Genomic DNA, 54,060 nt, shown 5'->3' with positions numbered 1-54,060 from the left:
GGCAGGGTCGGCCAGAGGTCGGCGATGGGCGTGCTGGTCATGGCGCCATCCTCCCAGAGAAGTCGTACGGGCATTCCCGTTGGCCGCTCGACGGACCGACCCGCTCCACGGACCGGCCCGCTCCACGGACCGGCCCGCTCGACGAACCGACCGACGGCGCACCGGCCCGCGACGAGCCGGCCCGCTCGACAGAGCGGCCGGAACGGCCACCGGGCTGGTTGACAGGCTCCCGCACCGACAGCATGCTGAGCAAGCGCTTAGTCAGCGATGCGTCCGACCAGGACTCCGGAACCCAGGATTCTCGCGCGAAAGGCAGGACCCTCCGTGGTGCACTCCTTCAAGGGCCAGGTGGCCGTCGTCACCGGATCGAGCCGGGGCATCGGCCTCGGGATCGCGCGCGAACTGGTCGACCGGGGCGCCAAGGTCTGCCTGACCGCCCGCAACCCGGAGCCGCTCGCCGAGGCCGTCCGCGACCTCGGCGGCCCGGACAACGCGATCGCCGTCGCCGGCAAGGCCGACGACCCGGCGCACCAGGAGGAGGCCGTCGCCCGGACCATGGAGGCCTTCGGACGGCTCGACCACCTGGTCAACAACACCGGGATCAACCCGGTCTACGGGCCGGTGCTGGACACCGACGAGGCCGCCGCCGCCAAGATCCTGGGCGTCAACGTGCTCGCCCCGCTCGGCTGGATCCGCCGGGCGCGCGCCGCGTGGATGGGCGAGCACGGCGGCGCGGTGGTCAACGTCGCCTCCATCGCCGGCATCCGCTCCTCGGCCGGGATCGGCATGTACGGCGTCAGCAAGGCCGCCCTGATCCGCCTCACCGTCGAACTCGGCGCCGAGCTGGGCCCGCAGGGCATCCGGGTCAACGCCGTCGCGCCCGCCGTCGTGAAGACCAGGTTCGCCGAAGCGCTGTACGAGGGCCGGGAGGAGCAGGTCGCCAAGGCCTACCCGCTGGGCCGGCTCGGCGTGCCCGAGGACGTCGCGGGCGCGGTCGCCTTCCTGCTCTCCTCCGACGCCGGCTGGATCACCGGCCAGACCCTGGTCGTGGACGGCGGCGTCACCCTCGGCGGTGGGATGTGACGGTGGACCTGACGGGCCAGGGCGTGGTGGTGACCGGCGCCGGCCGGGGCATCGGCGCCGCCCTCGCCAAGGCCTTCGCCGAGGCCGGCGCCCGGGTCGTGGTCAACGACCTGGACGCCGAGGCCGCCCACCGGGTGGCCGGGAAGTGCGGCGGCACCGCCCTGCCCGGCGACGCCGCCTCCGCCGCCGGCCTGGCCGCCCTCGTCGACGGGGCCCGCGCGGCGGTCGGCGAGATCGACCTCTGGTGCGCCAACGCGGGCGTCGCCCCCGTCGGCGGCGCCGACGCCCCCGCCGCCGCCTGGGCGAGTGCCTGGGAGGTCAACGTGATGGCGCACGTGCGGGCCGCCGAACTGCTGCTGCCCCGCTGGCTGGAGCGCGGCAGCGGCCGCTTCCTGGCCACCGTCTCCGCGGCCGGGCTGCTCACCATGTTGGGCTCGGCCCCTTACGCCGTCACCAAGCACGGCGCGCTCGCCTTCGCCGAGTGGCTGTCCGCGACCTACCGCCACCGCGGGATCACGGTGCACGCGCTCTGCCCGCAGGGCGTGCGCACCGACATGCTGGCCTCCACCGGCGCGGTCGGCGAGGCGCTGCTCGCGCCGACGGCGCTGGACCCGGAGGACGTCGCCGCGGAGGTGATGGACGCGCTCGCCCACGGCCGCTTCCTGATCCTGCCGCACCCCGAGGTCGCCGAGTACTACCGCGCCCGGGCGACCGAGCCGGACCGCTGGATCGGCGGGATGAACCGGCTCCAGCGGGGCCTGGAAGGGAGTGAGGTGCTGTGAGGGCCTGGCAGGTGGGTGAGCTCGGCGAGCCGGCCGCGGTGATGCGGCTGGCCGAGGACGTGCCGCGGCCGGTGGCCGGGCCGGGCCGGCTGCTGGTCCGGGTCCGGGCGGCGGCGGTGAACTTCCCGGACGCCCTGATGGTGCGCGGGCAGTACCAGGTCCGTCCGCCGCTGCCGTTCACGCCCGGCGTGGAGCTGTGCGGCGAGGTCGCGGAGGGGGCCCGCCGGGGCGAGCGGGTGATCGGCAACCCGGTACTGCCGCACGGGGCCTTCGCCGAGTACGCGCTGCTGGACGCCGAGGCGGCGTTCCCGGCGCCCGAGGCGCTGGACGACGCCGGGGCGGCGGCCCTGCACATCGGCTACCAGACCGCCTGGTTCGCGCTGCACCGCCGGGCCCGGCTGCGGGCCGGCGAGACCCTGCTGGTGCACGCGGCGGCCGGCGGGGTCGGCAGCGCGGCGGTGCAGTTGGGCCGGGCGGCCGGAGCCCGGGTGATCGCCGTGGTCGGCGGCGCGGCGAAGGCGGAGACGGCCCGCTCGCTGGGCGCCGACCTGGTGGTGGACCGGACGGCCGAGGACTTCGTCGCCGCCGTCAAGCAGGCCACCGGCGGGCGCGGCGCGGACGTGGTGTTCGACCCGGTCGGCGGTGACGCCTACACGGGCTCCGCCAAGTGCGTCGCCTTCGAGGGCCGGATCGTGGTGGTCGGCTTCGCCGCCGGGCAGATCCCGACGCCGGCGCTCAACCACGCCCTGGTGAAGAACTACTCGATCCTGGGCCTGCACTGGGGCCTCTACAACACCCACGACCCGCGGGCCGTCCGCGCCGCCCACGACGAGCTGACCAAGCTCGCCGAGCAGGGTGCGGTCCGGCCGCTGGTGAGCGCCCGGGTGCCGCTGGCCGGCGCCGCCGAGGCCGTCCAGCGGGTCGCCGACGGGCTGAGCACCGGCCGGATCGCCGTCCTGGGCGAGTAGCGGGGAAGGCGACCGGCTGAGCACCGGCCGGATCGCCGTCCCGGGCGGGTAGCGGAGGGAAGGCGACCGGGCGGGCGGACCTCAGGCGTTGCGGCGGGCGGACCTCAGGCGTTGCGGCGGGCGGACCTCAGGCGTTGCGGCGGGCGGACCTCAGGCGTTGCGGCGGGCAGGCCTCAGGCGTTGCGGCGGGCGGACTCGTTCTCCTGGGCGAGCCGCCGCAGCGCCAGCAGCGCGGGCTCCAGCAGGACGGTCCGCAGCAGGGCCCGCTCGGCCTGCTCCAGCGGGTCGGCGCCGGGGTCGAGCTCGTCGAGGTCGAGGACGGCGGTCCGCTCGGCCAGTTCGGCGTACTGGCGCAGGACGTCGTGGGAGAGCTCCGCGCCCAGCGAGCGCAGGGTCTCCAGGGTCTCGCCGAGCACCGCGCGGGCGGGGGCGTGCTCGGAGACCTCCCAGCCGAGTTCGCCGATCAGGGCGGCCACCTCGGCGGCGCCGGGCGCGGGCGCCTGCTCTTCTCCCCTGCCCGGCCCTTCGCCGCCGCCCGGCCCTTCGCCCCCGGCCTGCCCCTCGCCTCCGGCCGGCCCCGAGCCCCCTTGCCGGTCGCCCCCTTGCCTGCCCCCGCCCTCGTCGACCGGGCGGGCCCCGAGCACCAGGCCCAGCACCTGGTGCCGTTCGCCGGCGTGCGCCGCCACCGCGCCGAGCACCTCCCGGGTGGCGCTGACACTCAGCCCCCGGACGCCGATCAGCGCGCGCACCAGGCGCAGCCGGCGCAGGTGGCTCTCGTCGTAGTCGGCCTGGGTGGCCGCGACGGCCCGCCCGGGCGGCAGCAGCCCCTCCCGCAGGTAGTACTTGATGGTCGCGGTCGGGACTCCGCTGCGGCGGCTCAGTTCGGAGATGCGCACTCCCACGCTCGCTTTCCTCTGGCTTTTGGATACCAGCACTGTCTAACATAGATAGTGCCACTACCCAATGTGGTGTCGTCCGCCGACGAGGAGCGTCCGCATGCCCACGCTGCCCTGGATCACCCCCAACCCCGCCGCCCCCGGCACCCGCGCGGTCGTCATGGCCTCCCGGTTCGAGGTGCGCTCCCTCGCGGACGTCCCGCGCTTCCTCCTCAGGTCGCTGGCCGTCTGGCGCCAACTGCGCACCGCGCCGGGCGCCCTGGGCGCCTCGCTGATCGCCCGGCCGCTCCGGCGGACCTTCTACACCCTCTCCGCCTGGGAGAGCCGAGCGTCCCTCGACGCCTTCGCCGCCGCCCAGCCCCACCGCAGCGTCATGACGGGCCTGCGCGCCACCATGCGGGAGTCCACCTTCACCTTCTGGGAGGCGCCCGTCGAGCAGCTCCCCGTCACCTGGCCGGAGGCCCACTCCCGGATCGACGCCCGGCGCGCCCAGGTCACCGACCCGCGATGACCTCCAGGGCTGGGCGGGGCGGACGGCCGAGCAGGGCCGCCAGGTCGCCCCGCACACCCGGGCCGGCCAGGAAGCCGTGGGCGATCGCCGAGTAGGTGCCCACCAGCATCGGCACCTGGAAGTCCCGGGCGCCCGAGGCCGTCACCGCCTGCCGGGTCTCGCCCAGGGCGCCCGGGCGGTACCGAGCTCCCAGCGCCTCCGCCACCTCCGCGCCGCCCACCGCCCGCTCGCCGACCAGCTCGTAGCTGCGGCCCGCGTGGGCGGCGGGCGCCAGGGCGACGTTGACCGCCGCCTCGGCCAGGTCCGCCCGGGCCACCGCCGCCAGCCTCCCGTCACCGAGCGGCGCGGTGATCACCCCGTCCGGGCCGGGGGCGGCGATCGCGGCCAGGAACTCGGCGTAGAGGCCGTTGCGCAGCACCGTCCAGCGCAGCGTGGCGGACTCGCGCAGCCGCCGCTCCGTCCAGCGGTGGGCGAGGGCGTAGGGCAGGTGGTCACCGTCGCCGGACAGGCTGGTGTAGACGACGTGCCCGACGCCCGCCCGCTCCGCCGCCTCGATCGCGGCGCCGTGCCGGGCGATCACCACGTCGTCCTCGGCGGCACCCGCGGAGATCATCAGCAGGGTCGCCACCCCCTCGAACGCCGGCGCCAGCGTCTCCGGCCGGTCGAAGTCCACCAGCCGGGCGGGGACGCCCGCGGGCACCCGGGCGGGCGTCCGGCTGCCGGCGACGACCCCCTCACGCGCGGCGAGCCTCTCCAGCACGAGGGCCCCGAGCCCTCCGTTGACACCGGTGACGAGCAGCATGGTTCCCCTTCGGAAGACCGGTCGTTGCGGACGCGACCATCCTCGATAGCCTGGGCGTCCGGCATAAGGAGGCACTTCCATGTCCGTAGGGCACACCGCGGTAACCACTCCGGCAACCGCTCCCCGCCCCGTCGTCTGGTGCGAGGACGGCGTGGACTGCGGGATCCGTGACCTGCTGAACCGGCTCGGCGACAAGTGGTCGGTGCTGGCCGTCGTCGAACTCGCCCAGGGGGTGCGGCGGTTCCGCGAGCTCCAGCGGGCGCTGCCGGGGATCTCCCAGCGGATGCTGACCCTGACGGTGCGCCGGCTGGAGCGAGACGGGGTGGTGACGCGGACCGTCCACCCGACCGTCCCCCCGCAGGTGGAGTACGAGCTGACCCCGCTCGGGCACAGCCTGACCCACCTGGTGCGGGCCATGGTGGACTGGTCCTACGACCACCACGACGCGATCGCCGCCTCGCGCCGGGCCTGGGACGAGGCCAACCCCGACTCGGAGATCAGGTAGCCCGGCCGCCTCCGAACGCCCCCGCCCGTCCGAACGCCCCCGCCCGTCCCCCGGTCCGAAGGGAGGCGGGCGGGGGCGTTAGAGTCCGAGCCATGCACGAGGACACCGCCCGCTGGCACCGGCTCACCGAGCTCCTTCCGGAGCCCGACGCGCAGCGCGTCGAGGACTGCCGGCAGATCGGGGAGCAGGAAAGCGGGCTCGGCCTGCTGGTCGAAAGCCTGGTGGCCCGCCAGGTGCCGATCGGCGGAGCGGACCGGGCGCGGATCTCCGTGCTCGCCGAGGAGTGGGGCGTGCGCGAGCAGCTCACCCCCGGCATCCTGCGCTGCCTCGGCGACGGACGGCCCGCGCCGGTGCGGCTGCTCGACGGGGAGGGCGACGAGGCCGAGCTGGTGACGGGCTGGAGCGAGCCCGAGCTCGCCGGTCTGGTGCTGGTGCCGTGGATCGGCTGCACCCGCTGCGGCCGCGTCCTGCTGCGCGCCCACTCCTGGGAGCCCTGGGACGACCTCTCCCACGTCGCCGAGCACTACGTGATCAGCACCCCGGACCACGGCGCGGCGCTGCGGATCCTCCCGGCCGGGGCTGCCGACGAGGCCTTCGCCGAGCTGCTCCGGGACTGCCCGCGGGCCTGATCCGCGCACGGGCCGGCAGCGCTCAGCGCTCGTACACCATCTCCGGGAAGCGCGCCGACGGCCCGTCCAGCAGGTGGTCGTCGCGGCCGCGCAGCCAGCGGTCGAAGAAGGCGGCCACGTAGCTGCGGGTGGCCAGTTCGGCGCGTTCGGGTCGCACGTCGCCGATGTCGTCGGTCACCTTCTCGGGGCTGATGGCGCCCTGGCGGGCGAGCTTCGGGAACAGGGACTCGGCGTCGGTGTAGGAGGCGTGCCGGGATCCGGTCAGGGTGACGTCGGCATGCCAGCCGTTGCTGTGCTGCCAGAGGGCGTCCCAGCCGGGCTGCTGGTGGTAGCTGCCGGAGTCGTCGTTCTGGGTGCCCATGAGCAGGAAGGGCCGGTTCAGGCCGTCCTGGGCGACGCTGGTCAGGTGGACGCCCGTCCGCCCGTCCGGGCCGGGGAAGTGCAGCTGGCCGTCCATGTTGATCCCGGCGGCGATCCGGGGGTCGTCGTGCATGGTCTGCAGCGCCGTGGAGCCGCCCGCCGAGTGGCCCACCATGCCGATCCGGTCGAGGTCGAGCGAGTCGGCGAGGCCGGCGGGCAGGCGCCGGTCGCACCGCAGCCCGGCGAGCTGGTCCAGGACGAAGCGGGTGTCGTCGACGCGGGTCTGCAGCGCGGTGCGCAGGGTCGCGCCCAGGTCGAGGCCGGGGTCGGCCAGCAGCTCGGGGAAGACGGACGCGGCCAGGCGGCCGTCGGGGAACTCCACCTCGGAGGCGTCCCAGGTGTGGTCGACGGTGACCACCACGTAGCCGCGCGAGGCGAGGTCCTCCACCAGGGCGGTGCCCCAGGTGCGCGGATCGCCGAAGCCGGCCGAGTAGAGGACGACGGGGCGCTTGCCGCCGGGCAGCGCCGGTGCGTCGGTACGGGCGTGGGTGCGGACGCCGGCCCAGTCGGTGCGGTCGGGTTCGAAGCCGTAGTCCGTCTGGCCGACGCTCCCGGCGCTGCCGAAGTGCGCGGCCGCCGCGGGCGCCATGAACGGGACGCGGTCGCCGCCGGTGGCGGGGCGGGCGGTCGGGTACCAGAAACTGATCATCAGCTCGCGGGGCTTGCCCGGCTTCAGCGGGAACTCCCGGTCCGGGTCGGTGAGCTTCAGGGAGGTGGTGCCGATCGGGTACGGCCCGGTCGGGTCCGGCAGCGCGGCCGTGGCAAGCCTGCCCCAGCCGGTGTCCCGGGGCGCGGCGGCCGCTCCCGGTGCGCCCGCCGCGCCCAGGGCCACCGCCGTCGCCAGCAGTACCGTCGCCACGGCCCGTCCACGCCTGCTCATCGCCGTTCCTCCTCCTCGCGGTGATCCCTTGCGCAGGAGACGGTACGGGCGGCGCCGGGCCGCAGCCGTCATACCGGGGGGCCAAGTCGCCGTGGCTACCCCGGTATGACACCGTCGGCCCGGTCCGCGGCTCAGCGGTACTTCTTGAGCTCCCGGCGGGCCAGCGAGCGCTTGTGGACCTCGTCCGGTCCGTCGGCCAGGCGCAGGCTGCGGATGCCCGCCCAGAGCTGGGCGAGCGGGGTGTCCTGGCCGGTGCCGCCGGCGCCGTGCGCCTGGACCGCCTTGTCGAGGATCCACTCGACGGTGGCCGGGGTGGCGATCTTGATGGCCTGGATCTCGGTGTGCGCGCCGCGGTTGCCGACGGTGTCCATCAGCCAGGCGGTCTTGAGCACCAGCAGCCGCAACTGCTCGATGCGGACGCGGGATTCGGCGATCCAGTCCTGGATGACGCCCTGCTCGGCGAGTGGCCGGCCGAAGGCGACGCGGGCGGTCGTCCGGCGGCACATCAGCTCCAGTGCGCGTTCGGCCGCGCCGATGGCGCGCATGCAGTGGTGGATCCGGCCGGGCCCGAGGCGGGCCTGGGCGATGGCGAAGCCGGTGCCCTCCTCGCCGATCAGGTTCTCCACCGGGACGCGGACGTCCTCGAAGAGCACCTCGGCGTGGCCGCCGTGGTCGGAGTCGTCGTAGCCGAAGACCGTCATGCCGCGCTTGAAGGTGATCCCGGGGGTGTCGCGCGGGACGAGCACCATGCTCTGCTGGCGGTGCGGTTCGGCGGTGGGGTCGGTCTTGCCCATCACGATGATCAGCTTGCAGTCCGGGTTCATCGCGCCGGTGATGTACCACTTGCGGCCGTTGATCACGTACTCGTCGCCGTCACGGACGATCCGGGTGGCGACGTTGGTGGCGTCCGAGGAGGCGACCTCCGGCTCGGTCATCGCGAAGGCGGAGCGGATCTCGGCGTCCAGCAGCGGGCGCAGCCAGCGCTCCTTCTGCTCGGCGGTGCCGAACTCGGCGAGCAGCTCCATGTTCCCGGTGTCGGGGGCCGCGCAGTTGAGCGCGGGCGGGGCCAGCAGGGGGCTGCGGCCGGTGATCTCGGCCAGCGGGGCGTACTGGAGGTTGGTGAGGCCGGCACCGTGCTCGCCGGGGATGAAGAGGTTCCACAGGCCCTGCTTGCGGGCCGCCGCCTTCAGGTCGGCGACCACCGGCGGGACGCTCCACGGCTCGCGGGCCGGGTCGGCGAGCTGCTCGGCGAGGACGGGCTCGGCCGGGTACACGTGCTCGTCCATGAAGGCGAGCAGCTGCTCGCGCAGCTCGGTGGTGCGGGCGTCGTAGGCGAAGTCCATCGGTCAGCTCTCCTTGAGGGTGCCCAGGCCGTGCCGGGCGAGGATCGGGGCCATCTCGCCCGCGCGCTCGAACCCGGCGCCGAGGGTGCGGCCCTGCTGGAAGCGGAAGAAGATGCCCTCGGCGACGGCGGCGAGCTTGAACGAGGCGAAGGCGACGTACCAGTCGAGGTCGGCGGCCTGGCGGCCGGTCAGCTCGGCGTAGTGGGAGACGATCTCGTCCGGCCCGGGGAAGCCGGGGGCGGTCATGGCGGAGGGGATGATGCCGCCGCCGACTCCGGCGAGTTCGGTGTACATCACGAGCAGGCCGATGTCGGTGAGCGGATCACCGAGGGTGGACATCTCCCAGTCGAGGACGGCGGTGATGGTGTCGCCGTCGTCGACCAGGACGTTGTCCAGCCGGTAGTCGCCGTGGACGAGCGCCGGCGCCGGCGAGACCGGGAGGCGCTGGGCGAGGAGGGCGTGCAGGCGGTCCAGGTCGGGGAGGTCGCGGCTGCGGGAGGCGGCGAGCTGCTTGGACCAGCGGCGCAGCTGGCGCTCCAGGTAGCCGTCGGGGTGCCCGAAGTCGGCGAGGCCGACGGTGGCGGGGTCGATCCGGTGGAGGGTGGCGAGGGTCTCGACCAGGCGGCGACCGAGATCGGCGACGCGCTGCTCGCCGAGCGCGGCGAGGGACGCGGCGTCACGGTGGGCGGTGCCGGCGACGTGCTCCATGAGGTACCAGGGCGCGCCGAGGACGGTGTCGGTGGGGTCGAGGAGGAGCATGCCCGGGACGGGCACGCCGGTGGTTCGGAGCGCGGACATGACGCGGTACTCGCGGCCCATGTCGTGGGCGGTGGCGAGCACGTGCCCGAGCGGGGGGCGGCGCAGGACCCAGCGGGAGGCGCCGTCGGTGAGGACGTAGGTGAGGTTGGAGCGACCCCCCTCGATGAGGTCGGCCCGCAGCGGGCCCTGGACGGCGCCGGGCAGCTCGCGGTCCAGGTGGGCGCGGAGACGGGCGAGGTCCAGACCGGGCGGATCGGCGGAGGTCTCGGGCATCGGGCGACTCCTGGGAGGGGAGAGGTGGAGGGAAAGGGAGGGAATGACTAAGCGCTTGCTTAGCATCGATCGGACGGCGCGCGGTGTCAATACGCGACGAGCCCCCGGACCGGGTGGTCCGGGGGCTCGTCGGCCGGATCGAGGATCAGACGGAGCCGAACTCGCCGGCGGCAGTCGCAGCGACGAAGGACCGCCACGCCTCGGCCGGGAAGAGGAGGACAGGACCCTCGGGGTCCTTGGAGTCGCGGACAGGCACGACGCTCGGGAAGTCAGGCGCCACCTCGACGCAGTTGCCGCCGTTGCCGCTGTACGGGCTCTTCACCCACCGGGCATCAGCCAAGTCAACGGCAACCTCGACGCAGTTACCGCCCTGCTGACTGAAGCTCGACTTCACCCAGCGCAAGGAAGCCGGATCAAAAAGCGCCATCACTGAACCACCTTTCGAACAGCACCGTCGGGACGAGCAGCCAGGTCAGGCGTTGCCGAACTCGCCCGCAGCCGTGGCGGCAACGAAGGCCCGCCAAGCAGCGAGAGGAAAGACGAGCGCGGGCCCCTCCGGATCCTTCGAGTCACGGACTGGGACAACGCCCGGGAAGTCGGGTGAGACCTCTACGCAGGAACCGCCGTTGTCGGAGTACGACGACTTGAACCAGGAAGCGCGGGACAGGTCTGGGCGGATCATGGGTCAGAGTTCCTTTCGGGCCTTATGAATCAGATCGAGGGTCGCTGCTCTCGTCAGCGCTTCCACCTGCAACCGATCGTAGGCCCTTTCCCATGCCCTGACAGTCCCGTCTTCCCGGACGACGAAGCCATGTTCCGCTGATTCGGTGTAGCCGACCACAGAGCGATCGGCAAACGTCAACAACGTCATGAAGGCTCGGAACGGGGCGTGTTCCGCCATGCTGAACGGGGCGATCTGAAAGATCACATGAGGCTTTGTCGCCATCTCCACGAGGTGATCAAGCTGTTCGCGCATCGTCGTGACGCCACCGACCGGCCGACGGATACCACTCTCGTCTATCACGGCATGAATGATTGGCGGCTCGGCGCGCTTGAGCAGACGCTGTCGGGCGGTGAGGAACTTCATTCGCTCCTCAGCCTGATCCTGAGTACTGCTTCCTCGCTGCACTGCCGCCGACTCTCGCGCAGAAGCGTAGGCCTTGGTCTGGAACAGTCCAGGGATGAGGTTCGGTTCGAAGATCCGGATCTCCGCCGCACGCGCCTCCTGAGCAGCGTGCTCGGGGAAGCCCTCCAGGAACCCCTTCCGTCTCATCCCGACCCACATCAACTCGAGCGTCTGGCCGGTCCCGAGCGCCTTGTCGGCCGCCCTGACGAAGGTTCGGCTGGTGGATTTGCGGCCCGTTTCGACGGCCGAGATGTAGCTGTCCGAGTAGCCCATGGCTGCCGCCAGGTCCTGCTGCGTCCAGCCCAACGCCTCGCGCGAGCTGCGGAGCAGCGCGCCGAAGGACTCTCGCGGAGACGACGTCGGGTCAAGCTCCTTGCGGTTCATGGCACACGTCCAATTCCACCAAGAGGACAGGCAAGTTGAACGATTCCGAAGCTTAGCCGACAGTGGACACCACCGGTAGTCGTATCGCTACACAGAGGAGCGACCCTTGAGCTGCCCCACGCCCCCACAGGCCTTCGGCCGACCGCAGGTGGTCGTCTACCTGGCCAAAAGCAACTCCCGCTTCCCCGAGCGCGAGTTGCGGCTCTGCGAGGCCTACGCCCACGCCTTCCGCTGGGACATCTCGCTGATCGTCGTGGACGACGAAGCCGACCTGAAGAGCCCCGAGCGCCGGCCGATGCTCCAGGCCGCCCTCCAGCGTCTCCTCGACCGTCGCGCCGGGGCGATCCTCGTCCCGTCCAGAGCCACCATCTCCGCGATCGACGGCGAGTTCAACGAGTTCGCCTCGTGCGTCGAGAAGGCCTCCGGCTTCATCCAGGTGGCGACCCGCCGATGACCCTCGACCGCTACACGATCCTCCCCGCCGACGCCCCGAACGGCGCCGCCTACCAGGTCTGGATCATCCACGACCGCACGAGCGACCTCCCCGTCAAGGCTCTCCCGCCGGCCGACGACCCGCTGCGCTTCTACTCCTACGCGCACGCTCAGGCCTGGGTCCGCAAGAACGAACTCCCGCGCACCGCGTACGAGATCCGCCTGATCGACGCCGGCAGCCCGCACTTCCTGCAACTCGAGTGCTGGGGCCTCTGGGACCCCGCTCGACACGAGTACCTCCGCATGCCGGGCTCCTCGCACCGGATCCGGCGCTTCTACACCCGCGCCGCCGCCGAGGCGTTCCGGCAGCACCTCAACCGGGTCGAGGAATAGCGAGGTTGCCGGGCGGCTGCGTCGCGTGGTCCCGCAGCCGTCCGGACCCGGCACTCGCCGGAGCAGGCGTCAGAGCTCCTTGATACGCGCCTTCAGCAGGCAGAACTCATTGCCCTCGGGGTCGGCGAGCACGTGCCAGGACTCGTCGCCCGTCTGGCCGATGTCGGCCGGGCGCGCCCCAAGCGCCAGCAGGCGCTCCAGTTCGGCGTCCTGGTCGCGGTCGGTGGCGTTGACGTCGATGTGCAGCCGCGACTTGCCCGGCTCCGGCGCGTCCCTGCGGCTGAGGAAGAGGGTCGGCTGCGCACCCCCGAACCCCTCCCGGGGCCCGATCTCGATGCTGCCGTCGTCCTCGCGGGAGAGCACCACGAAGTCCAGGACCTCGCACCAGAACCGCGCCAGCACCTCCGGTTCGCGGCAACCGAGTACGAGCTCGCTGATGCGACACGCCATGGACGAAACCTGCCCTCACCGTGGGAACCTGCCGACCGGCAGCCGCGACCGGAGCCTTCGAGGCCCGGCAGCGGCGGCACACGCGAGACCGTACCGAACGGGGCGTGCGATCGCGACGGATTTTCGCCGTGTCAGGCGGGCCGGCCCCCGCCCTCCGCCGGACCGCCGCCCTGACCTGCGGCGGCCGGAACCGGAGCCGGCCATCCCGGCATCCTTTACCCTGTTCAGCGCAAAAGCGATCGAACGGACACGGGGAGAGAGCCGATGGCGGACGGGTTCAAAGTCGACCTGGACGCGCTCGACAAGGCGGCTTCGGGCATCACCGACACCTTGGCGAAGCTGCAGTTCAAGAAGGTCAGCGACCTCGACCACAAGAAGGAGGACATCGGCCACGACCACCTGGCCGATGTCCTCGGTCACTTCCTGAAGCGCTGGGAGATCGGCGTGGAGAACCTCGGCAAGGACGCCTCGCAGGTCTCGCAGCGCCTCAACGCGAGCGTGAAGGCCTACGGGAAGCTCGACGGCCAGATCGCCGGGCACCTGCACGGCACGCTCAAGCGGGACAGCGGCGAAGACCCGGGGGCGAAGTAACGTGGCGAAGGAACTCGGGGAGACCTCCGACCCGAAGGAGCTCATACCGGGCGACCCCGAGGCGGTCGGATCGACCGCCGCATGGCTGAAGAGCTACGGCGACACCCTGCACTCCACCGGTGAGGGCCTCAAGCGGATCGACACCACCGACGGGTGGACGGGTCAAGCCGGCGACGCGTTCCGGGCCGCCTTCAAGGGCGAGCCGCAGAAGTGGCTGGAGGCGGGCGACTGCTTCCACGACGCCGCGACCGCCCTGACCACCTACAAGTCGACGCTGGAGTGGGCGCAGGGCCAGGCCAGGGACGCGATCCGGCAGTGGGGTGAGGCCCAGGCCGCGACGGCCAAGGCCAAGACCGAGCACGACGCGCAGGAGAAGAGCGAAGGCCGCAAGCTGCCGTTCACCGATCCCGGCGACGCCACCCGGACGACCGCCGAGAACACCCTGAGCAGCGCGCGGAGCCAGCTCAAGACCGCCGGCGACACGGCGGCCGACGCGGTCGCCAAGGGCCGTGACAAGGCGCCGGAGGAGCCGGGCTGGCTGGACAAGGTGGGCGACTTCTTCTCCGACGCCGGGGACTTCCTGGAGGACATGGGCAAGACCGCCCTGGCGGACCTGGAGTCCATCGGCAACGCGATGGTCCACGATCCCGGCGCGGTGCTGGAGATCGCAGGCGGCCTCGGCCTCGCGACGCTCGGCGCCGGCGGCGAGATCCTGGGCGTCGGCCTGGACCTGACCGGTGTGGGCGCGGCCATCGGCATCCCCGTCAACGTCGCCTCGGCCGGCGTGATCGCCACCGGCCTCGGCATGGCCGGCATCGGTGCGGCCCAGATCGCCCAGGACGCGATGGGCCCCGACCGGGTCCAGATGGAGGGCAACGGCGGAGGCGGCGGAAGCAGTTCGCCGGACATGCGGACCCAGCCCTCCAGGGCGGCCGACCCCAACGCCAAGCCCGAGGGGCGGGTCACCAACATCCCCAAGAACGCGGACGACACGACCCGGCGCGCGTTCACCCGGGAGAACGAGTCGGCCGACATCCTCGCGAAGAACGGCTACAAGGTCGAGCAGAACCCGGACGTCCCCGGCACGACCAAGAACCCGGACTACCGCGTCGAGGGCGAGGTGATGGACTGCTACGCGCCCACCGCGAAGAACCCCCGCTCCATCGCCACCGGCATCCAGAAGAAGGTCGACGAAGGGCAGGCGGACCGCATCGTCCTGAACCTGTCCGACAGCGACGTCGACGTGGGCGCCATGCGCAAGCAGCTGAACGACTGGCCGATCGAGGGGCTGAAGGAGGTCACCGTGATCGACAAGTCCGGCAACGTGGTCTCCCTCTACCCGTAGCAGAACAGAAAGACGGACATGGCAATCTCCTACAGCCTCGAACTGGTGACCCCGTGGTCCCCTGCGCAGGTCGCGCAGACGCTCACCGGCGTCGCCCGGTCGCTGCGGCTCGTCGACGAGTCCGCGACCGCCGAAGCGCTGCTCGACGACGGCGTGCTCACGGCGTACGGCACCTGGCTCCGCGTGGCCGCGCGCAAGCCCACCCCGTGGGGGGACCCGGAGATCGGCGGCCGGGTCTTCACCCCGACCGTCTCGGTCGTCTTCCGGCTGGGCAAGGACGCCGACGTCTCCGGCCAGCAGGACGACATGACCCGCCTCGCCGACGGCCTGCTGGCGCAGGTGCCCGGCGACGCGGTCCTGCACCTCGACTACGAGGACGTCTGGTTGGTGCGCCAGGACGGCGAGTTGGCGCTCAGCGAGCGTTCCGACTTCTGGCCGCCGAACCGCCTGGCCGGCATCTCGGCGCCCTACCGCCGCCAGAACCACGAGTTCCTCGACGAGGAGTGAGCCCGCCCGCGTGAGCGAGCGATGAGCAACGCGTGAGCGAGGGCTGAGCAACCTGCGAGGGCCCGGGAGCGTAGCCTGCTCCCGGGCCCCTGTGTGCCGCCCAATTGCGCACACCGGCACGTTTAAGGGCTGCGGATCAGGCTGAAACCGACGCGTTCTGCCTTTGAACTACCGTGCCACGGAGCGGCACAGACGGGACTTGAACCCGCATTCGTCGATGTTCGTCCGCACCCGGTCGATCCGGTGTTCGGCGGCGAATGCTGAGACTGGAGCGAGAGTCTGAGATTCAGGGGGCCTGCCTCTGCCGGGCTTGGGCTACCCCGGCCGGTGGTGCCGGGGGGAGGATTTGAACCTCCACTGTGACCCCTGGTCAGCTTCAACATCAGTGTCAGCTTTTCGCACCGCGCGCAGCGCACCCGCCAGGAGTCCCTTGGCAGGGTGCCGACGCGCCCGGTGCACCCGCCCGGCTCCCCGGGCGGGCGATCATGAGGCTACCGGAACAGGTAGCCGAAGACGGCGTCGCCCACCCGCTGGTCGGTGACCTCCGCCGAATTGGCCTCCTCGCGGGCGAACTTGACGGCCTGCTGGAGCTTCTCCACCCGCTCCGCGAGCTCGTTCACCCGGCGGGCCGGCAGCGCGCCGGAGAACTTGACCGTGGTCCAGTAGCCGACCGGCACGTCCTCGTAGTAGACCTCGACCTGGGCCGGGTGCTTCTCCGTCGCCTCGGCCTTGACGTGGTTGCGCGGCACCTTCTTGGTGCGGATGGTGCGCACCGGCTCCGTCTTCCAGGAGTCGGTGGACGGGTCCAGGTTCCACGACTCGGAGGCGTCCAGCACCGGGAGCTTCCGCACGAAGGTGAACAGGTCGGTGAGCTGCTTCTCCAGGAAGAGCAGGTACGGCACCGGCACCTGCGCGAGGAGCACCTGGCCGTCGACCACCACGTCGGCGCGGGCGTCGACGTTGGCCCAGTCCTTGGTGGCCGTCACGTCGAAGAGCCGGGTGAGCGTGCTCGCGGTGGAGCGCAGGACGTCCTCGGCCTTGAGCTGCACCCGGGTCGACTCCGGCGGGAGCTGCTCGCCCTCCTCGTCCTTCGGCTGGTAGGTACGGGAGATCCCGGCCAGGAGCGCGGGCTTCTGCAGGTCCTGGTGGGCCTGCGTCAGCTCTTGGAAGGACTTGGACTTGACGCCCTTTTCGACGGCGATGATCTGGTTCAGCTTTGCCACGCCGCGGACGCTATCAGCCACCGACTGACCGGCGACAGCGGATTTCCGACCGCCGGCGGACTCAGTCGGTGCGGCGCGCCAGCGCCAGCACGCTCAGGCCGAACATCAGGACGCCCAGCGGGAGGTGGACCGCCGCCACGTGCGCGATGCCGAGCACGACCTGCACGGAGGCGAGGACCAGGAAGCCGGAAGCCTCCCAGACCGGCCGCAGCGGGCCGCCGCCGGGCTTCCACGCCAGCACCGCCGCGAGCACGTACAGCATCGACGCCGCGTACATCACCCGGGCGCCGACACTGTGCAGCGTCTCCCCGTACGAGGTGGTCAGCAGCAGCCCGGCGGAGACCGCCTGCGTGAAGATGGTCAGGGTCTGGAGCGCGATCGCGATCCGCAGGAACGGGAAGCGGGACGGGAAGCTGCGCGGGGTCGTCGTCGGCTGTCCGGCCATGGTCGCGGTCCTCTTTTCCGCCCGGGGGCAGTGGATCGGTAGGGTCTCACCGGTCCGACGAAGCGGGCCCGCGAAAGGTAAGGCGCGGAGGGGGCGGGGGCATGGGGACGACAGGATCGCCGGGGACGCCGCGAACGCCGGAGACGCCAGGAGCACCGGGGACGAAGGGGACGCCGGGAGCACCGGAGGCGGTCGCCGACGGGGTGTCCGGCGAGCGGCGCCGACTGCTCAACATCGCCTACCGCCTGCTCGGTTCACTGGCCGAGGCGGAGGACGCCGTCCAGGAGGCCTACGCACGCTGGTACGCGCTGCCGGCGCACCGCCGGGCGGAGATCCTCTCCCCCGGCGCCTGGCTGACGACCGTCACCGGCCGCATCTGCCTGGACCTGCTCGGCTCCGCGCGGGCCCGGCGGGAGCGCTACGTCGGCGCCTGGCTTCCCGAGCCGCTGCCCGACCGCGCCGAGCTGGGCCCCGGGCGCGGCGGCGGCCTCGCCGACCTCGCCGAACAGATGGTCCTGGACGAGTCGGTGGCCATGGCCTTCCTCGTCGTGCTGGAGTCGATGACACCCGCCGAGCGGGTGGCGTTCGTCCTGCACGACGTCTTCCGCTACCCCTTCGCCGAGATCGCCGACGTGCTCGGCCGCACCCCCGCGGCCTGCAAGCAGCTGGCCTCCTCCGCCCGGCGGCGGGTGGGCCCCGCACCCGCCCCGGTGACGGCGCCCGGGCAGGCCGAGACCGTACGGCGCGTCAAGACGGCCTGGGAGAAGCGGGACATCGCGGCCCTCGTCGCCGTCCTCGACCCGGCCGCCGTGATGACCGCCGACGGCGGCGGCATGGTCGGCGCCGCCCTGCACCCGGTCGAGGGCGCGGCGCGCATCGCCCAGTACATGGTCGCGATCGCCGACAGGGCCCCCGGGCTGGAACTCGTGGAGCTGTTGGTCAACGGCGGGCCCGGCCTGGTGGCCCGGCGCGACGGCGTCGTCATGACGGTCGCCTCCTTCGACGTCGCGGACGGCCGGGTCGTCCGGATCTGGGCGGTCCGCAACCCGGAGAAGCTCGGGCCGTGGCTGACCGACGCGGCGGAGGCCTGACCGGCCGGCAGAACCCCGCCCCCGGACGCTGAGCGGACGGCTGCGCCGGGCCAGGGCCGGAGCCGGAGCCGGGGCCGGTGCCGGTGCCGGGGCCGGAACGGCCGCCGACCGGTGTGATCATGGTCTCAGCGGGTCCGCGGTGAACGGGCGCGAGCCGTACGACGGCGGTGCGCCGGCCGTACGCCGCGCCACGTCGGCGGTGCCCGGCCGCACCAGCGCTCCCCTCGACCGCCAGAATGACCTCCATGAGGTTGATCCACACGCTGCTCGGCGTGTTCGTCCTGCTGCTGGTCGTCGGCAGCATCCTGCGCACCCTGGTCGTCCCCCGCGGGCTGTACTCGGCGCTGGTGCACCGGCTCTGGCGGGTGCTGCGCACCGCGCTGCGCGTCTGGGCCACGCCGTTCGGCACGTACCGGGCGCAGGACCGCGCCCTGACCTGGCTGGCACCGCTGGTGCTGCTCGGCATGCTCGGGGTGTGGCTCAGCGGCATGCTGATCGCCTACACCCTGCTGCTGCACGGCACGTCCGGGCTCGGCTGGTCGACGTCCATCCGCGAGGCCGGATCCAGCCTCTTCACCCTCGGTTACGCCAGCGGCGAGCGGCTGCAGCTGTCCGCGATCGACTTCATGGCCGCCGCCAGCGGCCCGCTGGTGATCGCCCTGCAGATCGCCTACCTGCCCACCCTCTACGCCGCCTACCAGCGCCGCGAGACCGAGGTGACGCTCCTGCAGTCCCGGGCCGGGGAACCGGCCTGGGGCCCGGAACTGCTCGCCCGTCAGTCCCTGGTCGACACCGAGACGGCCCTCCCCCAGCTCTACCGGGACTGGGAGCGGCTGGCCGCCGACATCGGCGAGAGCCACTCCAACTACCCGGTGCTGCTGTCGTTCCGTTCCCCGCAGCCCAACCGCAGCTGGGTGGTCGGACTGATCGCGGTGATGGACGCGGCCGCCCTCCACCTCGCCCTCTGCCCGCGCTCGGCTCCCGCCGAGGCCCGCCTGGTGATCCGGGCCGGCTTCACGGCCATGCGCGACATCGGCCGCTCCCTGCGCGTCCCCTTCGACCCCGACCCGGACCCGGCGACCCCGATCCGCCTCAGCTACGCCGAGTACCTGGCGGCCGTCGCCATGATCACCGCCGCCGGGTTCCCCCGCGAACGCCCGGTCGAGGACGCCTGGAAGCACTTCCACGGCTGGCGGGTCAACTACGAGTCGCTCGCCTACGAACTGGCCCGCCGCAGTGACGCCGTCCCGGCGCTGTGGACCGGACCACGCGACTTCCGGGCCCCGGTCATCCCCCCGGCCCGGCCCACCGACCGCCGCCCGGACGCCCCGGGGCCCGAGCTGCCGTCGGCGTGACCGGTCCGGTACCGCGCGGCCCGGCACCGCGCGGGGGCGAGCTCAGAGCGCCACCGGGCGGCCGTCGGCCAGCGAGCGTTCGGCGGCGGCCAGCACCTCCACCACGCGCAGCCCGAAGTCCGCGCCGCAGGGGTGCGGCTCGCCGGTGGCGGCGGAGGAGCGCAGGGCGTCCAGGGCGCGGTGCAGGGCGGTCGTCGGGCTCTCGCCGCGCTCGGGCAGCTGCACCACGCCGTGCTCGCCGCGCAGTTCCATCGCGACCCCGCCACCGGCCCGCGGGGCGGTCAGGCTGAGCGCGAGGGTGCTGGAGGCACCGCCGGCGTGCCGCAGGACCAGGTGGACGGTGTCCAGCGGCCCGGCGACCGCCGTGACCTCCGTCACCTCGCCCAGCACCGGCAGCAGGACGGACAGCGCGTGCGGGCCGACGTCCCACAGCGAGCCCTTCTCCCGGCGCCACGGCGAGGCCGCGTACGGGCTGGTGCTGCCCGGGGCGAACACCGAACCGAGCCAGTCCGAGCGGCCGGTGAACCAGCCGCCCAGCTCGGCCTGGCGCTCGATCCACGGGATCTGCTCGCCGCCGAAGCGCACCGTGAAGAAGACCACCGAGGCGACCTTGTGCTCCCGCACCGCCTCGGCCACCGCGCGGGCGTCCGGCACGGTGAACGCGACCGGCTTGTCCAGCAGCAGGTGGCAGCCGGCCTCGGCGGCCCGCACCGCGAGACCGGCCTGGACGGACGGGGGCAGGGCGATGGAGACGGCGTCCACGTCGGCGAGCAGCCGGTCGAGGTCGGCGTACCCGGGCACGCCGTGCGCCGTGCCCAGCGCCTCGGCGGCCTCGGCCCGGCGGCCCCAGACGCCGGTGAACTCCAGCCCGGGGTGCTCCGCCAGGGCGGGCGCGTGCACCCGCTCCGCCCAGGGGCCGGTGCCCAGCAGTCCGATCCGCACGATGTCTCCGTTCGTCCTCGTTCGTCGTGTTCCGGCCCGTGCCGGTGGGGGCCGGCCCGTGCCGGTGGGGGCCGGCCCGTGCCGGTGGGGGCCGGCCCGTGCCGGTGGGGGCCGGACAGTGCCGGTGGGGGCCGGACAGTGCCGGCCAGGGCCGACCTCGGCCCCGGCCGTCGCCGGCCCGTCGCCTCTTCGCTACCCGCACTCAGCCCTGTACGCGGGCCAGCGTGAAGCCGTCGTAGCCCTTGCTGCCGACCGTCTGCACCGAGGTCGCGGTGACCCTCGGCTCGGCGGCGATCAGCTCGTGCAGGGCGCGGGTGGCGACGATCGCCGGATCGATGCTGTCGGCGTCGGCGATCGCGCCGCCGCGCACCACGTTGTCCACGATGATCAGCGAACCGGGCCGGGTCAGCTGGAGCGCACGGCGGAAGTACTCGGGGTTGCTCGGCTTGTCCGCGTCGATGAAGACCAGGTCAAAGGGCTCCTCGCCCTGCTCCACCAGCGCGGCCAGCGAGTCCGCGGCCCGGCCCTGGCGCACCTCGGCGACCTTGTCCAGGCCCGCCCGGGCGAGGTTGCCGCGCGCCACCTCGGCGTGCCGGGGGTCGAGCTCCAGGGAGATCAGCGTGCCGTCCGCGGGCAGCGCCCGGGCCAGCCAGATGGTGCTGTAGCCGCCGAGCGTGCCGACCTCCAGGATCCGGCGCGCGCCCTGGGTCAGTGCCAGCAGGTGGAGCAGCTTGCCCTGGTTGGGGGCCACCGCGATCCTGGGCAGCCCGGCCGCGTCGGCGGCGGCGGTCGCGGCCTCCAGCGCCGGGTCGTGCCCGACCAGTTGCTCGCAGAAGTAGGCGTCCACGGCGTCCCAGGTGGACTGCTGCGTCGGCGGCGTCGATTGCGTCATCGGGCCCTCCAGTGGTGCACGACCGGCAGGTTCCAGCCGATGCTACTCCGGAGCCCGACGACGCCGACGCGGTACCGCTACGTTCCGTTACTCGGCGACGGGAGCCTGCACGGCTCCTGCGGCCTCGGCGGTCCGAGCGGCCTCGGCCGCCTCCTCCGCCTCGATCCTGGCGTGGGTCTTGGCCGCGCGGCGCTTCATCAGCCACGCCGAGGTGGCGCCGACCACGACCGCCGCCGCCAGGCCCGCCCAGGAGAAGCGCGACAGCCACGGCTCGATCGCCTTGCCCACCTTGAAGACCAGCAGCGTCGTGCCACCGGCCCAGATGACGCCGCCCAGCACGTTGGCGATCAGGAACTTCCAGTACGGCATCTTCAGCGCGCCCGCCAGCGGACCGGCGAAGATGCGCAGCAGCGCGATGAAGCGGCCGAAGAAGACCGCCCACATGCCCCACTTCTGGAAGGACCGCTCGGCGGTCGCCAGGTGCGAGGGCCCGAAGTGCTTGGGGAACTTGCGTCCCAGCTTCTCGAAGAGCGGCTTGCCCCCCTTGCGGCCGATCGAGTACCCGATCGAGTCGCCGATGATCGCGCCCGCGATCGCGCAGGCCGCGATCCCCCACGGGCTCACCACGCCCTTGACCGCCATCAGGGACGCCGTGACCAGGGCGATCTCGCCGGGCAGCGGGATGCCCAGCGATTCGATGCCGATGATCAGGCCGATCAGGGCGTACACCGCCGTGGGCGGGACGCTCTCGATCCAGGCGTCGATGTGCAAGGCCAGTACCTCCGTGGCAGGTCGGAACGGGTGCCGGCCCGTGCTGGAGCCGGCTGCCGTCCCGGCAGTCTTCCGATGGCGGCACCAGGCCGCTCCCCCGAGTCCTCCCGGTCCCCGAGCGCAGCCTAACGTGCCGGGCGGCCTGTCCCCCCGGCCGATCACCGCTGGTTACGACGTACGCCCCCGAGCCATGGTTCCAGGCCGACCGGCGTTTCTTCAAGATTCGGTAAAAAGCGGGCGCCGACGGGCGGGCCAGGCCACGGCCACCGTTACGACTACGACGCCGGCTCCGGCTCCGGCTGAGCGGACCGTTCGGCGAAGGTCAGGGCGGTGACGGAGGGACGGCAGGTGGCGACGGGCGGGAGGGTCAGGGCCAGGGGCAGCAGGGCGCCGAGGAGGCCGCGTCCACCGGTGGGCCGCACGTCCCGCACGGAGGTCACCGCCGGACTGGCGGTGCGGAGCTTGTCGCGCTCACCGGCGTCCATCGCCCAGGGCATCGGCGGCGCCTGGTAGCCGTGGGAGCGCATCCGCCCCTCCAGGGTGAGCCGGCTGAACCAGCGCGGTATGGCGTCCAGCACGAGCGAACCGCCGGGGAACCACTCCGCGCAGGCGGCGATCAGGGCCTTCACCCGGGCCGGCGGAAGGTACATCAGCAGGCCCTGGGCGCTGATCAGCACCTCGCGGGTGCGGTCCACCTCCTCGGCCCAGCCCGGTTCGGTGGCGTCGGCGGCCAGGTAGCGCTGGCGCGGGCCGGGCGGCAGGAGCTCCTCGCGCAGCGCCGCCGACTCCGGCAGGTCCACGCTCAGCCACTGGGCCCGTCCGTTGTCCACCCGCCAGTACTGGGTCTCCAGGCCGTCGCCCAGGCAGACCACGGTGCCGCGCGGCTCCCGGGCGAGGAAGTCCGCCACCTCGCGGTCGAAGCAGGCCGCGCGCAGGGCCTGGAGCTGGCCCTGGGTGGCGCTGGTGCCGAACCGCTCGGCGAACGGGAAGTCGATCCGGTCGACCAGCTCGACCGCCTTCGGGTCGGGCAGGACGGTGTCCGGCCGACGCGCCTCCAGCGCCCGGTGCCACAGCGTCCACAGCGCCGTCTCCGGCACCTGCTCCAGCACGGGCCGTTCGCCGCCGCCGCTCATACAGACTCCTTCGTGGATAGCCCCGGCATGAACCCGCCGATTCTGACACCCCGGGCCCGGCGGCCACCGGGGCGACGCGCGGCTCGAGCGACGCTTCGACCCATCGCCCGGCCCACTGCTCCGCCGCCGCTGCGACCGCCGGCGCGGCCGCCGGTTCAGCCCACGCTGAAGGCGCCGTCCGGCGGGGGCGGCGAGTCGGTGGCGCCGGCGTCCGTGACCGGGGCGGTGCGGCCGACCAGCGCGGCCAGGTCCTCGCCCGCCGTGAGGCGGGCCGGGAAGACGTCGCCTGCCAGCCGCCGGCTCAGCTCCGCGACCGGCAGCGGAGCCGTCGAGCCGGCCAGCAGGATATTGCCGTACCGGCGCCCGCGCAGCACCGGGGCCTCCGCCACCAGGCAGGCGTACGGGAACACCGCCCGGACCGTCGCCGCCTGCGCCCTGGCGAAGGCCAGCGGCGGGCCGTCCGCCAGGTTGGCGGCGTAGCAGCCGCCGTCGCGCAGCGCGGTCGCCGCCAGCCGCAGGAACTCCACCGAGGTGAGGTGCGCCGGGGTGCGGGAGCCGCGGAAGACGTCCGCGATCACCAGGTCCTGACTGTCCGCCGGGGTCGCGGCGAGCGCCTCCCGGGCGTCGCCCACCGTCGTGCGGACGTCCGCCCCGGGGCCCTGCCAGGGCAGGTGCTCGGCGACCAGGTCGAGCAGCGGCCCGTCGACCTCCACCACCCGCTGCCGGGAACCCGGCCGGGTGGCGGCCAGGTAGCGCGGCAGCGTCAGCGCGCCGCCGCCGAGGTGCAGCACGTCCAGCGGCTGCCCGGCCGGCGCGAGGGTGTCGGCGAGGTGGCCGAGGCGGCGGGTGTACTCGAACTCGAGGTGGGTCGGGTCGGCGAGGTCGACGTACGACTGGGGGGTGCCGTCGAGCGTCAGCAGCCAGCCGCCGTCCCGGTCGACGTCCGGCATCAGCTTCGCGAAGCCGAGGTCGGTCCGCCGCCCGACCGGGAACGGCTCCTCCGTCACGCGTTCTCCCCCACCGGCCGGACGTCCAGGTAGGCGGCCAGCCAGCGGTCCAGCTCGGCGAACACCCGGGTGCGGGCCGCCTCGCCGGAGAGCACCAGGTCGTGCATGCCGCCCTCGATCCGCACGATGGTGACGTGCCGGCCCAGCTTCGGCCCCTGGGCGGCGATGTCGTCGGCGCGCAGCACGGCGTCGGCGTGGTGCAGCGCCGTGTGCCACTTGGTGGTGGCGATGGACTTCGTCGAGGCCATCAGCAGCACCGGCACGTCGATCCCCAGCCCGTGCCGCAGCCGGCGGTGGCCCTGGTGGATCGCCGACAGCCAGCCCGCGAACAGCGGGAAGCCCTCGGCGCGCTTGAGCGTGAGGTCGAAGTCCCATTCGCCCCGGTGGTCCTTGTGGAGGCTGTGGGTGTAGTGCGGGTTCAGCGCGGACGGCAGGACCCTGGTCGGCGCCAGTCGCCCGAGCGCCGTCACCACGGGGCCGCCGGCGGTGCGGACGGCGAGTCCGGCCGGCATCGACAGGAACGGGCTGTTCAGGAAGAGCCCGTCCACCAGGCCCCGCCCGGCCCGGCGCCCCGCCCACAGCGCGGCCACCAGCCCGCCGGTCGAGTGCCCGTTCACCAGCAGTTGCCGGTGTCCGTCGACCTCGCGGATGATCCGTACCGCCTCGTCGATCTCCTCGTCGTACTCGGTGAGGTCGCGGACGAAGTTCGGCGACTGGTGGGGGCGCAGCGAGCGGCCGTACTTGCGCAGGTCGAGGGCGTAGAAGGAGAAGCCGAGCGCCGCGTAGTGGTCGGCCAGGTTGGTCTGGAAGAAGTAGTCGTTGTAGCCGTGGATGTAGAGGACCGCCCGGTCCGAGCCCGGCACCGTCCGGCGGACCAGCGTCGCGCAGACCGCCCCTTCGGTGTCCGGCCGCAGCTCCAGCTCCGCCGCCTCGTAGGGGGCACCCAGGATGTCTTCCCGAAACTCCATCCGCCCTGACCCGTTCCCTCTGCTCCGCCCGCCTCGCGGCGGGTGACCACCCGTTCCGAGCCCCCGACGATACCGGCCGGTAGGTCGGTCCCGCGCAGCGGCACGGTCGGGGCGCGGCGGGCCGTGGTCAGCCGGTGCGGGTCCCGCGGGCGCCGCCCTCGGGCAGCAGGCCGGGCGCGGCGGGCCTACCGGCTCTGCTCAGCCGTCCGGTCGGGCGCCTCCCCGGACTCCTCCCGCCGCTCGGTGGCCGCCCAACTCGCCAGCAGCCGCAGGGACTCGGCGGACGGGGAGCCCGGCTCGGCGTGGTAGGTGACCAGCACCTGGTCGCCGTCCCCGGCCGGGCGCAGCGTCTCGTACTGGAGGGTGAGCCGGCCGACCACCGGGTGGTCCAGGCGCTTGGTGCCGTGGCCCTTGTCCTGGATCTGGTGGGTGGCCCACAGGCGGCGGAAGTCCTCGCTCTTGACGGAGAGTTCGCCGATGAGCGAGGCGAGCCTGGGGTCGTCCGGGTCGCGACCGGCGTCCAGGCGCAGGATGCCGACCACGTCGGTGGCCTTGGTCTCCCACTCCTGGTAGAGCTCGCGGGCGGCCGGGTCGAGGAAGACGTTCCAGGCGATGTTGCGCTGCTCGGGCGGCATGGCGGCGAAGTCGCCGAGCAGGGCGGTGCCGAGCCGGTTCCAGGCGATGATGTCCAGCCGCCGCCCGAGGACGTAGGCGGGCACGCCCTCCATGGCGTCGAGCAGTTGCTGCAACGCGGGGCGGACCCGTTGCGGGCGGGCGGCGGCCCGGCCGGCCCGGCGGCGGGCGGGCTTGGTGAGGCGGCCGAGGTGGTCGCGCTCGGCCGGACTGAGCCGCAGCACCCGGGCGATGGCGTCCAGGACGGCGGCGGAGACGTTCTCCCCGTGGCCCTGTTCGAGCCGGGTGTAGTACGCGGTGCTGACTCCGGCCAGCTGGGCCAGCTCCTCGCGGCGCAGTCCGGGCACCCGTCGCCGGGTGGTGGTGTCCGGAAGGCCCACGTCCTCGGGCCGCAGCCGGGCGCGGCGGGATCGGAGGAACTCGCTGAGTTCGGTGCGCTGGTCCATGACTGCAGTATGCGGGCGATCCGGCGGGCCGCGGCGCGGGTGAGGGTGACACTGCCATGCGTACGTTCCCCGGTCGTACGTTCCGCGGTCGTACCACCGGGCTTCGTACGCCGGGGTTTCGTACGCCCCGGCTTCGTACGACGATCTCTGGTCTGGTTGGCCTTCCGCCGCCACCGCAGTCTGGGGTCATGGCCAACGAGACGAACGAGAGCAACACCACGGGCACCGCCACCCGCACCGTCGCCGCCTACGCGGCACCGCGGCCGGACGCCCCGCTGGAGAAGACGACCATCACCCGCCGGGCCGTCGGCGAGCACGACATCGTGATCGACATCAAGTACTCCGGCATCTGCCACTCCGACCTCCACCAGGTCGGCGAGGACTGGGGCACCGGGATCTTCCCGATGGTCCCGGGGCACGAGATCGCCGGCGTGGTCAGCGAGATCGGTCCGGGCGTGACCCGTTGGAAGGTCGGCGACCGGGTCGGCGTCGGCTGCTTCGTCGACAGCTGCCGGGAGTGCGACAACTGCCAGGCCGGCCTCCAGCAGTACTGCACGGGCGGGGCCGTCTTCACCTACAACGGCACGGGCAGGGACGGCCTGCCGACCTACGGCGGGTACTCGGCCGAGCTGGTGGTGGACGAGGCGTACGCGCTGGGCATCCCCGACAGCCTGCCGCTGGACGCCGCCGCCCCGCTGCTGTGCGCGGGCATCACGCTGTACTCGCCGCTGGCGCACTGGGGTGCCGGCCCGGGCAAGAAGGTGGCGATCGTGGGCCTCGGCGGCCTCGGCCACATGGGCGTCAAGCTCGCCCACGCGATGGGGGCGGAGGTCACCGTGCTCAGCCAGTCGCTGCGCAAGCGCGAGGACGGCCTCGGGCTCGGTGCCGACGACTACCGGGCCACCTCCGACCCGGCGACCTTCACGGACCTGGCGGGCCGCTTCGACCTGATCGTCAACACCGTCTCCGCCGACCTCGACCTGAGCGCCTACATCGGCCTGCTGCGCACCGACGGCACCCTGGTGCAGGTCGGCATGCCGGAGAAGCCGGTCACGCTGCACCCGTTCCCGCTGGCCATCGGCCGCCGCTCGCTGGCGGGTTCGATGATCGGTGGGCTGCCGGAGACCCAGGAGATGCTGGACTTCTGCGGCGAGCACGGGATCGCGGCGGAGATCGAGCTGATCCGGGCCGACCAGGTCAACGAGGCCTTCCGGCGGCTGGCGGACGGCGACGTCCGGTTCCGCTTCGTGATCGACGCCTCGACCATCTGACGGACCGACCGCCGGGTCGGCTTCCCGGCGGTTCGCTGGAGCCGCCGGGACCTCCGGACGGACCGCCCCGCGCCCCGGTGCTCTCCCACACCCGGGCGCGGGGCGCCGCCGGTGATCGCCGGCGCGGGGCCCCCGGCCCCCCGCCCCCCCGGCCCCCGGGCGGGGGGGGCCCGGCGGGGGGGGGGGGGGCCCGCCCGGGCCGCCGCCCCCCCCCCCCCCCCCCGGGGGGCCCCCCCCCCCGGGGGGGGGGGGGCGCCGCCGTTGATCGCCGGCGCTGGTCCCCGGGCCGCCGGCCCCCGCGGCCCCGGGGACCGTCAGGGCCGCCGCGGCCCGGGTGCCGTCAGGCCCCGGCCGCCGCCCGGCGTTGCGCGCGCCGGTCCTCCCGCCGCTGGCGCCCGCGGCGCAGCGGCTGATCGGGCAGCCACCCGAAGGTCAGGCAGGAGCCCACCACGCCGAGCAGCATCCCGATCAGGAAGCCGCCCAGGTTGGAGGTCACCCAGGTGGCCAGCGAGGCGAGCACGGCGAGGATGGAGTAGAACAGCCGCTGGCCCGGGTTGAACAGGATCAGCAGGCCGCACACCACCATCACCACTGGCACCAGGTAGCCCGCCAGTCCCGCCATCCCGATGTGCAGGAGGACGGGCAGCGGGGCCCAGAGCGTGAACAGGATCTCGGCGCCGCCGAGCGTCACCAGCAGCCCGCCCCAGAACGGCCGCCCGCCCCGCCAGTCGCGCCGGACGGGGCCCCGGGCCGCCGCGGCGGCCGGTGCCGGCACCGGTGCCGCGGTCGGGTCGACAGCTGCCGGAGCGGCGGGCGGGGGCGTGCCCGCGGCGGGCGCGGCAGCCGTCCCCTCGGCCGCCACCCCCTCCGTCCGCGGCCCGCCGCCCTCGCCGGTTCCGGTCGGCTCCGGTACGGACCCGGCCATGCTCAGCAGCCCGTGGAGCTGAAGCTCAGCCGCAGGTTGGGCAGTTTGAACCCGGCGGCGGTGCTCGCGTAGTTGTGCTGCTTGAGGTGGGTCAGCTGGACGGTGTCGGCCTGCTGGCCGAAGACGCCCGGGTTGCCCTTCCCGGCCGGGCCGGCCTTGGTGTACGTGCTGGCGTCGCCGCCGATCTCGATGTTGTTGAACTCCGCGTCACCGGACAGCAGGTCGGAGTCGGTGGTGAGGTCGGTGGCGGAGACGGGCGTGCCGCCGTCGCCGGCGTGGATCACCAGGTTGATGCCGCCGAGGTCGACGCTCTGGCACAGGTTGGTGATCTGGGCCTGCTTGATCGCCGACACCGCGACCAGCACCTGGCCGCCGGTGGAGCCGGCGTTGGGGCTGTCGGGGATCATCGAGTCCAGGCCGCCGAACTGGGCGAAGCCCTGTCCGTCGAGCTTGTCCGCGGTGATGGTGAACGGCATGCCGGAGATGGAGAACTGGGCGGCGAGCACGCCCTGGGCGGTGAGGGTCATCAGGACGCCTCCGAGCGCGACGGCCGGGACGGCCATCAGGACGGAGCGCTTCAGCCGTACCCGGCCTCTTCTCGCACCGGTCGGCGTCTGTGGGGAATCCGCCGCGGCGGCGGCGTCCTCGGACATGGCCATGTGTGCTCCCTGTGGGTGGGTGGGTGTGCAGGCACTGGCACGTTGCCCTGGCGCGGACAGCGTCGGGCGCGCCCGACCGGGCCGTCCGCCCCTCGGCAGCGGGGCGGATCGGTCGGAGCGCGATGAGTAACTGGGAAGCTACTGCCCGGTATCGGCCCGGTCAATAGAGGTGCACGAAGGATCTTCACGAATCCCGGCTCCCAGCCGCCGGGCCGCCTCGGCCGGGCCGAGGAACGGCGCGAGGCAGAACAGGCTCAACACCGGGAGCAGCTCCGGGAGTCGATCGGTGCGGCCGGAGGCGATCCGCCGGTGGAGGGTGCTGTAGACGCCGCCCACCACGGCGTCCACCATCTCCTCCACCGGCACGCCGCCCGGCAGTTGGGGCACCTCGGCGAAGAACGCCCGGAACCGGCTGAGGAGTTGGTCCCGCTCACAACGCCCCGCCGGGCCGACCGCCTCGATCTCGATCACCGCCATGGTCGCGAACGAGGGCGTTCCGGCGAGGAGTTGGAGCATGGCGTCGAGCGCCCGGCGGATCCCGGCGCACCAGTCGGATTCGGCCGCGAAGGCCGCCGCCATCCGCCGGAGCACCACCCCGGTGCCGTACCGGTGCGCGGCCAGGAAGGCGTCCTCCTTGCCGCTGAACAGCTCGTAGAAGACCGGCCTGGTCACCCCGGCCGCGCGGCAGATGTCGCTCACCGTGGCGTGCTGGTAGCCGCGTTCGGCCACCGTGCGGACCAGCCCGTCCAGCAGCCGTTCGCGCTGGGTGGCGGCGACCACTCCGGCCGGCAGCCGGCGCGGGCCGGGTTTGATCGACCTGGCCGGATCCCGGCCGGTCCGGGCACCCGGCAGCAGGGCCAGCTCCGCGGCCCGAAGGTCCTTGGGATCCATCACCAACTCCTGTGTCCTGTATTGACATTGACGGATCACGGGGTTTACAACACTGGCAGGTTTCCAACCGGTGGGTGAGCAGGCCACCACCGGCCGACCTCCAGGGCTCCGACGGCCCCGGGCCCGCGGCGGCGGCAGCCGCCGACGTGCACCCACAGCACCGCCCGTCCGCACCGATGCGGCCTCGCCCCGCTGCGCACCGAACCGTCGTACCGCTGCGCACCGAACCGTACCGACCGTCGTACCCGGCGAAGCCCCACCTGCACACCGCGCACCTGCACCGCCGTACCGCTCACCGCCGGACCGCACCGGCGGGCCCGTGGCGCCGGGCCCGCCCGGACACCGTGGTCCGCCGGAGCCCCTCGGTACGCCCTCACCTCCCCCGTCGTGCCCACCACCACACCCGCACGCGGGGATTCCCCCACCCGTCCCCGGACGGAGAGAGGCACCCTCATGCGCATCCGTCGCACCCTCGCAGCCGCATCCCTCGCCGCCATCGCCCTCACCGGCGCCGCCGTGGCACCGGCCCAGGCGGCCGGCGCCGCCGTCCTGACCACCGGCAGCCCCTCCGGGCCGGCCGTCTCCGTCGGCGACACCCTGACCGCGAACCTGGTCTCCGGCAGCTACGCCACCTTCTACAACAGCGCCTCCGGGACGAGCGGCATCAAGTGCGCCGCCTCCTCCTTCTCCGCCGGCGTCACGTCCAACCCCAGCGCCCCGGGCAGCGCGGTCGAGCGGCTCAACACCCAGACCTTCGGCTCCTGCACCTCCAACGTCCTCGGCGTCACGGGCGTGCGCAGCATCACCGTCACCAACCTGCCGTTCACCAACACGGTCAGCGACGCCGCCGGCAACCCCGTCTCGCTCACCCCCGGCGCGGCCGGCGCGATGGGCACCACCGTGGTGCTCAACACCATCCTGGGCAGCATCAACTGCGTCTACCAGAACAGCACCGGCATCTCCGGCACCACCTCGAACACGGGCAACACCATCGGGTTCTCCGGCCAGCCCTTCACGCTGGTCTCCGGCCCGGGCCTGTGTTTCTCGACCGGCTACTTCAGCGCCACCTACGGCCCGGTGACCGACAGCTCGGTCGCGGGCAGCCCGGTCGTGTACGTCAACTGACGCACGGCCCCGCCCACGCGGCCGCGGCGTACGGCGGGCGGCGGCCTGCCGTACGCCGCCGCCCGCCCATGCCCCCGTGCCGCGCATGCCCCCCGTGCCGCCCGTGCCGCCCGTGTGCGCGCCGACGACCCGGGACAGGGAAGTGACCGGCCGGTAGGGTGACGGCGCAGGACACGGCGAACCGGAACGGGGCGGGCAGATGGCCAGCGGCAGCAGCACGAACGGCGGCGACGGCGGCAGCGGCGGCGCCCGCGAGGGGACGGGCTTCTTCGCCTCCGTGGCGGACACCGCCGAGCGACTCGCCGCGACCGGCTACCTGGCCTCCACCGCCGTGGCCACCACCGTCTACCTCGCCGACCGGCTCGGCAAGCCGCTGCTGGTCGAGGGCCCCGCCGGGGTCGGCAAGACCGAACTCGCCAAGGCGGTGGCCGAACTCGGGCGGGCCCGGCTGGTCCGGCTGCAGTGCTACGAGGGCATCGACGAGGCCCGCGCGCTGTACGAGTGGAACCACGCCAAGCAGCTGCTGCGGATCACCGCCGGTCGGGACGAGGGCTGGGACCAGGCCCGCACCGACATCTTCGGCGAGGAGTTCCTGCTCACCCGCCCGCTGCTGACCGCCATCCGCGGCGAGGACCCCACCGTCCTGCTGATCGACGAGATGGACAAGGCGGACGTCGAGGTCGAGGCGCTGCTGCTGGAGGTGCTCAGCGACTTCCAGGTGACCGTCCCCGAACTCGGCACCATCACCGCGACCCGCCGGCCCTTCGTGCTGCTCACCTCCAACGCCACCCGGGAACTCTCCGAGGCGCTGCGCCGCCGCTGCCTCTTCCTCCACCTCGACTACCCGGACGCCGAGTTGGAGCGCCGGATCGTCCGGCTCAAGGTGCCCGGCCTGGACGACACCCTGGCCGCCTCCGTGGTCCGGGTGGTCGGCGCACTGCGGGCGATGGAGCTGCGCAAGGCGCCGTCCGTCGCCGAGACCGTCGACTGGGCCCGCACCCTGCTCGCCCTCGGCGCGGACACCCTGGACGACACGGTGGTCCGGGACACCCTCGGGGTGATCCTCAAGCACCAGGACGACGTCCGGAAGGCCGCCCAGAAGCTCTCTCTCGCATGACGGCGCCGCAGACCGCCGACCCCGCCGCCCGGCTGACCGGCCTGGTCCGCGCCCTGCGCGGGCACGGCCTGCGGATCGGCCCCGCCGAGACGGTGGACGCCGCCGCCGTGCTGGACGTGCTCGGCTTCACCGACCGCGAGCAGATGCGGGCCGGACTGGCGGCCGCCCTGCTCCGCTCGGACGGCCAACGGCCGGTCTTCGACGCCGCCTTCGACCTGTTCTTCCCGCGCGGCGTCGGCACCCCCGAGGCGCTGCGCACCGACCCGCCGCCGGTGCCGGACGACCCCGAGCCACCGCGGTTCGGCCGCCCCGACCCGCTCCGCGAGCAGCTGCGCGAACGCCTCGCCGCCGCCCTGGCCGCCGACGACCGCGCCGCCCAGACCCGTCTGGCCGCCGAGGTGGTGGAGGCCTTCGGCCGGTACGGCACCGGCGGCACGCCCGGCTCCGACGGCTGGTCCGCCCACCAGGCACTCGGCCGGCTCTCCCCCGAGACGCTGCTCGCCCGGGTCCTCGCGGCGCTGCGCGAAGCCGCGCTGCGCGAGGCGGCCCTGCGCGAAGCCGCCGGTGCGGACGGCTCCGCCGCCGCCGACGGGCCCGCCGCCGACCTCTCCGACCGCGTCCTCGCCGACGAGATCCGCCGCCGCATCCAGGGCTTCCGCGCCCTGGTCACCGGCGAGGCCCGCCGCCGCGTCGCCGAACGGCAGGGCGCCGAGCGGATCGCCGAACGCGCCGTCACCCCCACCCCCGACCGGATCGACTTCCTCTACGCCGGCCGCGACCAGCTCGCCCAACTGCGCCGCACTGTCCACCCGTTGGCCCGCAAGCTGGCGACCCGGCTGGCCGCCCGGCGCCGCCGCGCCGCCCGGGGAAGGATCGACCTGCGCCGCACCCTGCGCCGCTCGCTCGGCACCGGCGGGGTGCCGCTGCGCCCGGCGTACCGGCTGCGCCGCCCGGCCCGGCCGGAGCTGGTGCTGCTGTGCGACGTGTCCGGCTCGGTGTCGGGCTTCGCGGACTTCACGATGCTGCTGGTGCAGGCCATGAGCGAGCAGTTCAGCAAGGTCCGGGTGTTCGCGTTCGTCAACCGCACCGCCGAGGTCACCGAGTTGCTGCGGGACGCCGACGGCGACCCGGCCCGGCTGGCCGCCCGGATCCTCACCGAGGCCGGGGTGACGGGCCACCACGGCAACAGCGACTACGGCTCCGCACTCGGCGAGTTCGCCGACCACCACCTGGACGCGGTCGGCCCGCGCACCTGTGTGCTGGTCCTCGGCGACGCCCGCACCAACCACCGCGACCCCAACCTGGCCGCGCTGCGCCGGATCGCCGACCGCGCCCAGCGGGTGTTCTGGCTCAACCCCGAGCCGCCGGCGCTCTGGCCGACCGGCGACTCCGCCGCGCTCGGGTACGCGGACGTCGTGGAGATGCACTCCTGCCGCAACGCCCGCCGGCTCGGCGAGCTGATCGCCCGGCTGCTGCCGGTGTAGGGCGCGCCCGGCGGAGGCCGCCGAACGCGCCCGGGCCGGCTCAGTCGAGGGACTTCAGGAAGCCGAGCAGTGCCTCCGTCACCTCGGCCGGGCGCTCCTGCTGCGTCCAGTGGCCGGTCTCCGGCAGCCGGACGTGCCGCTGCAGCCGGGGTGTCACCTCCGTCAGCAGGTGGGCCATCACCTCCGGCGGGATCATCGCGTTGACCAGGTCCTGCTCACCCGCCACGTACAGCGCGGGCACGTCGATCCGCTTGCCGGCGAACGCCGCCATCAGCTCGTTGTTCCGGTCGATGTTGCGGTACCAGTTGAGCCCCCCGGTGAAGGCGCGCTCGCCGTGCAGGGCGTGGTCGGCCGCGAACGCGTCGAGGTCCGCCTCGGTGAGCCAGTCCGGCAGCCGGGACGGCTCCGGGATGGTGTCCAGCAGCTTGGCGCCCTCGGGCACGACCCAGGGCCGCGGCTCTCCGTCGGGCTGGACGCCGCAGAGGATGCGGCGCAGGCTGGCCCGCACGTCGGCCGCCAACTCGGCGTCGGCGCGGCCCGGCTCCTGGAAGTAGATCTGGTAGAAGCCCTCACCGAAGTTCTCCCGGGCGGCCTGCAGCGGTCCGGGCCCGGCCGGCAGCGGCGGCACGCTGAGTCCGGCCACGCCGCGCACCAGGTCGGGCCGCAGCGCGGCGGTGGCCCAGGCGACCGGCGCACCCCAGTCGTGCCCCACCACGACGGCCCGCTCCTCGCCCAGTGCGCCGATCAGCGCCGTCACGTCCCCGACGAGGTGCAGCAGGGAGTAGGCGTCCACGTCCTCGGGCTGGGAGCTGCGGGCGTAGCCGCGCTGGTCCGGGGCGACCACCCGGTAGCCGGCCTCGGCGAGCGGGGCGAACTGGTGCCGCCAGGAGTACCAGCTCTCCGGGAAGCCGTGCAGCAGCAGGACCAGCGGCCCCTCCCCCTGTTCCGCGAGGTGCAGCCGGACGCCGTTCACCTCGACGTGACTGTGCTTGATCGCGTCGTTCACATCCGCTCCCCGGTCGGGCTCGACAGAAAGGTCAGTTCGAATCCGACCCTGCCCAGCGCGGCCCGTCCGGAACCCCCTCTCCTCGTCACCCGGCCACGCGAAGCGGCCGAGGCCGCCCGGGTGTTCCGGGACGGCCTCGGCCTCGGGCTACGACATCGAACCGATCGGGCGTCAGTTCACCGTGTAGCTGTACGGGATCGCGGCGAGCACCGAACCGGTGGTGCCCAGCGCGTTGTTGGCGGTCGGCACGAAGCTCGGGCCCGACACCAGGTAGAGCACACCCTTGACCGTGCTGCCCTTCGGGCCGGTCGGGGTGACGGTCACCTGCAGCGACCCGGTGGCGCCGGGCGCGACCGTCACCGGCTTGGCGGCCGGGGCGGAGGCGTCGACACCGGAGGCGTACGGGTCACCGGTGCTGGAGGCCAGCGCCGGGTCGAACGCCAGGGTGTGGGCGGTGGCGCTGATCGTGGAGGTGCCGGTCGGGGCACCGCCGTTGCCGAACGGGCCGATCTGCTGGACGAAGGTGCCCCAGGAGCCGGGGACGACCGGCTGCTCGGCGCTGCCCTTGTCGGTGACGACCGAGATGGTCGAGCCGTCCTGCGCCTTCTTGAGGTCACCGAACAGGTCCGGCGAGCCGGTGGTGGCGCTCAGCTCGATCTGCGCCGGCGTCGAGGACGCCGCCACGGCCTTGAGCTGGTCGGTGCCCGGGGGCACCAGGAAGCCGGGCACCGAGGAGGTGAGGCTCAGCGGCAGGTTGACGGAGGCCGAGGCGCCCTGCGGCACGAGCGGCAGGTCGACCCGCTTGTCCAGCCGGGCGTCGGCGGCGATCCGCTGGGTGGCGCCGGTGGTATTGGTGTAGTTCACCTGCACGGTGACCGGCTTGCCGGCCGCCAGCTTGGTGCGGGCGTCGTTCGGCAGACCGGCCGCGGTGGCCTGGTCGCGGTTGAACGCGATGGTGCCGGTGAAGTCCTGGGCGAGCTCCTGGCCGCTGACCGGGCCGAGGACGTTCAGGACGAACCGCCAGTGGCCCTCGGCCGGGTTGACGGTGGTGGCCGAGACGCCGTTGCCGGTGCCGGTCAGGTTGCCCTGGGCGTCGAACAGCCCGTTGCCCTCGATGTCGATCGGGGTGCCGTTCGGGCTGATCAGCGCGCCCTGCATGAGCAGGTTGGCGTCCTTGGCGACGGTGACGCCGACCCGTACGTCCTTCTGGCCCTTGGGCACGTCGAAGCCGTAGGTGAAGCTCTGCGTCGGCGAGGAGCCGCGGCCGTTGCCGCCGGTGATGGTGCCGGTGAAGGTGCCGGTGCCGTTGGTGACCGGGACGAGGCTGCGCAGGATGACCGGAACGCTGGTGGTGCGGCCGTTCGAGCTGGAGACGGTGACCGCCTCGCTCGAGTCGCCGCTGGTCGCCGGGGTGGTGACCTGGACCTTCAGCGTCTTCGTCTGACCGGGCCGCAGCTCGGTGCTGTTCGGGCTCACCGCGCCGGCCGGGACCGCGCGCTGGGTGGAGGTGCCGAGCTGGACGTCACCGGTGTAGCCGGCCTTGCCCGCGGGCGTGTAGAGGATCGCGGTCCACTCGCCGGCCACCGGGTGCGGGACGTCCACCAGGCCGTAGTTGGCCGGAGTGGCGCCGCCCTGCGGACGGGTGTTGGTCTCGAAGCGGCCCGACGGGTCGAGCAGCGTCATGCGGACCACCGGCCCGTTGGTGACCGGGTTCGGGCCGCCGTGCCAGGCGATCGACGCCGCGAGGCGGTCGGCGCCGGCCGGAACGGTGAACTTGACCTGCTTCTGCACCCAGTCGGCACCGTTGGTGGCGTACTTGAAGGTGTCCTTGGCCGACGAGTCCAGCTTGACCGTCTGCTGGTCGGCGGCCAGCGGCGCGAAGCTGCGGGTCGCGGCGCTCACCGTCTGGGGCTCGTCACCGGTGTTGGTGACGGAGACCTCGGCGGTGTGGGTCGAGCCCGGGGTGCCGGAGATGCTCAGCTGGCCGGTGTCGACCACCACGGTCCTGGCGCCGTCGGTGCCGTCGCCGTCGTCGTAGCCGCGGGCGGCCTCGACGGCGGCCCGGACGTTCAGCAGACCGGCGCCCTGCTCCTCGGCCGGGACGCCGAGGTCGGTGGCCGTACCGGTGAGGAACTTCTTCACCAGGGCCGGGGAGGGCGAGTCGCCGCCGTGGGTGTCGCGGTAGGCCTGGATGACCAGGGCCGCGGCGCCGGTGACGAACGGGGCGGACTGGCTGGTCCCGCCGAAGGGCTGGATCGGCGAGGGCTTGCCGTTGAAACCGGTGCAGTCGGTGTACTTGGTGGTGTCGGGGGTGCACAGCGCCCAGTCCGACTCGCCCGGGGCGACCAGGTCGACCGTCCGGCCGGCCTGGGTGAAGCCGCCCGAGGACAGCGCGGAGATGCGGCTGTTGCTCCAGGTCTTGTTGGAGAACTGGGAGGCCGCGTAACCGGTCTGCTGGTAGTTCTGGTTGTCCGTCGAGGCGCCGACCGAGATCACGTTCGGGTCGGTGGACGGGGTGCCGATGGTGCCGCTCAGGCCCGCGTCACCGGAGGAGACGGAGACCGTGACCCCGGCCTTGACGGCCTGGTCGTTGAAGAGCGAGATGGTGTCGTGCGCGCCGCTGTCCGGGGTGACGTTGCCGCCGAAGGACTCGTTCAGCACGTCGACGTGGGCGACCCGCACCGCGTAGTCGATGGACTGCAGGATCGACGAGTTCGACATGATCTCGCCGCCGGCCTTCAGGGCGACCAGGTCCGCGTCCGGGGCCAGGCCCTTGATGCGGATGTTGCAGCCGGCCGGAAGCGGGTGCGAGGGGTTGACGAACTGCGAGAGGTCGTAGGTCTGGCGGCCCTGGGCGATGACCGCCGAGGCGTCGCCGAAGGCCTCGGCGGCACCGGTCGGCGCGCCCCAGCCGTCACCCGCGAAGTCCTGGTAGTCGACCACGGCGTGCGAACCGTCGGCCCGGATGAAGTCCGGGTTGTCCGGGTCGAGGCCGTCGGCGATGTAGGCGACCTTGACCCCCTTGCCGGTGGCGAGGTCGGCAGCACCGGGCTGGCCGTTGCCGGTCACGCCGTGCACCGAGTAGAGGCCCTCGGGCTCCAGCAGCGGCTTCGACGGGTCCGCGGGGCAGACCGCGTTGGTCGCGTTCTCCTCGGCCTGGCCGTTGCTGCCCGGAACGGCCTTCGGAGCGGCGCCGGCCTTGGCCGACGGCGCCGCGGCCGCCTCCGCGTCCTTCTTCGCCTTGGTCGCGGCGACCGGGGCCACCTGCACCTGGGTGTCCGCCACCACGGCGGCGACCGCCGGGTCGGCCTGCAGCTTGGCGCGCAGCGCCGGGCTCACCGTGGCCGAGAAGGCGTTGCCGACCACGAAGCTCTTGATGTTGGTGCCGCCGTTGGCCTTGACCGTCGCCAGCAGCGGTGCCTGCGCGCCGGCGGTCTTCTGCTCGCGGGCGCCCAGGTGGCCGTGGTCGGCCGGGGCGTCCGCTATCTGGTCCTTCAGGATCACGATCACCGGCGCCGGCGCCCCGTCCGCGGACGCCGCCTGGGCGTTCTGCGGATCCTGGGCCGGAGCCGCGTCGGCGATGGTCCCGAGGCTCAGGACCATGGACGCGGCGGTGATCGTGACGGCGGCTGCAAGCTGGGTCTTCCGCCAGCCGATCAATGGACATCCTTTCGTCTGATGAGACGTCAGGTTGCGCGGCCCAGCGTACGCGGATCCTGGTCGGACGCGTGGTTGCTCCGGACCGCGCGTCCCGACAGCGGACGCATTCCAGCGCATCCGCCAGGACCCCGACAAGGGGGGAAATTCCCATCAGAAAGTAAAAATGACCATCGGCGAGTAAAATTAACAGTATGAATCCCGCCGAGTCCGTCCCTTTTTCACCGATCAGAGCCGGTCAGGGACGGTCGAAACCAGCGGTCGAGGCGGCGGAAATGCACGTGGCGGACTCTCGACACTGGCGGAACACCGCCACTTCCGACCCCGTGGATTCCCGCGCGCAGCCTATTTGTCGACACTTCGACACTTCGCCGACACCTCGACCGTCCTTCCCGGCCGGCCGCGGGTGAAACGCGGATATCAGGACCGGGCCGCCAGCCGCTCCTGAGCGTCCGCCAGGTCCTCGGCGGTCGGCGCGTCGTCCTGGGTGAGCCGGTGGCGCCAGTACCCGGTGAAGTCGATGCGCGGCTTCGGCACCCCCCACTCCTCCACCAGGCGGCGGCGCAGCGCCCGCACCGCCCCCGCCTCCCCGGCCATCCAGACGAGGGGTTCGCCCGCCGGCGGCTCGGCGCCCCGGAAGGCCGCCGTCAGCGCGGCGCCGGGGGCGGCGCCGTCACGGTGGACCCACCGCACCTCCAGGTCGGCACGGCTCACCAGCTCCTGACGCTCCGCCGTGTCGGCGACCTCGACCCAGGCCAGCGCCCGCACCCCCGCAGGCAGCGCCTCCAGCAGCGTCGCCAGGGCGGGCAGCGCGGTCTCGTCCCCGGCCAGCAGCACCCAGTCGGCGGCCACCGCGGCCTCGGCGAACGGCACCGGCGGGGCGTACAGCGTGGACGGGCCGACCATGCCGAGCCGGTCCCCCGGCGCGGCCCGCAGCGCCCACGCGGCGGCCGGTCCGGTGCTGCCGTGCAGCACGAAGTCGATCTCGATCCGCCGGGTGCCGGGCTGTCGGCGGCGCAGGGTGAAGCTGCGCAGCAGCGGGCGCTCGGCCTCGGGGATCGCCAGGTAGGCCCGGTACCAGCCCATCGGGTCGTCCTGCTGCGCGGGCAGCACCGGCTCACGCTGCCCGGGGCGCGGGAAGCACAGCTTGAGCTGCTGGTCGGGCGTGCCGCCGACGTCGTCGGCCAGGGCCTGGGCCTCGAAGGTGATCCGGGCGGTGCGCGGAGTGATCCGGCGGACCGCCACGACGTCGAGGACGGTGACGGGCAGGGTCATCGCGGGGCTCCTTCGATCGGTAACCTTACGGCATAAAGCATTGCTTGGTGAGGATACTTTACGCCATAAGGAGATCTGGATGACCGTCTACGCCGGGCAGGGCGACCCCCGCCGCTCGCTCACCCTGCTCTGGGGAGCGCCCGAGGAGGCGCGCGCCGGGCGGAGCGGCCCCAAACCGGGCCTGAGTGTGGACGCGATCGTGTCCGCCGGAATCGCCGTGGCGGATGCCGACGGCATGGCCGCACTGTCCATGCGCGCCGTGGGCGAACGGCTCGGCCGCACCGCGATGGCGCTCTACACGTACGTCCCCGGGAAAGCCGAACTGCTGGACCTGATGCACGACCGCGCACTCGCCGAACTGCCCGGCGGAGCAACGGCGTTCGACGACTGGCGGGCGGCCGTCACCAACTGGGCGGAGCAGCTGTACGACTGCTACCTGCGCCACCCCTGGATGCTCCAGGTCTCGCAGGCGCGCCCCGTCCTCGGCCCCGCGGAACTGGCGGCGATGGAGCGCCTGTTGACCGCGCTCCAACCGGCCGCGCTTTCACCGGAGCGGCTGCGCGGGGCGGTCGCCGCGCTCTGGCAGTTCGTCCGCGGCACGGCCGCCGCCACCGCCGACGCCCGCGGCGCGGCAGCCGCCACCGGCATCGCGGACGAGGACTGGTGGGCCGCCCGCTCGGCCCGACTCGCCGAGCTCGCACCGGACTTCCCCGAGCGCTTCCCCCTGCTGACCGCGTTGCAGAGCGCCACCGGCGGAGCCCCCGAGGACAGCGGCCGGGAGGTCTTCCGCACCGGGCTCGCGGTGCTGCTCGACGGCGTGGCGGCCGGAGCCTCGGGCCAGGGCGCCCGGGACAGGGCCCCGGACACAACCCCGGACAGCCCGGACACGGCCTAATCCTGGCGGGCCGCCGGGATCGACAGCAGCACGCCGAGCACCAGCAGGGCCGCGTACCCCACCGTCTCGTGGCCGGTCGGCACCAGGAGGCGGACGAAGCCGAACAGTCGGAAGCCCCCGAGGCGGTCGGCCAGCAGGCCGGAGCCGCCGCCGAGGATCAGCACGAAACCGAGGTAGCCGAGCAGGGTCTTCATGGCACCGAGCCTAGGAACTCCGCCCCCGCCGGTTCATCCGACTTTCGGCGTGGACCGGGGACACCAAAGTCGCGGGCGCCGCTCCCCGCGCTCCCCGGTGCGGTTTCTCCGGACGGAGCAGCAGGCGCGGCGGGCCGACGCCGGCGCCGGTACGTTCGCGGTGTGCAGTCAAAGCGCGTGCAGCAGAAGTCACTTTCCGTCACCGGGATGGCCGCCGCCTCCGCGGCCTCCGCCCTGGTGCTCGCCGTCGCGGCCCCCGCCGCGTTCGGCGGCGGCGGAGGTCTCGGCAGCCCCGCCGCCTCCGGCAGCTCCGCCCGGGACGCCTCCGGCGTCGTCGGCGGCGAGCGCCTCGGCCGGTCGGACGTCCAGGTCGCGCCGCTGACCGGTGCGCCCGCCCTGCCCGCCGGGCTGAGCGGCCGGTCCTGGCTGGTCGCCGACGCGAACACCGGCGAGGTGCTCGCCGCCCGCGACCCCCACCGGCCGCTGCCGCCGGCCAGCACCCTCAAGATGCTGTTCGCGGACACCGTGCTGCCCAAGCTCGACCGCTCGCTGGAGCACAAGGTCACCGCCGCCGAGCTGGCCGACCTCGGCGCCGGCAGCAGCCTGGTCGGCGTCAAGGAGAACCTGCCGTACCGGGTCGAGGACCTCTGGCGGGGCGTCTTCCTCAGCTCCGGCAACGACGCCGTGCACGTCCTGGCGAACATGAACGGGGGCGTCCGGCAGACCGTCGTCGAGATGCAGGCCCGCGCGCAGTCCCTCCAGGCGAAGGACACCAAGGTCGTCTCCCCCGACGGCTACGACATGGACGGGCAGGTCTCCTCGGCCTACGACCTGACCCTGTTCGCCCGCGCCGGGCTGCGCAACGCCGACTTCCGTTCGTACTGCTCCACCCGCACCGCGCGCTTCCCCGGCGGTGTGGACAAGACCACCGGCCAGCGCACCTCCTTCGACATCGCCAACACCGACCGGCTGCTCGGCAAGTACCCCGGCCTGATCGGCGTCAAGAACGGCTACACCACCAACGCGGGCGCCACCTTCACCGGCGCCGCCGAACGCAACGGACGCACCCTGCTGGTGACGGTGATGCACCCGGAGGCGCAGGGCACCGTCTACGACGAGGCCGCCAGCCTGCTGGACTGGGGCTTCGCCGCGGCCGGGAAGGTCCAGCCGGTCGGGCGGCTGGTCGATGACCTCGGCGCCCCGAAGGCCGGCTCCCCCGGCGCCTCGCCCGGTGCCGCGGAAGCCGAGGCCGACGCCCAGGTGCCGCCGTGGGCCCGCACGCCCGTGCTGCACAGCGGGCCAGGCCTCGCCCCCGTCCTCTGGTCGGCCGGCCTCCTCGGTGCCGTCCTCGCCGCCTGGGGCACCGCCCGCGCCGCCCGCCACCGCAGCCGCACCGCACCGGCGGCCGGGGCGGCCCCCACCGGCGGCGCCGTCGCGATCGGCCACACCGGTGTCAGCGGCCGCCGCAGCCGCCGCCTGTCCCGCCGAGTCCGCGCCCTCCTGCACGGCCGCCCCCGCCGCAGGCACTGACCCGCGGGCCTCTCCCTCTACACTCGGGCCATGACCACGCCCGACCCCGCCGCCGCGGACCGGCTCGCCCGGATCGTCAGCCTCTCCTCCGGGAGCTATCTGCTCGTCACCACCTACCGGAAGGACGGCACCGCGGTGCCGACCCCGGTCTGGGTGGTGCGCGACGGGGACGCGCTCGGCATCTGGACCGTCGCGGACTCCTGGAAGGTCAAGCGGATCCGCAAGCGCGCGGACGTCCTGGTCGGCCCGTGCGACGTCAAGGGACGGCCGACCGGCCGCCAGCACCCGGCGACCGCCGAGATCCTCGGCCCCGAACGCACCGCCGCCTACCGCACCCTGCTGCGGCAGAAGTACGGCCTGCTCGGCGTGCTCACCCTGCTCGGCAGCCGGCTGCGCCGGGGCGAGCGCGGGACCGTCGGCATCCGCATCACCCTGGCCTGACCGGGCCCGGCACCCGCCCGCACTGCCGAGCGGCGGGCGAGCTGGCAGGCTTGGCGGTCATGGAAGAGAACGAGGCCGCGCCGCCGCCCCTCCTGGTGGTGGACGGCGCGAACGTGGTCGGGTCGGTGCCCGACGGCTGGTGGCGCGACCGGCTCGGCGCCGCCGAGCGGCTGCGGGACTCCCTGGTCCCGTTCGCCGCCCGGGGCCTGCCCGAGCTGCCCGGCCCGGTGGAGGTGGTCCTGGTGGTGGAGGGCGCCGCCCGGGGCGTGGCCGCCCTGCCCAAGGTGCGGGTGGTCGCGGCGAGCGGCAGCGGGGACGACCGGATCGTGGAGCTGGTCCGCGCGGCCCGCGCCGAACACCCGCAGCGGCCCTGCCTGGTCGTCACCGCCGACCGCGAACTCCGCTCCCGCGTCGGCGCGCTGGGCGCAGCCGTGGCCGGCCCGCGCAGTGTGCGGCCCTGACCCCGGTTCCTCGTCCGCTGCAGCGTCGCCCGCGTGGCGTGTCGACCCTTCCGTGCGGTGTCCTGCACGCGAGGTGATCGCACGGCGGGGCTGACCGACAGTGGCGGGTGTCACCTCGGGAATCCCCGGACGCACGGGAACCACGCGCGATCTCCGCCCGACTGCTGGGGGGTGAGTGCGAAATCGCCGGGTGTCCGGCCGTCGAGTGTGCTGGTGGGGTTCGCCCTGCTGCTGGTGGTGGTGTTCGCGGTGGCGTACGGGGTGGGCCGGCAGGCGGGGCCGGTGGCGCCCGGGCTGCGGCCGAGCGGCGGGGGCGGTGCCTCGCCGGGCGCGGGTGGGCACGACATGGGCGGGATGCGGTGAGCCGGGTCACGGAGGCGGGCGCCGTGGTGTCCACCGATCTGGCGGTCGGCGGGATGACCTGCGCGGCGTGCGTGAGCCGGGTGGAGAAGCGGCTGGCCCGGATCGACGGGGTCACCGCGGGGGTGAACCTGGCCACCGGCCGCGCCCGGGTGCTGCACCCGGCCGGGGTGTCCGTCGCCGACCTCGTGGCCGCGGTCGAACGGGCAGGCTACACCGCGGAGTTGGCCCCCGAGGAGCCGTCCGCCGGGCCGCCCGGGGAGGAGCCGGACGAGCGCCGCCGCCTGCTGGTGACCGCACTGGCGGCCGTCCCGGTGCTGGTGGTGTCGATGGTGCCCGCGGCGCAGTTCACCGGCTGGCAGTGGGTGTGCTTCCTGCTGGCCCTCCCGGTGGTGACCTGGGGTTCGGCCGGGTTCCACCGCCGGGCCTGGCAGGGGTTGCGGCACGCCGCCGCGACCATGGACACCCTGGTCAGCCTGGGGGTGCTGGCCTCCTTCGGGTGGTCCGCGTACGCGCTGCTCCTCGGCGGGGCCGGGCGGTCGGGCATGCGGATGCCCTTCTCACTCACCGCCGACGGCGCCGGCACCGCGCACGTCTACCTGGAGGCGGCGGTTGGTGTGCCGCTGTTCGTGCTGGCCGGGCGACTGCTGGAGGGCCGGGTGCGGCGGCGCAGCGGCTCCGCGCTGCGGGCGCTGGCCGAGCTGGGCGCCAAGCAGGTGTGCGTCCGGGCGGCGGACGGCGAGGAACGGCTCATTCCGATCGAACGGCTGCTGCCCGGGCAGGAGTTCGTGGTGCGCCCGGGCGAGCGGGTGGCCACCGACGGCGTGGTGGTCGAGGGCGGTTCGGCACTGGACCTGAGCCTGTTGACCGGCGAGAGCGTGCCGGTCGAGGTCGGCCCGGGCGACCGGGTGGCGGGGGCGACGGTGAACGTCGGCGGCGCGCTGGTGGTCCGGGCGACGGCGGTCGGGGCGGACACCCAACTGGCCCGGATCACCGCACTGGTGGCGGACGCCCAGGCCGGCAAGGCGCGCGCCCAGCGGTTGGCGGACGCGGTGGCCGGGGTGTTCGTGCCCTGCGTGCTGACGGTCGCGGTCTGCGTGCTGGGCTTCTGGCTGGGGGCCGGCGCGGCCCCGCAGGCGGCGGTCACGGCTGCGGTCGCGGTGCTGGTGGTCGCCTGCCCGTGCGCGCTGGGCCTGGCGACCCCGACCGCGCTGCTCGCGGCGACCGGACGCGGCGCCGAACTGGGGGTGCTGGTGCGCGGTCCGGAGGTGCTGGAGGGCCTGCGCCGGGTGGACACCGTGGTGTTGGACAAGACCGGCACCCTCACCACCGGGCGGATGGAGGTCGCCGCGGTGACGCCGGCCCGCGGCCCGGCCGACGGGACGCCCGCAGGGCTCGCGCGGGACCGGGTGCTGCGGCTGGCCGGGGCGGTCGAGCACCGCTCGGAGCACCCGATCGGACGGGCCGTCGCGGCCGCCGCCCGGGAACGCTGCGGCGGGGCCCTGCCGAGGGTGGACGGTTTCGCCGCGACCGCCGGCCTCGGGGTGTCCGGCACGGTCGACGGCCACGCCGTCCGGGTCGTGCGACCGGACGCGGCCGTGCTGCCGCCGGAGCTGGCCGAGGCGGTGACGGCCGCCGGGGACGCGGGCCGCACCGCCGTACTGGTGGAGGTGGACGGGCGGCCCGCGGCCGTCCTGGCGGTCGGCGACACGGTCCGCTCGGGCAGTTGGCGGGCCCTCCACCGGCTGCGCGGGATGGGCCTGGAGACCGTCCTGCTGACCGGCGACGGCCCGGGCGCGGCCCACGCGGTGGCGGCCGAGCTGGGCATCGGGCGGGTGTACTCCTCGGCCTCCCCCGAGCGCAAGGCCGAGGTGGTCGCCGAACTGCGCTCCGCGGGGCGGACGGTGGCGGTGGTCGGCGACGGCGTCAACGACGCGGTCGCACTGGCCTCGGCTGACCTCGGGGTGGCGCTGGCCTCCGGCAGCGACGCCGCGATCGGCGCCGCCGGGCTGACCCTGGTGCGCGGGGACATCGAGGCGGTGGTGGACGCCGTCCGGCTGGCCCGGCGCACCCTGGCCACGATCCGGACCAACCTCCTGTGGGCCTTCGGCTACAACCTGGTGCTCATCCCGCTGGCGGCCGTCGGGCTGCTGAACCCGATGCTGGCCGCGCTCGCGATGTCGCTGAGCTCGCTGCTGGTGGTGGGCAACAGCCTCCGGCTGCGCACCTGGCAGCCGGGGCGCGGCGGCCACGGCGCCGGGGCGCGGCGGCCACGGCGCCGGGGCGGCGTACGGCCACCGCGGCGGCGGCCGGAACGGACGGCCCGACCGCCGCACCGGCGGCCGTCCGGGCGGACGGCGTGGCGGGCGGAACGAGGGGGCGCGGCGATGAGGCGGCCTGAGCGGCTCGGGGTGGTCGGCCCACCGGTCGGCGCGGCGGCGCTCGCGCTGGCCCTGCTCACCGGCTGGACGGCGGTCGGCGGGGCCGGCGGCCCCCGGCCGGTGGAGGCCGACGCCGGCTGGGTGCTCCTGCCGGCGGTGGACGCGGCCTCCGCCACGACGGCCTTCTTCACGGTCCGCAACCCGGGCGACACCCCCGACGAACTGATCGGTGCCGCCTGGGAGTTCGGCGGCCCGATCACCCTGAAGCGGCACCTCCACCAGGGCGCGGCAGGCCGCTGGGAACCGGTCGCCGCGCTGCCGGTGCCCGCCCGGGGCGAGCTGGCGATGTCCCCCGAGGACGCCGATCTGATGATCACCGCCCCGCCGCCGCTGCGGACCGGCCAGTGGGTGGGCTTCACCCTCACCTTCCGGCACAGCCCGCCGCTGCGGCTGGTCGCCCGGGTGCTGCCCCCGGGGGCGCGGCCGCACTGAGGCAGCGTGCCGAAGCGGCCCGGATGAACCTCGGCGGGACGGCGGCCGTGGAAATCATTGGTGGGCGGCCCGTTGTGGGGCGCGGCCGCGCACCACTCCCTGCGGGCGGGCTGCCGGCCGCCCCGCCGAGGGTGCACCCGGCCGACCGCCCGGGGCGCGGCGGTCCGGGGCGGCCGGCAGGCCGCCGCAGTGCAGGCCTCCGGGGCGGCAGGACACCCGGCCGTGCGCCGACAGGCGCCGGTCTGCCCGGCGCCACTCCGTGCCGCCCCCGCGCTGTGCGCCGTCCCTCGCCTTCTCGCCGTCCCTCGCCGCAGCGCGTCGGTCGTACGTCGGTCGTGCGTCAGGCGGTCGTGCGTCAGGCGTGCGGAACGACCGCGACCGGCGCCTCGGCGTGGTGCAGCACCGCGTGCGCGGTGCGGCCGAGCCGGGGGCCGAGCTCGACGGCACGCCCGCGCCGGCCGACCACGACCAGGGCGGCCCCGGCGGAGGTCTCGACCAGGCCCCGGGCGGCGCCCAGCCGGACGTCCTCGACCACCTCGACCTCGGGGTGCCGCTCGCGCTGCCCGGCCAGGGCGAGCGACAGCAGCTTCGCCTCCAGCGCCTCCAGCTGCGCGACCTCACCCGCCGGAACGGCACCGCCCGCGTAGCCGAACAGCGGCGGGAGGTCCCAGCCGTGCACCGCCCGCAGCCGGGCACCACGCAACGCCGCCTCGCGGAAGGCGAAGGCCAGGACCTCCTCCTCGGCGCCGTGGGCGTCCACCCCGACCACCACCTCGCCGGAGCCCGGCCGGTCCGCGGCGGGCTCGCGCACCACCACGACGGGCGTCGCGCTGCGTCCGGCCACCGCCATGCTCACCGAGCCGAGCAGCAGCCCGCTGAAGCCGCCGAGGCCGCGCGAGCCGAGCACCAGCAGGTCGGCGTCCTCGGCCGCCGCCACCAGCCCGTCCACCGGGGCGTCCAGGACGGTGTCGGTGTGCACGGTCAGCCGCGGGTGCTGCGCGCGGACCTCCTCGGCGGCCGCCGCCAGGGTGCGCTGGGCGGCCTCCGGGAGGTCGTCCGGCTCGGCGAAGGAGGCCACGCCGTCGGTCAGCCACGGCCAGGCGTGCACCAGCCGCAACGACGCCCCGCGCCGCACGGCCTCCTCGGCGGCCCAACGGGCGGCGGCCGTGCTGGTGGGCGAGCCGTCGATCCCGGCCGCAACGGTTGACGTCATGAGCGTTCCTCCACTGTGTCGGCGCCGGGACGGTGCGCTCGGACGACCGTCCGTTCCTGCCCCACCCTGTGGTCCGGACCCGCACTCCGCCACAGGCCGCAAGCCCCCCGTCCGCGGGACGAAGGACCCGTCCGGTCCGCACCCTACGCGACCCCGGCCGCTGACCGGCCGACGCCGGGCACTAGCGTGTGAACGGGCGTCAGCGCTGGTCGAACGGCGCCGGATCCGGTCCGGCCGACACCGGCGGGCGGCCGGACGGCCTGGCGCCGGACGGTTGGGCGCCGGACGGTCGGGGGTGGCCGGGGTCCTCGGCGGGTCGGGGTGGCGTCGCGCGGTCGGAAGGTCCGACGGTCCGGCACGGTCCGGCACGGTCCGGCGGTCGGACGATCCGGCGACCGCACGGGAACGAGGAGGGCAGCGGTGGGCGGAGCGGACGGCGGTGCGGTGGGCGGCGGGGCGCGGATGCCCCGACTGCGCCTGGACGAGCTGCTGGAGGAGCTCCAGTGGCGGATCGACGCGGCACGCGGGACGCAGGACCGGGTGCACCACCTGCTGGAGGCGGTGCTCGCGGTCGGCCGTGAGCTGGACCTCGCCCAGGCGCTGCACCGGATCGTGGCGGCCGCGGCCGACCTGGTGGACGCCCGCTACGGCGCGCTGGGGGTGATCGGGCCGGACGGGCACTCGCTGTCGCAGTTCCTCACGGTGGGCCTTTCCGAGGCCGAGATCGCCGAGATCGGCGCCCCGCCGTCCGGCCGGGGCATCCTCGGCGAGCTGATCCACCGTCCGCAGCCGCTGCGCTGCCCGGTGCTGTCCGACCACCCGGCCTCGGTCGGCTTCCCGGCGAACCACCCGCCGATGCACACCTTCCTGGGGGTGCCGGTGCGGGTGCGCGGCGAGGTGTTCGGCCACCTCTACCTGACCGACAAGCGCGGCGGGTTGGACTTCGACGAGGACGACGAGGCGGTGATCGCCACCCTGGCGGTCGCGGCCGGGGTGGCGATCGACAACGCCCGGCTGTACGAGGAGGCGCAGCTGCGCCAGCGCTGGCTGCGGGCGAGCACCGAGATCACCCGCAGCCTGCTGTCGGGCGCACCGCGGCTCGAGGTGGTCGAGCTGATCGCCCGGCGGGCCCGGGAGATCGCGGGCGCCGAGCTCGCGGACGTCTCGGTGGCGCTGGCCGGCCCGCGGGAGCGGGCCGAGGAGCTCACGGTGGAGGTCGCGCTCGGCGGCGCGCCGGACGCCCGGCTGGGGGTGACGGTACCGGTCGACGGCACCCTGTCCGGCGCCGCGTACGTCTCGGGTTCGCCGGTCACCAGTGACGAGCTGGCCTGCGACGCCCGTTACCCGGCCGGTCCGGCGGGCCGCTTCGACGGGCTGGGCCCGGCCGTCGCGGTACCGCTGGGCACCGGCCCCGGGTACGGGCGCGGAGTGCTGCTGCTGGCCCGGGCGCAGGGGCGGCCCGCCTTCGGGCCGGAGGAGACCGGCCCGCTGCTGGGCTTCGCCGACCAGGCGGCGCTGGCCCTGGAGCTGGCCGAACGGCGGCGCGACGCCGAGCAGTTGACCCTGCTGGAGGAGCGCGACCGGATCGCCCGGGACCTGCACGACCTGGCCATCCAGCGGCTGTTCGCCACCGGGATGACCCTGCAGAGCGCGGGCCGGCTGATCGACAGCCCGGCCGCCGCGGACCGGGTGGCCCGGGCGGTCGCGGACCTGGACGAGACCATCAAGATCATCCGTTCGACGATCTTCGGCCTGCGCGCCCATGGCGAGCCGGACCGCGGCCTGCGCGCCCGCGCCACCCGGGTCGTCACCGAGGCGCAGGGGCCGCTCGGCTTCGCGCCCCGCCTGAGCATGGAGGGCCTGCTCGACACCGACGTGTCCCGGGAACTGGCCGAGCACGTGGTGGCCGTCCTCGCCGAGGCGCTCAGCAACGCCGCCCGGCACGCCCGCGCCACCCGGGTCGAGGTGTCCCTGCGGACCCTGGCCGGGCAGGTGGTGCTCACGGTGACCGACGACGGGGTGGGCGTGCCGGAGGGCGGCCGGCGCAGCGGCCTGCGCAACCTCGCCGAGCGCGCCGAGCGCGTCGGCGGCGCCTTCACCCTCGGCCCGGCGGACGGCGGGGGCGGCGGGACCCGGCTGGTCTGGGAGGCGCCGCTCGGGACCTGACCGGCCGGGCTCCACCACCCCGGGGAACCGTCCGCGCGCCAGGCGACCCTCCGCGACCCGGGCGACCACCGGGGCCCGGGGCGGGCCCGCACCGCCCGGCCCGGGGCACCTCGGAGCGCGCTCAGGCCCGGAACGCCAGCAGGCGGTAGTGCGGGTCCGGGCGCGGCCGGTCCTGGTCCGGCAGGGCCGCCAGCGCCCGTACGGTGGCGGCCGCGTCGCCGGGGTCGGCGCACCACGGGATGCGGCCCCGTTCGACGGCCTGCCGCCACGCACGCGGACTGCGGCCCTGCCCGGCACCGCGGAAGGCCGTCGCTCCGGCGGGGCGCAGGCCGAGGTCGGCCGCCTGCCGCGCCAGCCGCTCGGCGGCGTCCGTCACCTGCGGCGCGTACCGCCGGCGCAGCGGTGCCGTGACGTCGGCGAGGTCGCTCGGCTCGGTGAAGCAGGCGTCGTCCTTGTCCACCGTGGTGATCAGCACTCCGCCGGGCCGCAGCACCCGGCGGGCCTCGGCCAGGGCGGGTGCGGCCTCCGGCAGCAGGTGGAGCAGCCAGACCAGCAGTACGGCGTCCACGCCGCCGTCCCGGACCGGCAGTCGGGTGGCGTCGCCGCGGACCACCGCGCCCGGGAGGCGCTGCTCCGCGAGGCGCAGCATGGCGGGCGAGCGGTCGACGCCCAGGACGGCCCGGCCCGGCCTGCGCAGCCGCGCGGTCACGATGCCCGTCCCGCACGCGACGTCCACCACCGTCCCGGTCTCCGCCGGGAGCAGCCGCTCGACGGCCTCCGCGGCGGCTGCCGCTCGTGGTTCGCCCCCGCGCGAGGCGTCGTACTCCCGCGCCTCGGCGTCGTAGTCGAGCATCCGCCCTCCTGTTCCGACGGACAGTCAAGCGAACCCCCGGGCGGTCGGGCAAGCGTTCGGAGCGGATCCGTCGCGGAACGGATCGACGGGACCGCCGGAGTCGAGCCGACGGACCGTCAGAACGCCACGCTCGCACCGTCCCTACCCGAACGACCGGACTCCCGGGCGCGGTTCACAGTTCCACCACGGACCCTTGGAAGAACAGCCTCAACATCCATTGTCGCCACGCATGTTCGAAGGTAGAGTCGCCGTTCGCCGAGCACGGATGGGCAGTTCTCAGCGCTCTCAGCGGCCATTTGGGGCGGGCATGTCAAACAATCGCGGTTCCCTTCAGGTCGCTCCCGACCTACTTGACGTGTTCAGTGATATCGCACGTCGAAATCCCCGTCGTCCGGCGATCGTCCACAACGGACACGCCCTGAGTTACCGCCGGCTCCAGGAGTCGGCGAACGCCCTGGCCACGCGCCTGGGCCCGGATCCCGGCACGGTCGCCGTACCGGCGGTCCACGCGCCGGAAACCGTGGTCGCACTCCTCGGCGTGCTGGCCGCGGGCGGCACCTACTGCCCCGTCGACCCGGTATTCCCGGCGGCCCGCCGACACGCCATGGCGGCGGCCGCACAGTGCCGAACCGCGTTGTCCGGAAGGTCCGGCGACGTACTCGGACTGAACGCCCGTTCAGTGGAGTTACCGGCACCGGCGGAATTCCCCGACGACCCTCCGGGAAGTCCCCCGCCGGACCCGGCCGGGGCGAGTCCGGAACGGCCGGCCCACATTCTCTTCACCTCGGGTTCGACCGGGCAGCCGAAACCCGTCGTGACACCCCGCGGGGCCGTCTCGGTCACCGCGCGCGCCCTGGGCGCGCTGTTCCACCTCACCCCCGAGGACCGGGTGCTCCAGTTCGCCTCGCTCAACTGGGACACCTGCTTCGAGGAGATCCTTCCGACGCTCACCACGGGCGCGACCCTCGTCCTGGACCGGGACGCGCACAGCGGCTCGTTCCCCCGCTTCCTGCGGCTGGTGGAACGCGAGCGGATCACCGTGCTGGACATGCCGACCGCCTTCTGGCACGAACTGGTCCACCACCTCGTCGAATCGGGGGACCGCCTCCCCTCCTGCCTGCGCCTGCTGGTGATCGGCGGGGAGGCGGCCGGCCCGGCCCGGCTGGCCGACTGGGCCCGGCTGCCGACCGGGGGCATCCGGCTGCTGAACACCTACGGCTGCACCGAGACCACCCAGATCACCCACGCCGTGGACCTCGCCGGCCCGCTCGCGCCCGGGCGGACCTGGGACGGCACCGCCCCCGCGCCGATCGGGCACGCCCTGCCGCACGTCGTCGAACTCCTCGAGGCGGACGGCGAACTGCTGGTCGGCGGCCCGGCCCTCGCGCTCGGCTACCTCGGCCTGCCCGAGGCGACGGCGACGCGCTTCGTCACCCGGGACGGCCGACGGTACTTCCGCACCGGGGACCGGATGAGCCGCGACCCGGACGGACTGCTCACCCACCGGGGCCGGCTGGACGGCGAGTTGAAGGTCCGCGGCATCCGGGTGGACCCGGCCGAGGTCGAGGCGCACCTCACCGGCCACCCCGGCGTCACCGCGGCCGCCGTCACCGGCACCACCGCAGCCGGGCGCACCACCCTGGTCGCCTACGTGGTGGCGCACCCCCGCACGCCCGCCGGGCAGTTGGACCGCGACCTGCTGGCCTACCTGCGGGCCCGGGTCCCCGGCCACCTCGTGCCCGGCCGGATCACCGTCGTGCCCAGGCTGGTGCACACCCCGAGCGGAAAGATCGACCGGGCCGGCTGCCACCTGCGCTACGCGGCGACCGCCCCCGACAGGTCGAAGGAGACCTCCCTTGAGCACTGACCTCACCACCCCCGCCACGGCACGGGCGCTGGTCGCCCTCTTCCGACGCGTCCTGGAACGCGAGGACGTCGCCGACGACGCCGACTTCTTCGACCTCGGCGGCGACTCCCTGCTCGCCACCCGGGTGCTGAGCGCCGTCGCCCGCACCCACGGCGTCGAGCTGACCTTCGACGACTTCCTGCTCGCGCCCACCCCGGTCGCCCTCGCACAGCGCATCGCGGCCGCCGCATGAGCGAGGACCAAAGACGCAGCGCACTCGTGGTCGGCGCCGGCCTGGCCGGGCTCACCGCGGCGACCGGACTGACCGCCCGGGGATTCGACGTCACCGTCCTTGAAGCCCGCGACCGGGTCGGCGGACGCACCCGCGGCATCGAGGCCGCCCCCGGCACCTGGGTCGACGCCGGCGCCGCCTACCTCGGCGACCAGCACACCGAACTGGCCGCCCTGCTGGCCGAGTCGGGCCTCAAGACCACCCCCACCACGATGCTCGGCGCCAGCCGGTTCGCCCTCCGCACCGGCGCGCCGGACGGCGGGGAGGACGAGGCCGCCACCCGGGACGGCCGGTTCCCCCCGCTCAACGCCGTCGCGCTCGGCGACCTGTTCGATCGACTCGCCGAACTCACCGCCGCCGTACGGCCGCAGGCCCCCTGGCTGACGCCGGACGCCGAACGGCTGGACGCCCTGACCGCCGCCGAATGGGCCGACCGGCACCTCAGCCACCCGGACGCCAGGCTCTTCTTCCCGCTCTTCCTCGGCGAGATGTGCGCCGCCGACCCCGCCGACATCTCCGTCCTGCACCTCGCCTTCTACCTGCGCTCCGGCGGCGGCCTGCGCTACCTCAACGCCTTCGCCGGCGGCGCCCAGCAGGACCGTGTCGACGGCGGCGCCCACCAGCTGTGCGAGCGGCTCGCCGAACGGCTGGGCGACCGCGTACGGCTCGGCGAGCAGGTCCGGGCCGTCCACCAGGACGACCGGGCGGTGACCGCCCGCACCGACCGGGGCGCGTACCGGGCGGACGTCGCGGTGGTGGCGCTGCCCCCGCTGCTCGCCGACGCGATCGCGTACCGGCCCGCCCTGCCGGCGCCCCGGGCCGGCGAGCGCAGTGCCCGCGGCTGCGCCGTCAAGGTCCACCTGGTCTACCCGGCGCCGCTCTGGCGCGACCACGGCCTCTCCGGCTGGTCCGTCAACGCCCGGGGCCCGCTGCTGTCCACCGTGGACGACTCCCCCGCGGCCGGGGTCGGCGTCCTGACCGGCTTCGTCACCGGCGCCGAGGCCCACCGCTTCGCCGCGCTCACCGCTCGGCAGCAGCGGGCCGAGGCGCTCGCCCAGGCCGCGCGGCTGTTCCCGATGCTCCCCGAGCCGTCCGGCTTCCACGTCACCGACTGGCTCAACGACCCGTTCAGCCAGGGCTGTTACGCCGCCCTGATGGGCCCGGGCGACTGGACGCGGCTCGGCCCGACGCTGACCGAGCCGCACCGGCGGGTGCACTGGGCCGGCACCGAGACCAGCACCGCGTACTTCGGTCTGATGGAGGGCGCGATCCGCTCCGGCCACCGGGTCGTCGCCGAGATCCTCGACCGCCCCTAGCCCGGGCCGCCCCCTTCCTCGGCCCCCGCCCGACTCTTCTCTCCCCCGCCCGACGCCGACAGGCGCGGGCACACCCCCTCACCGCTCCCCAGGCGCCGGTTCCACGAGGACCAGCGCCCGGCACCCCACGTCCGGAGTCTCAATGACGAAGTCAACCCGCCTGCGCGACCGGAGCGGGGGTGAAGACCCTGTTGTCGCGCAGGAGCGCCCACAGGACGCTCACCC

General features: G+C 74.2%; 55 protein-coding genes, 1 tRNA gene and 1 pseudogene (1 of these 57 only partly in view). 28 read left to right on the top strand and 29 right to left on the bottom strand.

The genetic code is table 11. From position 1 onward, the window contains the following. On the bottom strand, positions 1-41 hold the 5' end (the start) of the coding sequence (locus ACGF07_RS27595; protein ID WP_350741923.1) for a TetR/AcrR family transcriptional regulator. 586 nt of this gene lie to the left of the window's left edge; only the first 41 of its 627 coding nucleotides appear in the window; its start codon is at positions 39-41; its stop codon lies off the left edge, out of view. Between the two features lie 283 nt (positions 42-324). Here ACGF07_RS27595 and ACGF07_RS27590 point away from each other — a divergent pair, with 283 nt between their 5' ends. From ACGF07_RS27590 to ACGF07_RS27580, 3 genes are read left to right on the top strand one after another with little or no spacing between them, the layout of a single operon-like run. Further along, entirely contained in the window at positions 325-1,083 is a 759-nt protein-coding gene (locus ACGF07_RS27590; RefSeq protein ID WP_392902958.1) for an SDR family oxidoreductase, read from the top strand. Between the two features lie 8 nt (positions 1,084-1,091). Continuing rightward, positions 1,092-1,865: an SDR family NAD(P)-dependent oxidoreductase gene (locus ACGF07_RS27585; protein ID WP_392903051.1), complete on the top strand. Its 774-nt coding sequence runs from the start codon at positions 1,092-1,094 to the stop codon at positions 1,863-1,865. Beyond that, entirely contained in the window at positions 1,862-2,833 is a 972-nt protein-coding gene (locus ACGF07_RS27580) for an NADPH:quinone oxidoreductase family protein (RefSeq protein WP_392902956.1), read from the top strand. The genes ACGF07_RS27585 and ACGF07_RS27580 overlap by 4 nt, the downstream gene beginning before the upstream one ends. A gap of 173 nt (positions 2,834-3,006) precedes the next feature. Here the strand turns inward: ACGF07_RS27580 and ACGF07_RS27575 are convergent, their stop codons facing one another. Continuing rightward, positions 3,007-3,729, bottom strand: coding sequence for a MerR family transcriptional regulator (locus ACGF07_RS27575; RefSeq protein WP_392903048.1), 723 nt, complete (start codon positions 3,727-3,729; stop codon positions 3,007-3,009). Positions 3,730-3,829: 100 nt separating this feature from the next. Here ACGF07_RS27575 and ACGF07_RS27570 point away from each other — a divergent pair, with 100 nt between their 5' ends. Beyond that, positions 3,830-4,240, top strand: a complete 411-nt coding sequence (locus ACGF07_RS27570) for a DUF3291 domain-containing protein (protein WP_350741931.1) — start codon at positions 3,830-3,832, stop codon at positions 4,238-4,240. Here the strand turns inward: ACGF07_RS27570 and ACGF07_RS27565 are convergent. Then, positions 4,224-5,042, bottom strand: a complete 819-nt coding sequence (locus ACGF07_RS27565; RefSeq protein ID WP_392902954.1) for an NAD(P)H-binding protein — start codon at positions 5,040-5,042, stop codon at positions 4,224-4,226. The two genes, ACGF07_RS27570 and ACGF07_RS27565, sit on opposite strands and share 17 nt — an antisense overlap. 79 nt (positions 5,043-5,121) lie before the next feature. Here ACGF07_RS27565 and ACGF07_RS27560 point away from each other — a divergent pair, with 79 nt between their 5' ends. Further along, positions 5,122-5,547 carry a winged helix-turn-helix transcriptional regulator gene (locus ACGF07_RS27560; RefSeq protein ID WP_392902951.1) on the top strand — a complete coding sequence of 142 codons (426 nt, stop codon included), beginning with the start codon at positions 5,122-5,124 and terminating at the stop codon, positions 5,545-5,547. 92 nt (positions 5,548-5,639) lie between these two features. After that, positions 5,640-6,176, top strand: a complete 537-nt coding sequence (locus ACGF07_RS27555; protein WP_350741937.1) for a hypothetical protein — start codon at positions 5,640-5,642, stop codon at positions 6,174-6,176. Between the two features lie 22 nt (positions 6,177-6,198). Here the strand turns inward: ACGF07_RS27555 and ACGF07_RS27550 are convergent, their stop codons facing one another. The 6 genes from ACGF07_RS27550 to ACGF07_RS27525 form a co-directional block, all read right to left on the bottom strand. Next, on the bottom strand, positions 6,199-7,476 hold the full coding sequence (locus ACGF07_RS27550; protein ID WP_392902949.1) for an alpha/beta hydrolase family protein: 1,278 nt from the start codon (positions 7,474-7,476) through the stop codon (positions 6,199-6,201). A gap of 131 nt (positions 7,477-7,607) precedes the next feature. After that, positions 7,608-8,819 (bottom strand): acyl-CoA dehydrogenase family protein, encoded by a 1,212-nt coding sequence (locus ACGF07_RS27545; RefSeq protein ID WP_392902947.1) that lies wholly within the window; start codon positions 8,817-8,819, stop codon positions 7,608-7,610. A gap of 3 nt (positions 8,820-8,822) precedes the next feature. Next, positions 8,823-9,851, bottom strand: coding sequence for a phosphotransferase family protein (locus ACGF07_RS27540; protein ID WP_392902945.1), 1,029 nt, complete (start codon positions 9,849-9,851; stop codon positions 8,823-8,825). Between the two features lie 145 nt (positions 9,852-9,996). Continuing rightward, the gene (locus ACGF07_RS27535) at positions 9,997-10,278 is read right to left on the bottom strand and encodes a DUF397 domain-containing protein (RefSeq protein ID WP_392902943.1); all 282 of its coding nucleotides are present in this window, start codon (positions 10,276-10,278) and stop codon (positions 9,997-9,999) included. Between the two features lie 45 nt (positions 10,279-10,323). Next, the gene (locus ACGF07_RS27530) at positions 10,324-10,533 is read right to left on the bottom strand and encodes a DUF397 domain-containing protein (RefSeq protein WP_392902941.1); all 210 of its coding nucleotides are present in this window, start codon (positions 10,531-10,533) and stop codon (positions 10,324-10,326) included. Between the two features lie 3 nt (positions 10,534-10,536). Further along, positions 10,537-11,361, bottom strand: coding sequence for a Scr1 family TA system antitoxin-like transcriptional regulator (locus ACGF07_RS27525; protein ID WP_392902940.1), 825 nt, complete (start codon positions 11,359-11,361; stop codon positions 10,537-10,539). 106 nt (positions 11,362-11,467) lie between these two features. Here ACGF07_RS27525 and ACGF07_RS27520 point away from each other — a divergent pair, with 106 nt between their 5' ends. Next, positions 11,468-11,815, top strand: coding sequence for a hypothetical protein (locus ACGF07_RS27520; protein WP_392902937.1), 348 nt, complete (start codon positions 11,468-11,470; stop codon positions 11,813-11,815). Next, positions 11,812-12,186 (top strand): hypothetical protein, encoded by a 375-nt coding sequence (locus tag ACGF07_RS27515; protein ID WP_350741953.1) that lies wholly within the window; start codon positions 11,812-11,814, stop codon positions 12,184-12,186. The genes ACGF07_RS27520 and ACGF07_RS27515 overlap by 4 nt, the downstream gene beginning before the upstream one ends. Positions 12,187-12,255: 69 nt before the next feature. Here ACGF07_RS27515 and ACGF07_RS27510 read toward each other — a convergent pair whose 3' ends face one another. Next, positions 12,256-12,636: a VOC family protein gene (locus ACGF07_RS27510; RefSeq protein ID WP_350741955.1), complete on the bottom strand. Its 381-nt coding sequence runs from the start codon at positions 12,634-12,636 to the stop codon at positions 12,256-12,258. A 264-nt stretch (positions 12,637-12,900) separates the two neighbouring features. On the opposite strand from ACGF07_RS27510, the gene ACGF07_RS27505 reads away from it, so the two are divergent. From ACGF07_RS27505 to ACGF07_RS27495, 3 genes are read left to right on the top strand one after another with little or no spacing between them, the layout of a single operon-like run. Beyond that, positions 12,901-13,227 (top strand): hypothetical protein, encoded by a 327-nt coding sequence (locus ACGF07_RS27505; protein WP_350741957.1) that lies wholly within the window; start codon positions 12,901-12,903, stop codon positions 13,225-13,227. Position 13,228: 1 nt separating this feature from the next. Further along, entirely contained in the window at positions 13,229-14,572 is a 1,344-nt protein-coding gene (locus tag ACGF07_RS27500; protein ID WP_392902934.1) for a putative T7SS-secreted protein, read from the top strand. Between the two features lie 18 nt (positions 14,573-14,590). Continuing rightward, positions 14,591-15,079 (top strand): SitI3 family protein, encoded by a 489-nt coding sequence (locus ACGF07_RS27495; RefSeq protein WP_350741963.1) that lies wholly within the window; start codon positions 14,591-14,593, stop codon positions 15,077-15,079. Positions 15,080-15,407: 328 nt separating this feature from the next. Here ACGF07_RS27495 and ACGF07_RS27490 read toward each other — a convergent pair. The 3 genes from ACGF07_RS27490 to ACGF07_RS27480 all read right to left on the bottom strand — a co-directional run bounded on the left by ACGF07_RS27490 (position 15,408) and on the right by ACGF07_RS27480 (position 16,747). Next, a tRNA-OTHER gene (locus ACGF07_RS27490) sits at positions 15,408-15,547 on the bottom strand. Positions 15,548-15,570: 23 nt separating this feature from the next. Next, entirely contained in the window at positions 15,571-16,302 is a 732-nt protein-coding gene (locus tag ACGF07_RS27485) for a hypothetical protein (RefSeq protein WP_392902931.1), read from the bottom strand. Between the two features lie 61 nt (positions 16,303-16,363). Beyond that, positions 16,364-16,747, bottom strand: coding sequence for a hypothetical protein (locus tag ACGF07_RS27480; RefSeq protein ID WP_392902929.1), 384 nt, complete (start codon positions 16,745-16,747; stop codon positions 16,364-16,366). A gap of 203 nt (positions 16,748-16,950) precedes the next feature. Here ACGF07_RS27480 and sigJ point away from each other — a divergent pair, with 203 nt between their 5' ends. Together sigJ and ACGF07_RS27470 are read left to right on the top strand one after the other, a co-directional pair. Continuing rightward, complete coding sequence (sigJ, locus tag ACGF07_RS27475) at positions 16,951-17,838, top strand: RNA polymerase sigma factor SigJ (RefSeq protein ID WP_392902927.1); 888 nt, start codon at positions 16,951-16,953, stop codon at positions 17,836-17,838. Positions 17,839-18,083: 245 nt separating this feature from the next. Continuing rightward, the gene (locus ACGF07_RS27470; RefSeq protein WP_350741969.1) at positions 18,084-19,193 is read left to right on the top strand and encodes a hypothetical protein; all 1,110 of its coding nucleotides are present in this window, start codon (positions 18,084-18,086) and stop codon (positions 19,191-19,193) included. Positions 19,194-19,235: 42 nt separating this feature from the next. Here ACGF07_RS27470 and ACGF07_RS27465 read toward each other — a convergent pair whose 3' ends face one another. The 7 genes from ACGF07_RS27465 to ACGF07_RS27435 form a co-directional block, all read right to left on the bottom strand. Then, a complete protein-coding gene (locus ACGF07_RS27465; protein WP_392902925.1) occupies positions 19,236-20,135 on the bottom strand; it encodes a Gfo/Idh/MocA family protein in 900 nt (299 codons plus the stop codon). A 202-nt stretch (positions 20,136-20,337) separates the two neighbouring features. Continuing rightward, positions 20,338-21,027: an O-methyltransferase gene (locus ACGF07_RS27460; protein ID WP_392902923.1), complete on the bottom strand. Its 690-nt coding sequence runs from the start codon at positions 21,025-21,027 to the stop codon at positions 20,338-20,340. Positions 21,028-21,114: 87 nt separating this feature from the next. Then, positions 21,115-21,798: a DedA family protein gene (locus tag ACGF07_RS27455; RefSeq protein WP_350741974.1), complete on the bottom strand. Its 684-nt coding sequence runs from the start codon at positions 21,796-21,798 to the stop codon at positions 21,115-21,117. A 275-nt stretch (positions 21,799-22,073) separates the two neighbouring features. Then, positions 22,074-22,931 (bottom strand): class I SAM-dependent methyltransferase, encoded by an 858-nt coding sequence (locus tag ACGF07_RS27450; protein ID WP_392902920.1) that lies wholly within the window; start codon positions 22,929-22,931, stop codon positions 22,074-22,076. A gap of 155 nt (positions 22,932-23,086) precedes the next feature. Beyond that, positions 23,087-23,881 (bottom strand): spermidine synthase, encoded by a 795-nt coding sequence (locus ACGF07_RS27445; RefSeq protein ID WP_392903046.1) that lies wholly within the window; start codon positions 23,879-23,881, stop codon positions 23,087-23,089. A gap of 53 nt (positions 23,882-23,934) precedes the next feature. After that, positions 23,935-24,906 carry an alpha/beta hydrolase gene (locus ACGF07_RS27440; protein ID WP_392902918.1) on the bottom strand — a complete coding sequence of 324 codons (972 nt, stop codon included), beginning with the start codon at positions 24,904-24,906 and terminating at the stop codon, positions 23,935-23,937. A 185-nt stretch (positions 24,907-25,091) separates the two neighbouring features. Then, the gene (locus tag ACGF07_RS27435; RefSeq protein ID WP_392902915.1) at positions 25,092-25,985 is read right to left on the bottom strand and encodes a helix-turn-helix domain-containing protein; all 894 of its coding nucleotides are present in this window, start codon (positions 25,983-25,985) and stop codon (positions 25,092-25,094) included. 188 nt (positions 25,986-26,173) lie between these two features. Here ACGF07_RS27435 and ACGF07_RS27430 point away from each other — a divergent pair, with 188 nt between their 5' ends. Beyond that, complete coding sequence (locus ACGF07_RS27430; RefSeq protein WP_392902913.1) at positions 26,174-27,256, top strand: NAD(P)-dependent alcohol dehydrogenase; 1,083 nt, start codon at positions 26,174-26,176, stop codon at positions 27,254-27,256. Positions 27,257-27,596: 340 nt separating this feature from the next. Here the strand turns inward: ACGF07_RS27430 and ACGF07_RS27425 are convergent, their stop codons facing one another. From ACGF07_RS27425 to ACGF07_RS27415, 3 genes are all read right to left on the bottom strand, one after another. Then, positions 27,597-28,031 carry a DUF6114 domain-containing protein gene (locus tag ACGF07_RS27425; protein ID WP_392903043.1) on the bottom strand — a complete coding sequence of 145 codons (435 nt, stop codon included), beginning with the start codon at positions 28,029-28,031 and terminating at the stop codon, positions 27,597-27,599. A gap of 152 nt (positions 28,032-28,183) precedes the next feature. Then, on the bottom strand, positions 28,184-28,840 hold the full coding sequence (locus ACGF07_RS27420) for a DUF6230 family protein (RefSeq protein WP_350750081.1): 657 nt from the start codon (positions 28,838-28,840) through the stop codon (positions 28,184-28,186). 138 nt (positions 28,841-28,978) lie between these two features. Next, positions 28,979-29,731, bottom strand: coding sequence for a helix-turn-helix domain-containing protein (locus tag ACGF07_RS27415; protein ID WP_350750078.1), 753 nt, complete (start codon positions 29,729-29,731; stop codon positions 28,979-28,981). 453 nt (positions 29,732-30,184) lie between these two features. Here ACGF07_RS27415 and ACGF07_RS27410 point away from each other — a divergent pair, with 453 nt between their 5' ends. The 3 genes from ACGF07_RS27410 (at position 30,185) to ACGF07_RS27400 (ending at position 33,457) form a co-directional block, all read left to right on the top strand. Continuing rightward, entirely contained in the window at positions 30,185-30,856 is a 672-nt protein-coding gene (locus ACGF07_RS27410) for a Tat pathway signal sequence domain protein (RefSeq protein WP_392902911.1), read from the top strand. 199 nt (positions 30,857-31,055) lie between these two features. After that, entirely contained in the window at positions 31,056-31,973 is a 918-nt protein-coding gene (locus ACGF07_RS27405; protein ID WP_392902910.1) for an AAA family ATPase, read from the top strand. Continuing rightward, the gene (locus ACGF07_RS27400; protein WP_392902909.1) at positions 31,970-33,457 is read left to right on the top strand and encodes a VWA domain-containing protein; all 1,488 of its coding nucleotides are present in this window, start codon (positions 31,970-31,972) and stop codon (positions 33,455-33,457) included. Before ACGF07_RS27405 ends, ACGF07_RS27400 begins: the two co-directional genes overlap by 4 nt. 40 nt (positions 33,458-33,497) lie before the next feature. Here ACGF07_RS27400 and ACGF07_RS27395 read toward each other — a convergent pair whose 3' ends face one another. The 3 genes from ACGF07_RS27395 to ACGF07_RS27385 all read right to left on the bottom strand — a co-directional run bounded on the left by ACGF07_RS27395 (position 33,498) and on the right by ACGF07_RS27385 (position 39,395). Continuing rightward, positions 33,498-34,463, bottom strand: coding sequence for an alpha/beta fold hydrolase (locus ACGF07_RS27395; protein WP_392902907.1), 966 nt, complete (start codon positions 34,461-34,463; stop codon positions 33,498-33,500). Between the two features lie 171 nt (positions 34,464-34,634). Next, positions 34,635-38,123, bottom strand: coding sequence for a S8 family serine peptidase (locus tag ACGF07_RS27390; protein ID WP_392902906.1), 3,489 nt, complete (start codon positions 38,121-38,123; stop codon positions 34,635-34,637). Positions 38,124-38,540: 417 nt separating this feature from the next. Then, positions 38,541-39,395, bottom strand: coding sequence for a siderophore-interacting protein (locus ACGF07_RS27385; protein WP_392902905.1), 855 nt, complete (start codon positions 39,393-39,395; stop codon positions 38,541-38,543). A gap of 79 nt (positions 39,396-39,474) precedes the next feature. Here ACGF07_RS27385 and ACGF07_RS27380 point away from each other — a divergent pair, with 79 nt between their 5' ends. Continuing rightward, positions 39,475-40,290 carry a TetR/AcrR family transcriptional regulator gene (locus tag ACGF07_RS27380; protein WP_392902904.1) on the top strand — a complete coding sequence of 272 codons (816 nt, stop codon included), beginning with the start codon at positions 39,475-39,477 and terminating at the stop codon, positions 40,288-40,290. Here the strand turns inward: ACGF07_RS27380 and ACGF07_RS27375 are convergent. Continuing rightward, a complete protein-coding gene (locus ACGF07_RS27375) occupies positions 40,287-40,484 on the bottom strand; it encodes a hypothetical protein (RefSeq protein ID WP_392902902.1) in 198 nt (65 codons plus the stop codon). The genes ACGF07_RS27380 and ACGF07_RS27375 overlap by 4 nt on opposite strands. A 162-nt stretch (positions 40,485-40,646) precedes the next feature. Between ACGF07_RS27375 and ACGF07_RS27370 the strand changes: the two genes are divergently transcribed. The 6 genes and pseudogenes from ACGF07_RS27370 (at position 40,647) to ACGF07_RS27345 (ending at position 46,149) form a co-directional block, all read left to right on the top strand. Beyond that, positions 40,647-42,014 (top strand): D-alanyl-D-alanine carboxypeptidase family protein, encoded by a 1,368-nt coding sequence (locus tag ACGF07_RS27370; RefSeq protein ID WP_392902901.1) that lies wholly within the window; start codon positions 40,647-40,649, stop codon positions 42,012-42,014. 30 nt (positions 42,015-42,044) lie between these two features. After that, positions 42,045-42,455, top strand: a complete 411-nt coding sequence (locus ACGF07_RS27365) for a PPOX class F420-dependent oxidoreductase (RefSeq protein ID WP_392902900.1) — start codon at positions 42,045-42,047, stop codon at positions 42,453-42,455. Positions 42,456-42,514: 59 nt separating this feature from the next. Further along, positions 42,515-42,916 carry an NTP pyrophosphohydrolase gene (locus ACGF07_RS27360; RefSeq protein WP_392902899.1) on the top strand — a complete coding sequence of 134 codons (402 nt, stop codon included), beginning with the start codon at positions 42,515-42,517 and terminating at the stop codon, positions 42,914-42,916. 213 nt (positions 42,917-43,129) lie between these two features. After that, positions 43,130-43,279, top strand: coding sequence for a hypothetical protein (locus tag ACGF07_RS27355; RefSeq protein WP_350738357.1), 150 nt, complete (start codon positions 43,130-43,132; stop codon positions 43,277-43,279). Further along, positions 43,276-45,549: pseudogene (locus ACGF07_RS27350) on the top strand (heavy metal translocating P-type ATPase); the annotation flags it as partial. The gene ACGF07_RS27355 and the pseudogene ACGF07_RS27350, both read left to right, overlap by 4 nt. Before the next feature lie 114 nt (positions 45,550-45,663). After that, entirely contained in the window at positions 45,664-46,149 is a 486-nt protein-coding gene (locus tag ACGF07_RS27345) for a copper chaperone PCu(A)C (RefSeq protein ID WP_392903041.1), read from the top strand. 355 nt (positions 46,150-46,504) lie between these two features. Here the strand turns inward: ACGF07_RS27345 and ACGF07_RS27340 are convergent, their stop codons facing one another. After that, on the bottom strand, positions 46,505-47,362 hold the full coding sequence (locus tag ACGF07_RS27340) for a universal stress protein (RefSeq protein WP_392902897.1): 858 nt from the start codon (positions 47,360-47,362) through the stop codon (positions 46,505-46,507). A 462-nt stretch (positions 47,363-47,824) separates the two neighbouring features. On the opposite strand from ACGF07_RS27340, the gene ACGF07_RS27335 reads away from it, so the two are divergent. Next, positions 47,825-49,528: a GAF domain-containing protein gene (locus ACGF07_RS27335; RefSeq protein ID WP_392903038.1), complete on the top strand. Its 1,704-nt coding sequence runs from the start codon at positions 47,825-47,827 to the stop codon at positions 49,526-49,528. 121 nt (positions 49,529-49,649) lie between these two features. Here the strand turns inward: ACGF07_RS27335 and ACGF07_RS27330 are convergent, their stop codons facing one another. Next, positions 49,650-50,381 carry a class I SAM-dependent methyltransferase gene (locus ACGF07_RS27330; protein WP_392902894.1) on the bottom strand — a complete coding sequence of 244 codons (732 nt, stop codon included), beginning with the start codon at positions 50,379-50,381 and terminating at the stop codon, positions 49,650-49,652. Between the two features lie 229 nt (positions 50,382-50,610). Here ACGF07_RS27330 and ACGF07_RS27325 point away from each other — a divergent pair, with 229 nt between their 5' ends. From ACGF07_RS27325 to ACGF07_RS27315, 3 genes are read left to right on the top strand one after another with little or no spacing between them, the layout of a single operon-like run. Further along, a complete protein-coding gene (locus ACGF07_RS27325; RefSeq protein ID WP_392902891.1) occupies positions 50,611-52,248 on the top strand; it encodes an AMP-binding protein in 1,638 nt (545 codons plus the stop codon). Beyond that, positions 52,238-52,480 (top strand): phosphopantetheine-binding protein, encoded by a 243-nt coding sequence (locus ACGF07_RS27320; protein WP_350738373.1) that lies wholly within the window; start codon positions 52,238-52,240, stop codon positions 52,478-52,480. Before ACGF07_RS27325 ends, ACGF07_RS27320 begins: the two co-directional genes overlap by 11 nt. Further along, complete coding sequence (locus tag ACGF07_RS27315) at positions 52,477-53,835, top strand: flavin monoamine oxidase family protein (RefSeq protein ID WP_392902888.1); 1,359 nt, start codon at positions 52,477-52,479, stop codon at positions 53,833-53,835. The genes ACGF07_RS27320 and ACGF07_RS27315 overlap by 4 nt, the downstream gene beginning before the upstream one ends. Positions 53,836-54,060: the final 225 nt, after the last annotated feature.

The sequence above is a fragment of the Kitasatospora sp. NPDC048194 genome, assembly GCF_043202455.1.
GTDB lineage: Bacteria > Actinomycetota > Actinomycetes > Streptomycetales > Streptomycetaceae > Kitasatospora.
The sequence above is the reverse complement of the archived record's forward strand: the minus strand, read 5'-3'. Positions and strand labels throughout refer to the sequence as shown.

What these genes read in the sequence shown, in the direction of transcription:
- ACGF07_RS27335 (WP_392903038.1), top strand. Translation starts at nt 47,825, where the DNA reads ATGCCCCGACTGCGCCTGGACGAGCTGCTGGAGGAGCTCCAGTGGCGG.
- ACGF07_RS27540 (WP_392902945.1), bottom strand. Translation starts at nt 9,851, where the DNA reads ATGCCCGAGACCTCCGCCGATCCGCCCGGTCTGGACCTCGCCCGTCTC.
- ACGF07_RS27450 (WP_392902920.1), bottom strand. Translation starts at nt 22,931, where the DNA reads ATGAGCGGCGGCGGCGAACGGCCCGTGCTGGAGCAGGTGCCGGAGACG.
- ACGF07_RS27375 (WP_392902902.1), bottom strand. Translation starts at nt 40,484, where the DNA reads ATGAAGACCCTGCTCGGCTACCTCGGTTTCGTGCTGATCCTCGGCGGC.
- ACGF07_RS27340 (WP_392902897.1), bottom strand. Translation starts at nt 47,362, where the DNA reads ATGACGTCAACCGTTGCGGCCGGGATCGACGGCTCGCCCACCAGCACG.
- ACGF07_RS27435 (WP_392902915.1), bottom strand. Translation starts at nt 25,985, where the DNA reads ATGGACCAGCGCACCGAACTCAGCGAGTTCCTCCGATCCCGCCGCGCC.
- ACGF07_RS27550 (WP_392902949.1), bottom strand. Translation starts at nt 7,476, where the DNA reads ATGAGCAGGCGTGGACGGGCCGTGGCGACGGTACTGCTGGCGACGGCG.
- ACGF07_RS27365 (WP_392902900.1), top strand. Translation starts at nt 42,045, where the DNA reads ATGACCACGCCCGACCCCGCCGCCGCGGACCGGCTCGCCCGGATCGTC.
- ACGF07_RS27400 (WP_392902909.1), top strand. Translation starts at nt 31,970, where the DNA reads ATGACGGCGCCGCAGACCGCCGACCCCGCCGCCCGGCTGACCGGCCTG.
- ACGF07_RS27555 (WP_350741937.1), top strand. Translation starts at nt 5,640, where the DNA reads ATGCACGAGGACACCGCCCGCTGGCACCGGCTCACCGAGCTCCTTCCG.
- ACGF07_RS27360 (WP_392902899.1), top strand. Translation starts at nt 42,515, where the DNA reads ATGGAAGAGAACGAGGCCGCGCCGCCGCCCCTCCTGGTGGTGGACGGC.
- ACGF07_RS27545 (WP_392902947.1), bottom strand. Translation starts at nt 8,819, where the DNA reads ATGGACTTCGCCTACGACGCCCGCACCACCGAGCTGCGCGAGCAGCTG.
- ACGF07_RS27470 (WP_350741969.1), top strand. Translation starts at nt 18,084, where the DNA reads ATGAGGTTGATCCACACGCTGCTCGGCGTGTTCGTCCTGCTGCTGGTC.
- ACGF07_RS27420 (WP_350750081.1), bottom strand. Translation starts at nt 28,840, where the DNA reads ATGGCCATGTCCGAGGACGCCGCCGCCGCGGCGGATTCCCCACAGACG.
- ACGF07_RS27405 (WP_392902910.1), top strand. Translation starts at nt 31,056, where the DNA reads ATGGCCAGCGGCAGCAGCACGAACGGCGGCGACGGCGGCAGCGGCGGC.
- ACGF07_RS27415 (WP_350750078.1), bottom strand. Translation starts at nt 29,731, where the DNA reads ATGGATCCCAAGGACCTTCGGGCCGCGGAGCTGGCCCTGCTGCCGGGT.
- ACGF07_RS27530 (WP_392902941.1), bottom strand. Translation starts at nt 10,533, where the DNA reads ATGATCCGCCCAGACCTGTCCCGCGCTTCCTGGTTCAAGTCGTCGTAC.
- ACGF07_RS27385 (WP_392902905.1), bottom strand. Translation starts at nt 39,395, where the DNA reads ATGACCCTGCCCGTCACCGTCCTCGACGTCGTGGCGGTCCGCCGGATC.
- ACGF07_RS27565 (WP_392902954.1), bottom strand. Translation starts at nt 5,042, where the DNA reads ATGCTGCTCGTCACCGGTGTCAACGGAGGGCTCGGGGCCCTCGTGCTG.
- ACGF07_RS27445 (WP_392903046.1), bottom strand. Translation starts at nt 23,881, where the DNA reads ATGCCGGACGTCGACCGGGACGGCGGCTGGCTGCTGACGCTCGACGGC.
- ACGF07_RS27410 (WP_392902911.1), top strand. Translation starts at nt 30,185, where the DNA reads ATGCGCATCCGTCGCACCCTCGCAGCCGCATCCCTCGCCGCCATCGCC.
- ACGF07_RS27330 (WP_392902894.1), bottom strand. Translation starts at nt 50,381, where the DNA reads ATGCTCGACTACGACGCCGAGGCGCGGGAGTACGACGCCTCGCGCGGG.
- ACGF07_RS27325 (WP_392902891.1), top strand. Translation starts at nt 50,611, where the DNA reads ATGTTCGAAGGTAGAGTCGCCGTTCGCCGAGCACGGATGGGCAGTTCT.
- ACGF07_RS27570 (WP_350741931.1), top strand. Translation starts at nt 3,830, where the DNA reads ATGCCCACGCTGCCCTGGATCACCCCCAACCCCGCCGCCCCCGGCACC.
- ACGF07_RS27315 (WP_392902888.1), top strand. Translation starts at nt 52,477, where the DNA reads ATGAGCGAGGACCAAAGACGCAGCGCACTCGTGGTCGGCGCCGGCCTG.
- ACGF07_RS27505 (WP_350741957.1), top strand. Translation starts at nt 12,901, where the DNA reads ATGGCGGACGGGTTCAAAGTCGACCTGGACGCGCTCGACAAGGCGGCT.
- ACGF07_RS27560 (WP_392902951.1), top strand. Translation starts at nt 5,122, where the DNA reads ATGTCCGTAGGGCACACCGCGGTAACCACTCCGGCAACCGCTCCCCGC.
- ACGF07_RS27480 (WP_392902929.1), bottom strand. Translation starts at nt 16,747, where the DNA reads ATGGCCGGACAGCCGACGACGACCCCGCGCAGCTTCCCGTCCCGCTTC.
- ACGF07_RS27510 (WP_350741955.1), bottom strand. Translation starts at nt 12,636, where the DNA reads ATGGCGTGTCGCATCAGCGAGCTCGTACTCGGTTGCCGCGAACCGGAG.
- ACGF07_RS27440 (WP_392902918.1), bottom strand. Translation starts at nt 24,906, where the DNA reads ATGGAGTTTCGGGAAGACATCCTGGGTGCCCCCTACGAGGCGGCGGAG.
- ACGF07_RS27460 (WP_392902923.1), bottom strand. Translation starts at nt 21,027, where the DNA reads ATGACGCAATCGACGCCGCCGACGCAGCAGTCCACCTGGGACGCCGTG.
- ACGF07_RS27535 (WP_392902943.1), bottom strand. Translation starts at nt 10,278, where the DNA reads ATGGCGCTTTTTGATCCGGCTTCCTTGCGCTGGGTGAAGTCGAGCTTC.
- ACGF07_RS27495 (WP_350741963.1), top strand. Translation starts at nt 14,591, where the DNA reads ATGGCAATCTCCTACAGCCTCGAACTGGTGACCCCGTGGTCCCCTGCG.
- ACGF07_RS27525 (WP_392902940.1), bottom strand. Translation starts at nt 11,361, where the DNA reads ATGAACCGCAAGGAGCTTGACCCGACGTCGTCTCCGCGAGAGTCCTTC.
- ACGF07_RS27345 (WP_392903041.1), top strand. Translation starts at nt 45,664, where the DNA reads ATGAGGCGGCCTGAGCGGCTCGGGGTGGTCGGCCCACCGGTCGGCGCG.
- ACGF07_RS27380 (WP_392902904.1), top strand. Translation starts at nt 39,475, where the DNA reads ATGACCGTCTACGCCGGGCAGGGCGACCCCCGCCGCTCGCTCACCCTG.
- ACGF07_RS27515 (WP_350741953.1), top strand. Translation starts at nt 11,812, where the DNA reads ATGACCCTCGACCGCTACACGATCCTCCCCGCCGACGCCCCGAACGGC.
- ACGF07_RS27430 (WP_392902913.1), top strand. Translation starts at nt 26,174, where the DNA reads ATGGCCAACGAGACGAACGAGAGCAACACCACGGGCACCGCCACCCGC.